This window comes from Nocardia sp. NPDC127526, assembly GCF_042672265.1.
Lineage (GTDB): Bacteria > Actinomycetota > Actinomycetes > Mycobacteriales > Mycobacteriaceae > Nocardia.
In genome coordinates this window covers 111,468-157,135 of sequence record NZ_JBHXVO010000017.1, presented here as the reverse complement: position 1 = coordinate 157,135, position 45,668 = coordinate 111,468, and the positions used below count along the sequence as shown (strand labels likewise).

47 protein-coding genes, 2 tRNA genes and 1 rRNA gene (1 of these 50 only partly in view) are annotated in these 45,668 nt (G+C 67.5%); 13 read left to right on the top strand and 37 right to left on the bottom strand.

What is annotated here, in order from left to right; all coding sequences use genetic code 11:
- The 14 genes from ACFVIV_RS25295 to atpB form a co-directional block, all read right to left on the bottom strand.
- Window positions 1-85 (bottom strand): 16S ribosomal RNA (locus ACFVIV_RS25295); the annotation flags it as partial.
- A 482-nt stretch (window positions 86-567) separates the two neighbouring features.
- The gene (gene murA, locus ACFVIV_RS25290) at window positions 568-1,830 is read right to left on the bottom strand and encodes a UDP-N-acetylglucosamine 1-carboxyvinyltransferase (RefSeq protein WP_379200306.1); all 1,263 of its coding nucleotides are present in this window, start codon (window positions 1,828-1,830) and stop codon (window positions 568-570) included.
- A gap of 10 nt (window positions 1,831-1,840) precedes the next feature.
- A complete protein-coding gene (locus ACFVIV_RS25285; RefSeq protein WP_379200304.1) occupies window positions 1,841-2,434 on the bottom strand; it encodes a cob(I)yrinic acid a,c-diamide adenosyltransferase in 594 nt (197 codons plus the stop codon).
- A gap of 29 nt (window positions 2,435-2,463) precedes the next feature.
- The gene (locus ACFVIV_RS25280; RefSeq protein ID WP_379200328.1) at window positions 2,464-2,886 is read right to left on the bottom strand and encodes a DUF2550 domain-containing protein; all 423 of its coding nucleotides are present in this window, start codon (window positions 2,884-2,886) and stop codon (window positions 2,464-2,466) included.
- A 187-nt stretch (window positions 2,887-3,073) separates the two neighbouring features.
- Window positions 3,074-3,760: an MspA family porin gene (locus ACFVIV_RS25275; RefSeq protein WP_379200302.1), complete on the bottom strand. Its 687-nt coding sequence runs from the start codon at window positions 3,758-3,760 to the stop codon at window positions 3,074-3,076.
- 30 nt (window positions 3,761-3,790) lie between these two features.
- Complete coding sequence (locus ACFVIV_RS25270; protein WP_379200300.1) at window positions 3,791-4,435, bottom strand: MspA family porin; 645 nt, start codon at window positions 4,433-4,435, stop codon at window positions 3,791-3,793.
- Window positions 4,436-4,599: 164 nt separating this feature from the next.
- A complete protein-coding gene (locus tag ACFVIV_RS25265) occupies window positions 4,600-4,977 on the bottom strand; it encodes a F0F1 ATP synthase subunit epsilon (protein WP_379200298.1) in 378 nt (125 codons plus the stop codon).
- Window positions 4,978-4,983: 6 nt separating this feature from the next.
- Complete coding sequence (atpD, locus tag ACFVIV_RS25260; protein WP_379200297.1) at window positions 4,984-6,426, bottom strand: F0F1 ATP synthase subunit beta; 1,443 nt, start codon at window positions 6,424-6,426, stop codon at window positions 4,984-4,986.
- Window positions 6,427-6,444: 18 nt separating this feature from the next.
- The gene (locus ACFVIV_RS25255; RefSeq protein WP_379200295.1) at window positions 6,445-7,416 is read right to left on the bottom strand and encodes a F0F1 ATP synthase subunit gamma; all 972 of its coding nucleotides are present in this window, start codon (window positions 7,414-7,416) and stop codon (window positions 6,445-6,447) included.
- Window positions 7,417-7,474: 58 nt separating this feature from the next.
- Window positions 7,475-9,115 (bottom strand): F0F1 ATP synthase subunit alpha, encoded by a 1,641-nt coding sequence (gene atpA / locus ACFVIV_RS25250; protein WP_379200293.1) that lies wholly within the window; start codon window positions 9,113-9,115, stop codon window positions 7,475-7,477.
- A gap of 67 nt (window positions 9,116-9,182) precedes the next feature.
- Complete coding sequence (locus ACFVIV_RS25245) at window positions 9,183-9,995, bottom strand: F0F1 ATP synthase subunit delta (RefSeq protein WP_379200291.1); 813 nt, start codon at window positions 9,993-9,995, stop codon at window positions 9,183-9,185.
- A gap of 19 nt (window positions 9,996-10,014) precedes the next feature.
- Complete coding sequence (locus ACFVIV_RS25240) at window positions 10,015-10,569, bottom strand: F0F1 ATP synthase subunit B (RefSeq protein ID WP_379200289.1); 555 nt, start codon at window positions 10,567-10,569, stop codon at window positions 10,015-10,017.
- Between the two features lie 28 nt (window positions 10,570-10,597).
- Window positions 10,598-10,843: an ATP synthase F0 subunit C gene (locus tag ACFVIV_RS25235; RefSeq protein ID WP_379200287.1), complete on the bottom strand. Its 246-nt coding sequence runs from the start codon at window positions 10,841-10,843 to the stop codon at window positions 10,598-10,600.
- Window positions 10,844-10,916: 73 nt separating this feature from the next.
- Window positions 10,917-11,741, bottom strand: a complete 825-nt coding sequence (gene atpB / locus ACFVIV_RS25230; protein WP_379200326.1) for a F0F1 ATP synthase subunit A — start codon at window positions 11,739-11,741, stop codon at window positions 10,917-10,919.
- Between atpB and ACFVIV_RS25225 the strand changes: the two genes are divergently transcribed.
- Entirely contained in the window at window positions 11,695-11,880 is a 186-nt protein-coding gene (locus ACFVIV_RS25225) for a hypothetical protein (RefSeq protein WP_379200285.1), read from the top strand. The genes atpB and ACFVIV_RS25225 overlap by 47 nt on opposite strands.
- 171 nt (window positions 11,881-12,051) lie before the next feature.
- Here ACFVIV_RS25225 and ACFVIV_RS25220 read toward each other — a convergent pair whose 3' ends face one another.
- The 3 genes from ACFVIV_RS25220 to ACFVIV_RS25210 are packed head-to-tail and all read right to left on the bottom strand — an operon-like array spanning window position 12,052 to window position 14,362.
- Window positions 12,052-12,489 carry a hypothetical protein gene (locus ACFVIV_RS25220; RefSeq protein ID WP_379200283.1) on the bottom strand — a complete coding sequence of 146 codons (438 nt, stop codon included), beginning with the start codon at window positions 12,487-12,489 and terminating at the stop codon, window positions 12,052-12,054.
- Window positions 12,490-12,491: 2 nt separating this feature from the next.
- Window positions 12,492-13,685 carry a glycosyltransferase family 4 protein gene (locus ACFVIV_RS25215; protein ID WP_379200281.1) on the bottom strand — a complete coding sequence of 398 codons (1,194 nt, stop codon included), beginning with the start codon at window positions 13,683-13,685 and terminating at the stop codon, window positions 12,492-12,494.
- Window positions 13,686-13,696: 11 nt separating this feature from the next.
- The gene (locus tag ACFVIV_RS25210; RefSeq protein ID WP_379200279.1) at window positions 13,697-14,362 is read right to left on the bottom strand and encodes an L-threonylcarbamoyladenylate synthase; all 666 of its coding nucleotides are present in this window, start codon (window positions 14,360-14,362) and stop codon (window positions 13,697-13,699) included.
- Window positions 14,363-14,851: 489 nt separating this feature from the next.
- Here ACFVIV_RS25210 and ACFVIV_RS25205 point away from each other — a divergent pair, with 489 nt between their 5' ends.
- Both ACFVIV_RS25205 and ACFVIV_RS25200 read left to right on the top strand, forming a co-directional pair.
- The gene (locus ACFVIV_RS25205; RefSeq protein ID WP_379200277.1) at window positions 14,852-15,592 is read left to right on the top strand and encodes an SDR family oxidoreductase; all 741 of its coding nucleotides are present in this window, start codon (window positions 14,852-14,854) and stop codon (window positions 15,590-15,592) included.
- 42 nt (window positions 15,593-15,634) lie between these two features.
- The gene (locus ACFVIV_RS25200) at window positions 15,635-16,615 is read left to right on the top strand and encodes a sigma-70 family RNA polymerase sigma factor (RefSeq protein WP_379200275.1); all 981 of its coding nucleotides are present in this window, start codon (window positions 15,635-15,637) and stop codon (window positions 16,613-16,615) included.
- Here the strand turns inward: ACFVIV_RS25200 and prmC are convergent.
- The 9 genes from prmC to argS form a co-directional block, all read right to left on the bottom strand.
- Window positions 16,612-17,490 carry a peptide chain release factor N(5)-glutamine methyltransferase gene (prmC, locus tag ACFVIV_RS25195; protein WP_379200273.1) on the bottom strand — a complete coding sequence of 293 codons (879 nt, stop codon included), beginning with the start codon at window positions 17,488-17,490 and terminating at the stop codon, window positions 16,612-16,614. The genes ACFVIV_RS25200 and prmC overlap by 4 nt on opposite strands.
- Before the next feature lie 102 nt (window positions 17,491-17,592).
- Window positions 17,593-18,675: a peptide chain release factor 1 gene (prfA, locus tag ACFVIV_RS25190; protein WP_379200271.1), complete on the bottom strand. Its 1,083-nt coding sequence runs from the start codon at window positions 18,673-18,675 to the stop codon at window positions 17,593-17,595.
- 99 nt (window positions 18,676-18,774) lie between these two features.
- Window positions 18,775-18,996 carry a 50S ribosomal protein L31 gene (gene rpmE, locus ACFVIV_RS25185; protein ID WP_379200269.1) on the bottom strand — a complete coding sequence of 74 codons (222 nt, stop codon included), beginning with the start codon at window positions 18,994-18,996 and terminating at the stop codon, window positions 18,775-18,777.
- Window positions 18,997-19,763: 767 nt separating this feature from the next.
- Window positions 19,764-21,818: a transcription termination factor Rho gene (gene rho, locus ACFVIV_RS25180; RefSeq protein ID WP_379200267.1), complete on the bottom strand. Its 2,055-nt coding sequence runs from the start codon at window positions 21,816-21,818 to the stop codon at window positions 19,764-19,766.
- A gap of 324 nt (window positions 21,819-22,142) precedes the next feature.
- Entirely contained in the window at window positions 22,143-23,096 is a 954-nt protein-coding gene (thrB, locus tag ACFVIV_RS25175; RefSeq protein ID WP_379200265.1) for a homoserine kinase, read from the bottom strand.
- A gap of 29 nt (window positions 23,097-23,125) precedes the next feature.
- Window positions 23,126-24,211, bottom strand: coding sequence for a threonine synthase (gene thrC, locus ACFVIV_RS25170; RefSeq protein WP_379200263.1), 1,086 nt, complete (start codon window positions 24,209-24,211; stop codon window positions 23,126-23,128).
- Window positions 24,208-25,545 (bottom strand): homoserine dehydrogenase, encoded by a 1,338-nt coding sequence (locus ACFVIV_RS25165; protein ID WP_379200261.1) that lies wholly within the window; start codon window positions 25,543-25,545, stop codon window positions 24,208-24,210. The genes thrC and ACFVIV_RS25165 overlap by 4 nt, the downstream gene beginning before the upstream one ends.
- Window positions 25,542-26,963 (bottom strand): diaminopimelate decarboxylase, encoded by a 1,422-nt coding sequence (lysA, locus tag ACFVIV_RS25160; RefSeq protein WP_379200259.1) that lies wholly within the window; start codon window positions 26,961-26,963, stop codon window positions 25,542-25,544. Before lysA ends, ACFVIV_RS25165 begins: the two co-directional genes overlap by 4 nt.
- Window positions 26,964-28,622, bottom strand: a complete 1,659-nt coding sequence (gene argS / locus ACFVIV_RS25155; RefSeq protein WP_379200257.1) for an arginine--tRNA ligase — start codon at window positions 28,620-28,622, stop codon at window positions 26,964-26,966. It lies immediately after the preceding gene.
- Window positions 28,623-28,745: 123 nt separating this feature from the next.
- Here argS and ACFVIV_RS25150 point away from each other — a divergent pair, with 123 nt between their 5' ends.
- From ACFVIV_RS25150 to ACFVIV_RS25140, 3 genes are all read left to right on the top strand, one after another.
- On the top strand, window positions 28,746-29,648 hold the full coding sequence (locus tag ACFVIV_RS25150; protein ID WP_379200256.1) for a DUF3105 domain-containing protein: 903 nt from the start codon (window positions 28,746-28,748) through the stop codon (window positions 29,646-29,648).
- Complete coding sequence (locus ACFVIV_RS25145; protein WP_379200254.1) at window positions 29,648-30,370, top strand: DUF305 domain-containing protein; 723 nt, start codon at window positions 29,648-29,650, stop codon at window positions 30,368-30,370. The genes ACFVIV_RS25150 and ACFVIV_RS25145 overlap by 1 nt, the downstream gene beginning before the upstream one ends.
- A gap of 120 nt (window positions 30,371-30,490) precedes the next feature.
- Window positions 30,491-30,563, top strand: a tRNA-Arg gene (locus ACFVIV_RS25140).
- Window positions 30,564-30,688: 125 nt separating this feature from the next.
- Here the strand turns inward: ACFVIV_RS25140 and ACFVIV_RS25135 are convergent.
- Window positions 30,689-32,020, bottom strand: coding sequence for a hypothetical protein (locus ACFVIV_RS25135; protein ID WP_379200252.1), 1,332 nt, complete (start codon window positions 32,018-32,020; stop codon window positions 30,689-30,691).
- 197 nt (window positions 32,021-32,217) lie between these two features.
- The gene (locus ACFVIV_RS25130) at window positions 32,218-32,685 is read right to left on the bottom strand and encodes a carboxymuconolactone decarboxylase family protein (RefSeq protein WP_379200250.1); all 468 of its coding nucleotides are present in this window, start codon (window positions 32,683-32,685) and stop codon (window positions 32,218-32,220) included.
- A gap of 206 nt (window positions 32,686-32,891) precedes the next feature.
- Here ACFVIV_RS25130 and ACFVIV_RS25125 point away from each other — a divergent pair, with 206 nt between their 5' ends.
- The gene (locus ACFVIV_RS25125; protein WP_379200248.1) at window positions 32,892-34,166 is read left to right on the top strand and encodes an alpha/beta hydrolase family protein; all 1,275 of its coding nucleotides are present in this window, start codon (window positions 32,892-32,894) and stop codon (window positions 34,164-34,166) included.
- Window position 34,167: 1 nt separating this feature from the next.
- On the opposite strand, the gene ACFVIV_RS25120 is transcribed toward ACFVIV_RS25125, so the two are convergent.
- Both ACFVIV_RS25120 and ACFVIV_RS25115 read right to left on the bottom strand, forming a co-directional pair.
- On the bottom strand, window positions 34,168-34,767 hold the full coding sequence (locus tag ACFVIV_RS25120) for a TIGR03086 family metal-binding protein (protein WP_379200246.1): 600 nt from the start codon (window positions 34,765-34,767) through the stop codon (window positions 34,168-34,170).
- 47 nt (window positions 34,768-34,814) lie between these two features.
- On the bottom strand, window positions 34,815-35,168 hold the full coding sequence (locus ACFVIV_RS25115) for a hypothetical protein (RefSeq protein WP_379200244.1): 354 nt from the start codon (window positions 35,166-35,168) through the stop codon (window positions 34,815-34,817).
- Between the two features lie 104 nt (window positions 35,169-35,272).
- On the opposite strand from ACFVIV_RS25115, the gene ACFVIV_RS25110 reads away from it, so the two are divergent.
- A complete protein-coding gene (locus ACFVIV_RS25110; RefSeq protein WP_379200242.1) occupies window positions 35,273-35,695 on the top strand; it encodes a hypothetical protein in 423 nt (140 codons plus the stop codon).
- A 28-nt stretch (window positions 35,696-35,723) separates the two neighbouring features.
- Window positions 35,724-36,230 carry a metallophosphoesterase family protein gene (locus ACFVIV_RS25105; RefSeq protein ID WP_379200240.1) on the top strand — a complete coding sequence of 169 codons (507 nt, stop codon included), beginning with the start codon at window positions 35,724-35,726 and terminating at the stop codon, window positions 36,228-36,230.
- Here the strand turns inward: ACFVIV_RS25105 and ACFVIV_RS25100 are convergent.
- Window positions 36,212-36,283 (bottom strand) — tRNA-Cys (locus tag ACFVIV_RS25100). The genes ACFVIV_RS25105 and ACFVIV_RS25100 overlap by 19 nt on opposite strands.
- Before the next feature lie 107 nt (window positions 36,284-36,390).
- Between ACFVIV_RS25100 and ACFVIV_RS25095 the strand changes: the two genes are divergently transcribed.
- Both ACFVIV_RS25095 and ACFVIV_RS25090 read left to right on the top strand, forming a co-directional pair.
- Complete coding sequence (locus tag ACFVIV_RS25095; protein ID WP_379200238.1) at window positions 36,391-36,933, top strand: MarR family winged helix-turn-helix transcriptional regulator; 543 nt, start codon at window positions 36,391-36,393, stop codon at window positions 36,931-36,933.
- Window positions 36,934-37,009: 76 nt separating this feature from the next.
- A complete protein-coding gene (locus ACFVIV_RS25090) occupies window positions 37,010-38,050 on the top strand; it encodes a hypothetical protein (RefSeq protein WP_379200236.1) in 1,041 nt (346 codons plus the stop codon).
- 42 nt (window positions 38,051-38,092) lie between these two features.
- Here ACFVIV_RS25090 and ACFVIV_RS25085 read toward each other — a convergent pair whose 3' ends face one another.
- Complete coding sequence (locus ACFVIV_RS25085; RefSeq protein ID WP_379200234.1) at window positions 38,093-38,476, bottom strand: DoxX family protein; 384 nt, start codon at window positions 38,474-38,476, stop codon at window positions 38,093-38,095.
- A 156-nt stretch (window positions 38,477-38,632) separates the two neighbouring features.
- Between ACFVIV_RS25085 and ACFVIV_RS25080 the strand changes: the two genes are divergently transcribed.
- Entirely contained in the window at window positions 38,633-39,406 is a 774-nt protein-coding gene (locus tag ACFVIV_RS25080) for an SDR family NAD(P)-dependent oxidoreductase (protein ID WP_379200232.1), read from the top strand.
- A 63-nt stretch (window positions 39,407-39,469) separates the two neighbouring features.
- Here ACFVIV_RS25080 and ACFVIV_RS25075 read toward each other — a convergent pair whose 3' ends face one another.
- Genes ACFVIV_RS25075 through ACFVIV_RS25055 form a run of 5 tightly spaced genes read right to left on the bottom strand, consistent with a single transcriptional unit; the run spans window position 39,470 to window position 44,929 of the window.
- Window positions 39,470-40,297 (bottom strand): enoyl-CoA hydratase, encoded by an 828-nt coding sequence (locus ACFVIV_RS25075; protein WP_379200230.1) that lies wholly within the window; start codon window positions 40,295-40,297, stop codon window positions 39,470-39,472.
- On the bottom strand, window positions 40,294-41,190 hold the full coding sequence (gene mmsB / locus ACFVIV_RS25070) for a 3-hydroxyisobutyrate dehydrogenase (RefSeq protein ID WP_379200324.1): 897 nt from the start codon (window positions 41,188-41,190) through the stop codon (window positions 40,294-40,296). The genes ACFVIV_RS25075 and mmsB overlap by 4 nt, the downstream gene beginning before the upstream one ends.
- Window positions 41,191-41,201: 11 nt before the next feature.
- Window positions 41,202-42,290 (bottom strand): enoyl-CoA hydratase/isomerase family protein, encoded by a 1,089-nt coding sequence (locus tag ACFVIV_RS25065; RefSeq protein ID WP_379200228.1) that lies wholly within the window; start codon window positions 42,288-42,290, stop codon window positions 41,202-41,204.
- Entirely contained in the window at window positions 42,287-43,426 is a 1,140-nt protein-coding gene (locus ACFVIV_RS25060) for an acyl-CoA dehydrogenase family protein (RefSeq protein WP_379200226.1), read from the bottom strand. Before ACFVIV_RS25060 ends, ACFVIV_RS25065 begins: the two co-directional genes overlap by 4 nt.
- A 3-nt stretch (window positions 43,427-43,429) precedes the next feature.
- Window positions 43,430-44,929, bottom strand: a complete 1,500-nt coding sequence (locus ACFVIV_RS25055) for a CoA-acylating methylmalonate-semialdehyde dehydrogenase (RefSeq protein ID WP_379200224.1) — start codon at window positions 44,927-44,929, stop codon at window positions 43,430-43,432.
- A gap of 181 nt (window positions 44,930-45,110) precedes the next feature.
- On the opposite strand from ACFVIV_RS25055, the gene icmF reads away from it, so the two are divergent.
- Window positions 45,111-45,668, top strand: the start of a protein-coding gene (gene icmF / locus ACFVIV_RS25050) for a fused isobutyryl-CoA mutase/GTPase IcmF (RefSeq protein WP_379200222.1). It continues 2,730 nt past the right edge of the window; only the first 558 of its 3,288 coding nucleotides appear in the window; its start codon is at window positions 45,111-45,113; its stop codon lies off the right edge, out of view.

Genomic DNA, 45,668 nt, shown 5'->3' with positions numbered 1-45,668 from the left:
ACCCCGAAGGGCCTTACCGCTCGACTTGCATGTGTTAAGCACGCCGCCAGCGTTCGTCCTGAGCCAGGATCAAACTCTCCGTTGAAGACTCTCGAAACACCCGAAGGTGAATCAGAAAAATCACGTGAGTCCGAAAACCCAGCAAGATAACGCCAGCCGGAAATTAGCTGACTAAAAATGTCCGACACCCACACGGGGGTGTAAGCGCCGGAACCAAATTAAATATTTGGCACTGACATTCATCGACACACTATTGAGTTCTCAAAGAACACACGCACAAGCCATCCACCGGGATCTTGTCCCGTTAGATCGGCTGGGCAACTTCTCAAGCTTAGCTCGCCGGTCGCAGCAGAACCAAATCGGCTGTTCGAGGGGAGCTAGTGTGATCATCAGGCGCTCCTCGTACAACCTCGTTTCCCTGTGCCCCGCTTCGCCTTTCGGCTCGGCGTCTCGGCCCCGGGTCGGTGTCCGTGTCGCTCTGACCTGGAATAAGTTACGTGTTGGTTGTTCGCATGTCAAATCGCCTGTTCAGAGCGGTTTTTCGCGAACCCTCCCCGACACCTGCCGTTAATCGGCGGTCCCGACCCGCTCGATCTCGGCTCCCAGGGACCGCAGGTTCTCCACGAAATCCGGGTAACCCCGGTCGATGTGGAAGACGTCGTGCACTTCGGTCACCCCGTCGGCCACCAGACCCGCGAGCACCAGACCCGCGCCGGCGCGAATGTCGGAGGACCAGACCGGCGCGCTGGACAGTCGCGGAATACCGCGCACCACAGCGTGATGCCCATCGGTGCGGGCGTCCGCACCCAGCCGGATCATCTCTTCCACGAAACGGAACCGCGCCTCGAAGATGTTCTCGGTGATCATCGAGGTGCCGTCGGCGATGGCGGCCAGGCCGATGGCCATCGGCTGCAGGTCGGTCGGGAATCCCGGGAACGGCAGGGTGGAGAAGTTGACCGCGCGCGGGCGGTCCGACTGCACCACCCGGAAACCATCCGGTTCGAACGAGATTCGCGCCCCCGCGGAGCGCAGCTTGTCCAGCACCAGCGACAGATGCTTGGGATTGATGCCCGTCACCCGCACGTCACCCTGCGTCATGGCGGCGGCGATACCCCAGGTGGCGGCCACGATGCGATCGCCGATCACGCGGTGGGTGGTGGGCGAGAGCTTGTCGACGCCCTCGATGGTGAGCACCGAGGTACCGGCGCCGGAGACCTTCGCGCCCATCTGCACCAGCATGTTGCAGAGATCCACGATCTCCGGCTCGCGCGCGGCATTGTCGATGATGGTCTCGCCGTCGGCGAGCACCGCCGCCATGAGGATGTTCTCGGTGGCGCCCACCGACGGGAAGTCCAGCCGGATGCGTGCGCCCTGCAGCTCCTCGGCCCGGGCCACCAGGCAGCCGTGCTCGATCTCGCTGGTCGCGCCGAGCAGCCGCAGACCCTGCTGATGCATATCGAGCGGACGCGAGCCGATGGCGTCGCCACCCGGTAGCGCCACCACCGCGCGCTTGCACCGCGCCATGAGCGGTCCGAGCACGCACACCGAGGCGCGGAACTGGGTGACCGCCGGGAAGTCGGCGTGATACTTCGGTTCCGTCGGCGTCACGATGGTGACCGTGCCGCCGTCGATGCCGACATCGCAGCCGAGGCCGCGCAGCACGTCTGCCATCAACGGCACATCCAGGATGTCCGGGCAGTTCGTGATCGTCGTCGTGCCCTCGGCCAGCAGCGCGGCGGCCATCAGCTTGAGGACGCTGTTCTTCGCGCCGCCCACCGCGACCTCACCGACGAGCCTGCTGCCCCCGGTCACCAGAAACCGTTCACTCACGGTGGTCAGCCTAATGGGCCGCTCCCGTGCTCGTGGCCTCTCCGCCCGGCCGCCAGAGGATGTCGCCGTCCGGGTTGGCGACCCGGCTCAGGATGAACAGCAGGTCGGACAGCCGGTTCAGGTATTTCGCCGGCAGCACGCTGGTGTCGTCCGGATGCGCGTCCACCGCGGCCCAGGCCGAGCGCTCGGCGCGCCGCGCCACGGTGCGGGCGGTGTGCAGCAGCGCCGCCAGCGGTGTGCCGCCGGGCAGGATGAACGAATTCAACGGCGCCAGAGGCTCATTGAACTCATCGCACCACTTCTCGAGGCGGTCGATATAGGGCTGGGTGACGCGCAGCGGCGGGTATTTCGGATCCTCGACGACCGGGGTGGAGAGGTCCGCGCCGGCATCGAAGAGGTCGTTCTGCACCGCGCGCAGCACACCGAGCATCCGCTCGTCGGGCTGCCCGAGCGCGATGGCCACTCCGAGCGCGGCATTGGTTTCGTCACAGTCCGCGTACGCGATGAGCCGCGGGTCGGTCTTGGCCACCCGCGAGAAGTCGCTCAACCCGGTGGTTCCGTCGTCACCGGTCCGGGTGTAGATCCGCGTCAAGTGCACACTCACCGGATCACCGTAACCCCAGGAGCGGTTCGTCAGTGGCTGGGCCGGCGGCGAATTCGCTCGGAAGGCCGCGATTCCACCCAGGACAGGAAGGCCGCCAGCGCACCGCGGTCGAGTGCCAGCTCATAGCTGCCATTGCCGTCGGTGAGGGTGATGATGAGCTCGTCGGTCATGATGTCGTACTCGTCGTCCTGCGGGGAGCGGCGATTGCTCACCTCGATGCCCAGGCGGCGCATGGTCGAATCCGGGCCGAGCTTCAGGCTGGAGAGCTTGTAGAAGACGAGCGAATCCTCGTCGTAGCGTATGAGCCCGTGCCGCCAGCCCCCGCCGTGCCCGCGCGCCGGCAGCGTGCGCAGCAGTGCGGCGGTGCCGCCGCGGCGCAGCATGATCAGGCGATAGGTGGAGGCCAGGGCCAAGGCGACAAGCAGCAGCACCAGAATGATCAGAAGCACCATCCCGGTCTGCAATGCCGCTCCGTTCTTTCCCAACTCTCGGGACTCTCAGGGGGCTTCGACCCCCCGAACCCCCGAACGGGAGGGGCGGTACCCCGCGCTTAGTGGTCGATACTAGCGACCGTTGAAACGCGGAGTCCGGCCATCCACCGAATGTGATGCACACGGCTCGCAGAAAGACTGCGGGCTCTCAACCGATACTGAACGGTTGACCCCAAAGGGCCACGTCACCGATCTGGGTGTCGGTGCCCACCGAGGCGATCACGAACGACCGGGCCTGCGCGTAGCCGCCGCAGCCTTGCACGTCGAACGTCTCGTCGAACCACTCCACACTCGCATGCGGTCCGGGCACCTTGTTGCGCCGATAGTGGTGCTCGTTGCCGTAGTCGTCGGGCTGCTCGATATCGAGCATGAGGCGGCCGAGCGACTGGCCCGGCGACAGCGTGATGCCGGTGCCGAAGCTCTGCCCCAGCACCGGCAGCGTGCTCGGATCCCAGTCCCCGGTCTGCGTGCCCGTGCCCGAATCGGTGAAGGCGCCGATCTCCACCTGGCAGCCGACGACGTACCCGGGCGAGATCTTGATGGTGCTGGTGTCCGCACTCGGTCCCGACACGTCCACGACCGCGCGGCCGCTCACCCAGACATTGCGGTGCACCGGCGTCGACCCCATGGAGGGGTTGATCTTCGCCGACTCCTCCTCGATCCGCACCGTCACCACGGTGCCGTCCACCAGGGTGCGGGTGATGTGCCCGCCGGGCAGCGGAATAAAGGTGTCCGCACTCGCCGCGCCCGCGGATTTCAGGCTCAGCACCGCGGCGGCGGCCAGCGCCACGCCCAGCGACCTCGCGCCCCCGGTCTGCTTCGTCACGCGGAACATGTTCGCTCCCTTCGCATCTCGAGTAGCGCGTCAGCCGATGCTGAACGGCTGTCCGTACAGGGTGACCTTCTTGTAGTCGTTGCCGATGATCTCGACCACCGCGAATTGCCGGGCCTGCGCGTAGCCGCCGCAGCCCTGGATCTCCATTGGAACGTCCTGGTACTGAATGTGATACGTGCCGCTCTTGGGCATATCGATATTGTCGATGGCGATGAAGGACACCTGCCCGGCGCTGAGGGGGAAGCTGAACCCCACGCTCAGGGACGGGCTCGTGGTGATCGCCAGCCCATTGCTGGCATTCAACGACCCGACCGATACCTGACAGCCGACGATATAGCCGACCGTCAGCCCCGACGCACCGTGCGTGGAGGAACCATTGGTGCCCGGGAAATTCTGCGCGCCATTGTTCGGGCCCACCGTGCCGTCCGGGGTTTCCACCTCCGCGCTGACATTCCCGGTCAGCCACGAGGTGCGGCCCGCGCCATTGGCGGCCAGGGACGGCGAAATGATCGCTCGCTCACCGACACTCCGGATTTTCACCCCCGGCCGCTCGACGTACCCGTCGGGCAGCGGCACCCAGGCGTCCGCCGACGCCGCCCCCGGTGAGAAGAATCCGATGCCGACCGCGACGGCCAGCGCGATGACCGTCTGCTTTCCGATTCGAAACTCGCTCATCTACCCCTCGCTTGGAAGCGCTGCAATAGCCGAGATTTCGCTGAATGGTCCAGATCACATCCGTGGACCGGCAATCGAATCTAACCACACTCCCCCGAAACGCAAAGAGAGCGGCGGCCCCAGGAAATTCCTGGAGCCGCCGCTCATTTGCTCGAACTACTCGATCAGACTTCGGCAGCCTTCTCGAGCGCGCGCACCTGGCCCTGGGCCTTGGTCAGCGCGGCCGGGCTCGCATTCTCGTCGGCGAGCACGGCGCGGGCGGCCGCCTCGTCGATATCGCCTGCGAAATCAGCGGATTCGGCCAGCACCCGCACCGAAGTGCCGGTGACCGAGAAGAACCCGCCGTGCACGGCCGCCACGATGCGCTCGTCGCTGTCGGACACGATGGTCACCGTGCCGGCCTCGACCAGCTGACCGAGCAGCGGTTCGTGGCCGGCCAGGATGCCGATCTCACCCTCCGTGGTCTGGGCGGAGACGAATTTCGCCCGGCCCGACCACAGCAGCCGCTCGACGGCGACCAGATCAACTGACATATCCGCCATGGTGGACTACTTCCCGGCGATCTTCTTCGCGGCCGCCTCGACGTCGTCCAGGCCACCGCAGGAGTTGAACGCCTGCTCGGGCAGGTGATCGAACTCGCCCTTGCAGACGCGATCGAAGTCGTCGATGGTCTGCTCCAGCGGCACAACGGAACCCGGCTGACCGGTGAACTTCTCGGCCACGATGAAGTTCTGGCCGAGGAACTTCTCCAGGCGACGGGCGCGGCCGACGAGGACCTTGTCCTCTTCGGAGAGCTCGTCCATGCCGAGGATGGCGATGATGTCCTGCAGTTCCTTGTACTTCTGCAGGATTCGCTTGACCTCGTTGGCGACCCGGAAGTGCCGCTCGCCGACGATCGAGGCCTCGAGGATGCGCGAGGTCGAGGTCAGCGGGTCGACGGCCGGGTAGATGCCCTTCTGCGAGATCGGGCGGGAAAGCTCGGTCGTCGCATCGAGGTGGGCGAAGGTGGTGGCCGGCGCCGGGTCGGTGTAGTCGTCGGCGGGCACGTAGATCGCCTGCATCGAGGTGATCGAGCGACCACGGGTCGAGGTGATGCGCTCCTGCAGCTGACCCATCTCGTCCGCCAGCGTCGGCTGGTAACCCACGGCGGAAGGCATGCGGCCCAGCAGGGTCGACACCTCGGAGCCCGCCTGGGTGAAGCGGAAGATGTTGTCGATGAACAGCAGCACGTCCTGGTTCTGCACATCGCGGAAGTACTCGGCCATGGTCAGGGCCGAGAGGGCGACGCGCATACGGGTCCCCGGCGGCTCGTCCATCTGGCCGAAGACGAGGGCGGTGTCCTGGAGGACGCCCATCTCTTCCATTTCCAGGTGCAGGTCGGTGCCCTCACGGGTGCGCTCACCGACGCCCGCGAACACGGACGTACCGGAGAACTCACGCGCGATACGGGTGATCATCTCCTGGATCAGAACGGTCTTGCCGACGCCGGCGCCACCGAACAGACCGATCTTGCCACCCTTCACGTACGGGGTGAGCAGGTCGATGACCTTGACGCCCGTCTCCAGGATCTCGGTCTTGCCCTCGAGCTGGTCGAAGGCGGGCGGCTGGCGGTGGATGCCCCACTGCTCGCCGTCACGGCCCAGGCCCGGGGTGTCCAGGCAGTCGCCCAGGGCGTTGAACACGTGGCCCTTGACGACGTCACCGACGGGCACCGAGATCGGCTTGCCGGTGTCGCGCACCTCGACGCCACGCACCAGACCGTCGGTCGGCTGCATGGAGATGGTGCGAACGATGTTGTCGCCCAGGTGCTGCGCAACCTCGAGGGTCAGCGTCTTGGCAACGGACTTCAACGCGATGTCCACGTTGAGGGCGTTGTAGAGCTCAGGGATGGAACCGCGCGGGAACTCGACGTCCACGACGGGTCCGATGACGCGGGAGACGCGGCCTGTGCCGGCGCCAACCCGGGTTTCGTTAGTGACAGCTGCGGTCATTGCTTCTCTTCCTACGGCTTAGTCGCGGTCCGAGCTCGCCGCAAGCGCATTGGCGCCGCCGACGATTTCCGTGATTTCCTGCGTGATTCCGGCCTGGCGCAACGAGTTCGCGGTACGGGTCAGTGAATTCACCAGCTCCGTAGCGTTATCGGTGGCCGCCTTCATAGCGGTGCGGCGCGCAGCCGACTCCGATGCCGCCGCGTCCAGCAGCGACGAGTAGATGCGGGTGTTGATGTACTTCGGCAGCAACGCGCCGAGCAACTTGTCCGCGTCCGGCTCGAACTCGTACTGGGCGTGGACATCCGCGGTCGCCGAATCGGAGAACGCGTCCTCGCCCATGTCGTAGTTCTCGTCCACGTAGCTGACCTGGATGGGGGCCAGCCGGCGGACCTCCGGCACCTGCGACAGCATCGACACGAAACGCGTGTAGACGATGTGCAGTTCATCGACACCGGCCATGGTGCCCACCCCGTTGGGGGCGGGAACTTCGCCGTCGGCTCCGGCCATGAAGGCCTCGACCAGGTGGTTGCACGCAGCGGACGCGTCCGCGTAGTGGGGTGACTGGGAGAAACCGACCCACGATCCGTTCAGCTCGCGCTTGCGGAAGGTGTAGTAGGTCAAGCCCTTCGAGCCCATCACGTACAGCACCGGCTCTTTGCCCTCGCCGCGCAGCGTGGTGACCAGTTCCTCGGCGCGCTTGAGCACGTTCGAGTTGTAGCCGCCGCACATACCGCGGTCGGAGGTGATGACCAGGATCGCCGCGCGCCGCGGGTTCGGCCGCTCGGTGAGCAGCGGATGCGTGAGATTGCCGCTGGCGTTCGCCAATTCGACGAGCACCTTGGTGATCTCTTCCGCGTACGGCTTGGCCGCCGCGACCCGGGCCTGCGCCTTGCTGATTCGCGAGGTCGCGATCAGCTCTTGCGCCTTGGTGATCTTCTTGATCGAGCTCACGGAACGAATTCGGGAGCGCAGTTCGCGCACGCTTGCCATTAGCGGTTCACACTCCCTTCATTCCTCGAGTCAGTCAGTCGCATTCGCTTCGCCCGTCTTACTTCTCGACGTGCTTGCGGGTGACCGACAGCGACTCGACCTCTTCGTGATCGAGCTCGCCGGCCTCGGCCTCGTTCACGACACGGCTGCCGTCCGAAGCCAGGAAGCCCTGCTTGAACTTGTCGGTCGCGGCCTTGATGGCGTCGGCGGCCTCGCCCTCGAGCACCTTCGCGCCGCCCTGCAGGGCGTCGAAGGAGGACTGCACGGTGGCGTGCAGGTTCTCCAGCAGCTCGGCATTGAAGCGGCGCACGTCGCCGACCGGCACGGAGTCGTAGTAGCCAGCGTCGACCAGGTACAGCGAAACAACCTGGTCCTCAACTGAAACCGGGGTGTACTGGTCCTGCTTGAGCAGCTCGACCCAGCGGGCGCCGCGCTCCAGCTGCGCCAGCGAGGCGGCATCCAGATCGGAGGCGAAGGCGGAGAACGCCTCGAGCTCGCGGTAGGAGGCCAGCTCCAGACGCAGCGAACCGGAGACCTTCTTCATGGCCTTGGTCTGGGCGGCGCCACCGACGCGGGAGACCGAGATACCGACGTTGATGGCCGGGCGGACACCCTTGTTGAAGAGGTCCGACTCGAGGAACACCTGGCCGTCGGTGATGGAGATGACGTTGGTCGGAATGAACGCCGACACGTCGTTGGCCTTGGTCTCGATGATCGGCAGCGCGGTCATGGAACCGGCGCCCATCTCGTCGGACAGCTTGGCGCAACGCTCCAGCAGACGCGAGTGCAGGTAGAAGACGTCACCCGGGTACGCCTCGCGGCCCGGCGGGCGGCGCAGCAGCAGCGAGATGGCGCGGTAGGCCTCGGCCTGCTTGGACAGGTCGTCGAACACGATCAGGACGTGCTTGCCCTGGTACATCCAGTGCTGGCCGATGGCCGAACCGGTGTAGGGGGCCAGCCACTTGAAGCCGGCGGAGTCGGAGGCCGGGGCCGCGACGATGGTGGTGTACTCCATGGCGCCGTGCGCCTCGAGGGCCGCCTTGACGCCCGCGATGGTGGAGCCCTTCTGGCCGATCGCGACGTAGATGCAGCGCACCTGCTTCGACGGATCGCCGGTGGCCCAGTTGGCCTTCTGGTTGATGATGGCGTCGACGCAGACCGCGGTCTTGCCGGTCTTGCGGTCGCCGATGACCAGCTGACGCTGGCCGCGGCCGATGGCGGTCAGGGCGTCGATGGCGGTGATGCCGGTGGCCATGGGCTCACCGACCGGCTGACGCTGCAGCACGGTGGCGGCCTGCAGCTCGAGCACGCGACGCTCGTCGGACTCGATCTCGCCGAGGCCGTCGATCGGGGCGCCCAGCGGGTCCACCACGCGGCCGAGGAAGTTGTCGCCCACCGGGACCGAGAGCACGTCGCCGGTACGGCGGACCTGCTGGCCCTCCTCGATGGTGTCGAACTCACCCAGGACGACGGCACCGATCTCGGTGTCCTCCAGGTTCAGCGCGACGCCGAGGACGCCGCCGGGGAACTCCAGCAGCTCATTGGCCATCGCGCCGGGGAGGCCGCTGATGTGGGCGATGCCGTCGCCGGTGTCGGTGACGACGCCCACTTCCTCGATGGAGGTTTCCGGGGTGTAGCTCTGGGTGTAGCTCTCGATCGCGCTACGGATCTCATCGGGGGAGATCGTCAGCTCCGCCATGTTCTTCCTGCTCTCGCTGTGGTCTCGAATGTCGGTGTGTTGGTGGCCGCCGGCGGCCGGGTGTCGCTCAGGCCAGGGTCTGGCGCAGGCGCTGCAGCCGGCCGGTGGCGCTGCCGTCGATCAGGTCGTCGCCCACGCGCACGACGACGCCGGCCAGCAGGCTCGGGTCTTCCTGCACGTGCACCGTGATCGGCTTGTCGTAGATGCGCTGCAGCGAAGCCGCCAGGTGCTCCCGCTGCTGCGGCGTCAGGGCCACCGCGGCGCGCACGTGCGCCACGATCTGCTCCCGGAGCGACGCCGCCAGGTCGGACAGCTTGTCGATGGCCTCGCCGATGCTGTTGGTGTGCGCGCGCGCCACCGCCTGCTCGGCGAGCTGGAGGGTGATGTCCTCGACCTTGCCGGTGAGCAGCCGCGTCAGCAGCTCACGGCGCGCCGGCACGGGCTTGCCGTGGTCGGAGAGCGCCTGCTCCAGCTCCGGGTTGTCCTCGACAATGCGCCCCAGCCGGAACAGCTCGTCCTCGACGGCGCCGAGGCGGCCGCGGTCGTCCGCGGCGCGCAGCAGCGCCTCGCGGCCGAGCAGTTCCAGGGTGTCGACCAGATTGCGGGCGCGAGACCAGTCCTGGGCCACCGCGGTGGTCAGCACGGCCTGCGTGGCCGCGCTGATCTTGCCCCCGAAGACGCGTTCGGCGAGCTCGGCGCGGGCCGAACTCGACACCGACTTATCCGCGAGCGCCACACGCAGCGAACGCTGGTCGTCGAGTACGGCGACAACGGCGAACAGTTCGGAGCCGGTCGTTTCCGCGACGGTGTCGCTACCGGTCAGAGCGGCCCGAAGAGCTTCCCGCGCACGGGAACTCGCCTCACGGCTCGCTGCGTACATGCTTCCCACTTTCGCGTCGTTACCTTCCAGCGCCGATGCGATCGTTCGAATCCAGCTCCGCGAGGAACCGGTCGATCGACGCCGCCTGCTTGGCCTCGTCGGCCACCGACTGACCGATGATCTTCTCGGCCAGGTCGACCGCGGTACGGCCGAGCTCGGACCGCAGTTCGGTCACGATCTGCTGGCGCTGAGCCTCCAGCTGAGCGTGGCCCGAGGCGACGATGCGGTCGGCCTCGGCCTGCGCATCGGCACGCATCTGGGACAGGATCTGCTGACCCTGGTTGCGCGCTTCCTCACGGATGCGGGCAGCCTCGAGGCGGGCCTCGGCCAGCTGCTCCTGGTACTGCTGCAGGGTCTCCTGCGCCTCGGCCTGCACGGCCTCGGCCTTGGCGATGCCGCCTTCGATCTTCTCGGAACGCTCCTCCAGGACCTTGGTCAGGCGCGGGACGACGTACTTGGCGAAGACGACGGCGATAACGACGAAGACGACCGCAGACCAGACGATGTCATACGTCTCGGGGATGAGGGGGTTGATGTCTTCCCCCTCAGCCGCGAGCAAAAAGGTGCTGTTCATGGTCGATTCCTAGTCTGGAAGGCCGGAATCAGAAAATGAAGCCGGCGACGAGACCGATCAGCGCCAGGGCCTCGGTGAACGCGATACCCAGGAACATGGTGGTCCGGATCTGGCCCTGCAGCTCGGGCTGACGGGCGATGCCCTCGATGGCCTTACCGACGACGATGCCGACGCCGATGCCGGGGCCGATCGCAGCGAGGCCGTAACCGATGGCGCCGTAGCCCTTGACCTTGGCGTCAGCAGCTTCCTGGGCCAGGTACGAGAGGGTGCTCATGTGTGTTGTTTCCCTTTCTGGTCGCCCACCCGCCGGCGGCGTGTGTAGCAGGTTTCGGTGTGGTACCGGTCGGTCAGTGAGAGTCGGCGTGCTGCGCCAGGCCGATGTACACAGCGGTCAGCAGCGCGAACACGTACGCCTGCAGGAAGACGACCAACAGCTCGAAGAGGGTGAAGCCGAGGCCCGCGATCAGCGAGAACGGCGAGAACACCTTCATCCAGTTGGCGGCATCGAACAGGAAGAACTGGGTGGCACTGAAGAACAGCACCAACATGATGTGGCCGGCCAGCATGTTCGCCATGAGACGGACGGTGAGCGTGAACGGACGCAGCAGGAAGGTCGAGATGAACTCGATCGGGATCAGCAGCACGTGCAGAGCGGGCGGCACATTGGGCACCACGATGGACGAGCGCATGTATTTCAGGAAGCCGTACTTCTTGATGCCCACGTAGTTGAAGGTGATGTAGGCGACGACGGCCAGCACCAACGGCATGCCGACTCGGGCGTTCGACGAAATATTGAGGCCCGGAATGACACCCGAGATGTTCAGGAACAGGACCGTGAAGAAGATCGAGGCGATGAGCGGGAAGAACTTCTTACCGGATTCCTTGCCCAGGACTTCATCGCAGATCTGTTCCTTGACGAACACCAGACCGGTTTCGGCGACATTCTGCAGACCCCGGGGGACCAGTTTGGGACTCCGGAATGCAAGGAGCATGACAGCCAGCAGTACGGCCGACATCAGGATGCGAATGAGCATCAGACGGTCGAGCTCGAACGGCGTCCCCTCGAACAGCACAGCTGGAGGGAAGAAGTCGTTAAGCGACGGCGCGTGGAACTCGCCCGCCAAAATGGTGACGCTCAGCGTTCTCTCCCGTGTTCGGGCCGCAGAAGATATTTTTCTCCTGCGGTTCGATCGGACATTGACGATCTGGTGGGTCGACTCAGGTCGGCTCGAAGTTCGTCAGCAGCTGTTCGGGCGTGGCCCGGGCGTCTGTACGCGCGTCGGCGACATCGTCGACGGTGCAGAACCGTGACCCACTCGGGTCCGGTACGGCTGTAAGCATAACCTGCTCTCAGGCGGGTCTCAGGTGACCCCCCCTGTTGTTTCGGTTGCTTACAAGTAAAGAGTTTACCAAGCCCTCTACGACACTGTGTAGGGGGTGATGGAAACAGCAGGTGAACTTGGCCGGATATGCCGAGTGCGGCTACAGGTCGCGGTCCACCTGAACGGTCGGAACCTTTTGGCGCAGAAGGCCGTACGTCTCGGCGCCGAGCACGATGAGCAGGGCTCCGACCACCGTGAAGAACAGGGCCGGGCGGCTGTAGAAGTCGACCCGCTGCAGGGCGGCGATGACGACCACCGCGACCAGCAGCTTTCCGACCCAGCTACCGAGCAGGACAATGCCCTGCAAACCGGACTCGAGCTTGGCGCTGAAGAGCACCGAGGCGGCCGTGGTGAGAATGAAGCCGCCGCCGATGGCCGCGCCCAGCAGGGCGCCCCACAGGCCGGGCAGGCCGGCGAAGATCGTCGACGCGATCGCCGAAACCACAACCAGCACAGCCAAACCGGCGATGCCGTAGCGCAGGGCCGCGCGCAGCGGGGCGTCGGGACCGGGATCAGAAGGCGTGCTCACGGCAGGCAACTCTACCCGGCCTCGACACTCGGGCCGCGCGGCGGTTTGCGCCCGGCGCGGTCGTGCAGTTCCCGCCAGGACGGCACCGCCGTGACGATGAGCGCGAAGACCAGGCCGGCGGCGAACAGCAGGACGACGAGGCGGCGATCCATGAGTGACGTACCGACCGCCCCGAATGCCAGCACGCTCACCCACAAGTAGATGAGCAGGACCACACGGCGATGCGAATGCCCGATCTGCAACAACCGGTGATGCAGATGCATTTTGTCCGGGGTGGAGAAACTCACACCGGCGCGGACCCGGCGGACGATGGCGAGAACAAGATCGAGAACCGGAATGAACATGACCGCGCCCACCAGCAACAGCGGCGAGAGCAGACCCACGATGTCGCGCGGGCCGTAACCCTGCAGCGGAATTCTTCCGGAGGCGCCCGTGGACACCGCGGCCAGCATCAATCCAATGAGCATGGAACCGGTATCGCCCATGAAAATTCGAGCGGGCTGAAAATTGTGCGGGAGAAATCCGAGACAGCCGCCGGCGAGTGCGGCGGCCAGCAGCGCCGGCGGATAGGTATCGGTGGAACCGCCCACTTCGTAGAGCAGGCCAACGGTGAACACGAACACCGCGACCGAGGCGATGAACCCCAATCCGGCGGCCAAACCGTCCAGGCCGTCGACGAAATTCATGGCATTGATGAGCGTGACGGTAATGCCGACGGTCACCAGGCCGCCCTGCAGCGGATCCAGCACCACCGTCTCGTTCGTGAACGGGTTGTAGATGGCGACCCAGCTCAGCCCCATCACCGCCATCACGCCGGCCGCGGTCACCTGCCCGACGAATTTCGTCAGCGCGTCCAGACCCCACCGGTCGTCGATGATGCCGACCAGCACGATGAGCGTGCCCGCGGCCAGCACCGCCGGAATGTCCTTCGGATACTCGAAACCGCGGCGCAGCGCGGGCAATTGATGCGCGAACAGCACGGCCGCGATCACGCCCAGATAGATGCCCATACCGCCCATGCGCGGCACCGGCTTCACGTGCACATCCCGCTCGCGCGGCACCGCCACCGCCCCGAAGGCAATGGCCCCGACCCGGACGCCGCCCGTGCACAGGAAGGTGACGACGGCGGCGACCAGCAGCGTGAGCACCAGCTCCCGTAGCGGGACCACCGCGCCCTGGCTGAATACGCCCTGACTCAGCAACATCTACGCGGCCGTCACCGCGCGCCCGGTGCTCGCAGCTCCTCCGGCGACATGCCGAGGACCTCCGCGATCTTCTCCACCGGAATCGCACCCTCCCGCAGAATCCGCGGGGTGTCGGCCGTCAGATCCACAATGGTCGAGGCCACCGCGTGATCGGCGGGCCCGCCGTCGAGGTACACCCCGACCAGCTCGCCCAGCTGGGCCTTGGCCTCGGCCACCGTGGTGGCGGGCGGCTGCCCCGACACGTTCGCGCTCGACACCGCGAGCGGACCGACCTCGCGCAGCAGTTCCAGCGCCACCGGATGCAGCGGCATCCGCAGCATCACCGTGCCGCGCGCGTCGCCGAGATCCCACGCCAGCGAGGGGGCCTGCTGCACAACGAGACTCAGCCCGCCCGGCCAGAACGCCCGGATCAGCTCGCGCGCCTGCGGGCGCACCGAGAACACCAGCCCGTCGATGGTGTTCCACGACCCCACCAGCACCGGAACCGGCATATCCCGCCCGCGGCGCTTGGCGGCCAGCAGCGCGCTCACCGCCTGGCTGTCGAACGCATCGGCGGCGAGGCCGTAGAGCGTGTCGGTCGGAATGACAGCAAGCCGTCCCGACTTCAGAGCGCTCCGCGCCGCGGTCAGACCGGCGGCACGCGAATCGGGATCGGCACAGTCGTAGACGGTACTCACGCGCAACATCTTGGCATGAACGAACTCTCCATGGCTCTCAGGGGCAAGCCCCTGAAACCCCGAAACCACAGCGGGGGCAAGCCCCCGAACCCCCAAGACTCTCGAAGGCAAGCCCCTGAAACCCCGGCAAGTTTCTCCGGAACAAGCCCTTGAACCCCCGACCCCTCCGACGCGAGCACTCGACACCCTGCAATGCTCTCGGAGCCAACAGCCGACACCCGGCACAGCACTCGAGGCGAACAGCCCACACCCGGCACAGCACACGCGGCGAACAGCCCACACCCGGCACAGCACACGCGGCGAACAGCCCACACCCGGCACAGCACTCGGGGTGAACGGCGCACACTTGGCGCTCAAGGCGGACAGCGAAATACGGCGGGTTCTCGGGCGAGTGGGCGGAAGTCTGGAAAGTTCTTTTGGGTGCGACGGATTTCGGGGGTGGGGGTGGTCTGTATTTCGTACGGATCGCACACATCTTGGGAGAGTTCGATGTCTTATTCATTCGAGACCGCTGTCGTGACGGGGGCCAGCCGCGGGTTCGGGCGGGCTATCGCCGGGGCGCTGCTGGCGGCGGACGCCGACGTGGTCGGTATTGCTCGGGGGGAGGCGGAATTGCTGGCGGTGCGGGAGGAGCTCGGTGAGCGGTTCATACCCGTTGTCGCTGATGCGGCCGATGGGGACGTGGCTGATGAGGTGCTGCGGACGTATCGGCCGGATCTGCTGGTGCTCAATGCTGGAGTGGCGCCGCGGATGGCGCCGGTGCAGGAGCAGGATTGGGAGTCGTTCAGTCGCAATTGGAATGCCGACACTCGGCAGGTCTTCGAGTGGAGCAGGGCGGCGCTGCGGGAGCCGCTGGCGTCGGGGAGCGTGGTGCTGTCGATGTCGAGCGGTGCGGCGATCGGCGGGTCGCCGCTCAGTGGCGGGTATGCGAGTGCCAAGGCGGCGATTCGCTTCCTGCGCGGGTATGCGGCCGGGGAATCGGAGCGGGCGGGGTTGGGGATCCGGTTCCTCACGCTGCTCCCGTGGCTGACGCCGGCGACCGGGATGGGATCGGCGGCCATTGCCGCCTATGCCGCCTACCAGGGCGTCACGCCGGAGACCTTTGAGCAGGGGCTGCAACCCTTCCTCACCCCGGAGCAAGTGGCCAAGGCCGTGCTGGCGTTGGTCACCGATCCCGGCGCGGCGGCGGAATCACGGCTCACCGGGGCGGGGCTCGAGCCGATCGGCTGAGCGCTCCCCTACCCTCGATCGCATCCGAAGGAGTTTCCCGTCATGCCCTCGACCGCCGAATTCACCGCTCGGACAGCGTCTTTCCGGCCGGAACTGCTCGCCCACTGCTACCGCATCCTCGGCTCCATCCACGATGCCGAGGATCTGGTGCAGGAGACCTATGTCCGCGCGTGGGGTGCGTTCGACCGGTTCGAGGGCCGCTCCTCGGTCCGCACCTGGCTCTACAAGATCGCCACCAATGCCTGCCTGACCGCTTTGGAAACCCGCGCGCGCCGCCCGCTGCCCTCGGGTCTGGGCGGGCCGCAGGACGATCATCGAGTTGCCCTGGCCGACCGTGATCCGGCGGTCCCGTGGCTGCAACCCGCCCCCGACCACTTGTTCACCGCGACCGACCCGGCCGCCATTGTCGCCGGGAAATCCGGAGTGCGCCTGGCTTTCATCGCCGCCCTCCAGCTCCTGCCCGCCCGTCAGCGCGCGGTTCTCACCCTGCGTGACGTGTTGTCCTTCCGCACGGCCGAGGTCGCCGACATGCTGGATATGTCGGCCGCCGCCGTGGACAGCGCCTTGCGCCGTGCCCGCACGCGGCTCGCCGATGCCGGGCCGGTGGCCGAGGACCTGTCCGAACCCGGCGAGGAAGCGCAGCGACTTCTCATCGACAGTTATGTCGACGCGTTCACCCGGGCCGACGCCGGTGCGCTCACGGCCTTGCTGCGGGCCGATGTCGAACTCGAAATGCCGCCCATCCCAACCTGGTTCACCGGCCGCGACGCGGTGATCGGGTTCTTCTCCGCCCGGGTCATGCGCGCCGACGAATGGCGGATGACCCCCACCGCCGCCAATTCGCAACCCGCCGTGATCATTTATCGGCGCGTCGGCGAAAACGGCTTCGAGCCCTACGGCATTCAGGTGTTCGACCTGATCGGACGCAAGATCGCGCGGATCACCTCGTTCAACGATCCCGCCTTGGTGCCGGTCTTCGACCCGCGGACCACCGGAGCGAAAGCGGCTCCGCGCGACCGCTAATCCGCGGTACGCCGCGCGGCGACGAACCGCGGTTTGCCCGCCAGGTCCGGATGTTCGACCACATCGGCGAATCCGCCGTGCGCGGCGAACAGCGCCGCGACGCCGGAGCCATTGGTGTCGTCGTGCTCGACCGCGGTCGCACCGCCCGCGCGCAGGAGCCGGGCGATGGTGCCCACCATCGGACGGATGACGTCCAACCCGTCCGGCCCGCCGAACAAGGCGCGGTGCGGATCGTGTTCCGTCACTTCGGGATCCAGCTGCGCGCCCTCCGGAATGTAGGGCGGATTGGAGACCACCACGTCGACTCGGCCGTTGAGATGCTCGAGGATGGCCGGGTCGGTGACATCACCGGAGTGCAGATCGATCGGCGTATCGCCCTCTTCGGCGAGTTGCAGCGCATTGCGTTTGGCCCAGGACAGCGCCTCCGGATCGAGCTCGACCGCATGGACCTGGGCGTCGGGCCGGGCGTGAGCGATGGCCAAGGCCAGCGCGCCCGAGCCGGTGCAGAGATCGACCACGATCGGCTGGTGTTCGTGGCCGATCGCTTCGAGTTGAGCCAGGGCCCAGGCGAAGATCAGTTCGGTCTCCGGACGGGGAATGAAAACCCCGGGGCCGACGGCCAGGTCGATCTCGCCCATGGCCGCCGTGCCCGTAAGGTGTTGCAGCGGAACGCGTTCGGCTCGCCGTGCGACGAGCTTGCGGTATTCCTCCAGCTGGTCCGGCGTCACCAGCGGCACCAGCGCCAACCGCATGCGGTCGATGCCGAGCACATGTGCCGCAAGGTGTTCCGCGTCGGCGCCCGGACTGTGCACGCCCGCGGCCCGCAGTAACTCGATGGCCTCGCGAATCGCTGGACGCAACGGTGCGCGGCTCATGGTTGTCCGACCTCTCTGCGGGTCCGTGCCGATCGAATGCTCATATTCATCGAAGCTTGCCACGAATGCCCTGGCGGCTCGCGGTTTACGAGCTACCCGGGCTCACTCCGCGGCGAGGCGGGCGGCGCGGTCGGCTTCCCCGAGGGCGGTGAACAGATCGTCGAGGTTGCCGGCGAGCACCGAGTCCAGATTGTGCGCCTTGAAGCCGATGCGGTGATCGGCGATGCGGTTCTCCGGGAAGTTGTAGGTGCGAATGCGCTCGGAGCGGTCCACGGTGCGGATCTGCGAGGCGCGCCCGGCGGCGGCTTCCTGTTCGGCGGCCTCCTCGGCGGCGGCTTGCAGGCGTGCGGCCAGCACCTGCATGGCGCGGGCCTTGTTCTGCAGCTGGGAGCGCTCGTTCTGGCAGGTCACCACGATGCCGGTGGGCAGGTGGGTGATGCGGACCGCGGAGTCGGTGGTGTTGACGCCCTGACCGCCCTTGCCGGAGGAGCGGTAGACGTCGATGCGCAGATCCTTCTCGTCGATCTGCACCTCCTCGACATCGTCGGGCTCCGGGTAGACGAGCACGCCCGCGGCCGAGGTGTGGATGCGGCCCTGGGATTCGGTGACCGGCACGCGCTGCACGCGGTGCACGCCGCCCTCCCACTTGAGCTTGGACCACACGCCGTCGCGGCTGGGTTCCTTGCTGCGGATGGAGAAGGTGGCGTCCTTGTAGCCGTCCAGGTCGGAGTAGGTGATGCCGAGCACCTCGACCTTCCAGCCATGGCGTTCCGCATAGCGGATGTACATGCGGGCCAGGTCGGCGGCGAACAGCGCCGATTCCTCGCCGCCCTCACCGGATTTCACCTCGAGCACGACATCGTCGCCGTCGTGCGGATCGCGCGGGGCGAGCAGATCGGTGAGCGTCTTGTCGAGCTCTTCGACCTGCGCCTCGAGTCCGGGCACTTCGGCCGCGAACGAGGCGTCGTCGGCCGCGAGCTCCTTGGCGGCGGCCAGATCCTCACGCGCGGACTTCAGCTTGTTGTAGGTGGACATCACGGGTCCGAGTTCGGCGAACCGCTTGCCCACGCGCCGGGCCGCGCCCGGGTCGTTGTGCAGCGCCGGATCGGCCAGCTGGGTTTCCAGACCGGCGTATTCGGCGAGGATGTCGTCGATCGCGGACGGGGCCGCAGTGTTGTCGGCCATCGCGAGTGCTCCTTTGTTCAGGCTTGGATCAAGATAGCTTCCCTGGAAACGCACAGACGCCCGGCCTGCGAAAACGCAGGACGGGCGTCGGCGGGGTAGCTACTTGGCAGCCTTGGTGCGCTTGCCGTAGCGGGCCTCGAAGCGAGCCACGCGGCCACCGGTGTCCAGAATCTTCTGCTTGCCCGTGTAGAACGGGTGGCACTGGGAGCAGACCTCGACCGTGATCTGGCCGGACTCCTTGGTGCTCTTGGTCTGGAAGGTGTTGCCGCAGCCGCACACGACCGTGGTGTCCACGTACGTGGGGTGAATTCCTGCCTTCATGGGTGTCCTTTCACAGGCCCCGGGTCGCCAATCGAACGATGACGTGAACCGGAACCGACTTTAGGCATGGTTGCCGACGGACCAGTATAAACGCCGCCCGGCACCCCTTATTCCCCGGGCCTCACCCTGAGCTCCGACCCTGACCGGGGGTAGTTCTCACGGTGGATGTGCGGGATACCCACCGCCCGGAAACATGGGATTGGTCGGGTTTGTCCCTAGTCCCTCCCCCAAGAAACTACGGGCACGCATATTCTCCGGGCTCGAGCCAGGCTGGAAGTCGAGTAGCCCGCTACTCAGGAATGCGAACAGCAGTGTTCATAGAGTAGCGACCAGGTGAGAGCCCGGATATCTACCGGAAGGACAGCTGTGACCAGGAAGGACGCGACGATCGGGACGCCAGTCCCCGACGCGAACGCCGAAGCCGGAGGGGCGAGTAGGCGGCGCGCGGAGATCGTCGCGGGGGTGGTCCTGGCAATGCTGAGCCTGACGGTGGCGCTGGGCTGGTGCCTCGCTCCCGGGGAGTCCGGTAATGCGGTGGGACCCCTTGTCCCGAACCCTGTCCCACCGCCCGGGGACGGCACACTCACCTACACAGCGGTCACGGCGCCCGGGGTTGGGCCGGGCGTCGTGACCGCGACAATCCTCGGCGCCATGGTCTACGGCGCGGCGCTGATCGGGCTGTTCTTCTACAGCCCGAAACCCGTGGCAATACGACTTCGGCCCCGCCGAAGCGGGGCCGAAGTCTTCGATCTATTCGAGCTTCAGGCTCATTCGTCGAGCGCACCCGGTGCGGTCTTGGAGACCGTCATGAGGAACTCGACATTGCTCTTGGTCTTCTTGAGCCGATCCACGAGCAGGTCGATCGCCTGATGCGAGTCCAGACCGGACAGCACGCGCCGCAGCTTGTGCAGCACCGCCGCCTCGTCCGGCGACATCAGTAGATCGTCGCGGCGGGTACCGGACGGGTTGACGTCCACCGCCGGGAACACCCGGCGCTCGGCGATCTTGCGATCGAGCTTGAGCTCGGCATTGCCCGTGCCCTTGAACTCCTCGAAGATGACCGTGTCACCGGTGGAACCGGTCTCCACCATCGCGGTCGCGATAATGGTGAGCGAGCCGCCGTTCTCGATATTGCGGGCCGCGCCGAGGAACCGCTTGGGCGGGTACAGCGCGGTGGAATCCACACCACCGGAAAGGATTCGGCCCGAGGCCGGGGACGAGTTGTTGTACGCACGACCCAGTCGGGTGATCGAGTCGAGCAGCACGACGACGTCCTGGCCCATCTCCACCAGACGCTTGGCCCGCTCGATGGCGAGCTCGGCGACCGAGGTGTGATCGCTCGGCGGCCGGTCGAACGTGGAGGCGATGACCTCGCCGCGCACGGAGCGCTGCATATCGGTCACTTCTTCCGGACGCTCGTCGACCAGCACAACCATGAGGTAGCACTCGGGGTTGTTGGTGGCGATCGCATTGGCGATGTCCTGCATGATCGTGGTCTTGCCCGCCTTGGGCGGGGACACGATCAGCGCGCGCTGACCCTTGCCGATGGGCATGATCAGGTCGATGATGCGCGTGGTCAGCTTATTGGGCTGGGTCTCCAGCCGCAGGCGCTGATTCGGGTACAGCGGGGTGAGCTTGCTGAATTCCGGTCGGCGCTTGGCACTTTCGACATCCGAGCCGTTGACCGTGTCCAGCCGCACCAGCGGATCGAACTTCTGGCGCTGGTTGGACTGATCGCCCTCGCGCGGTGCGCGGACCGCACCGGTGATGGCGTCACCGCGGCGCAGGCCGTTCTTGCGCACCAGGTTCATCGACACGTACACGTCGTTCGGGCCGGCCAGGTAGCCGGAGGTGCGCACGAACGCGTAGTTGTCGAGCACGTCGAGAATGCCGGCCACCGGCTGCAGGACGTCGTCCTCGCGGATCTCCAGCTCGCGGGCCTCGCCGCCGGTGGCGCCGCCGTCGCGGTCCCGGCCGCGGCGACGCTCGCGGAAGCGACGGCCCCGGCGGCCGCGGCCGCCTTCCTCGTCGTCATCGCCCCGGTCATCGCGGCGCGCGGTGCCGTTCTGGTTCTGCTGGTTGCCGCCCTGCTGGCGACCGCCCTGCTGATTGCGCTCGCCCTGCTGGCGGTCGTTGCGGTCGCGACGGCGTTCGCCGCCCTCCTGCTCCTTCGACTCGCCAGCGGACTCGGCCGCGTTCTCGGCGTTGGCAGTCGCGGCGGCGGCCCGCTGCTCGCGGCCCCGGCGCTGCCGTCCGCGGCCGCGCTGGCCACCCTCGCGGCTGTCCTCGCCGCCTTCGCCGCGCGCATTGTCGCCGGCGTCCTCGCGCTTGGATTCGCGCGTCTCGGCGGTGTTTTCGCGGTTTTCGAAGGTCGGCTGCGCGGTCTTTTCCACGGCCTCGGTCTTCGCGGGGGCCTCGGTCTTGACGACCTCGCTCTTGGCCGGCTTCTCGGCCGGCGCGTCGGCCTTGGCCGGCGCGGACTCCCCACCGGCCGGCGCGGCCTCGGCCTTGGCGGCCTTACCGCCCTTGGCCTCGTTCTGGTTCCGCGCGGGCTTGGCGCCCCCCGCGGTCGCCTTGGCGCCGCCGGACTGGTTCTCCTTGATGGCGGCGATGAGATCACCCTTACGCATCCCGGAAGTGCCTCGGATACCGAGCTCTCCCGCAAGCGCACGCAACTGCGGCAACAACATTCCAGTCAGCCCCGATCGTGCGACGTCAGTTTGTTCGCTCATCTTCGAAATCTGTCCGGAGTCACTTTCGCGGCTTGGGGAAGTCGAATTACTTTCCACCCCAGGTGTCGCGAGCAGGTCCGTATCTGTCACGGAAATCCTTTCCTTCCCTCGACTGCCGTGTGCCTGTTCGAGGGTTCCTCCTGCAATCGGGTCTCCTGCCCGATTCGGATGCCGTATCGCCTGTCCCGCCGGTTCGGCGGTTTCGCCACCGCGTGGGCTCCGCCACCGATTGAAAAGGTGGGAGAGATCATTCCAGTTGACTGGCTACCCCCAAGTTTCGAGCCTCAAGCCTCGAGCCTGAGCAAGGAGCCTCTGGAGCGATTGCCCTGATGAAGCACCGGCGTCTGACGCGCACGATGTACGGACTCGCTCAGGATAGCTCTCGACCTGTACATCGGCAAGGCAGGCGCGCTGTCAATCCACCAATACGCCGTCGGCAATGCCGGGTTCGATGACGCGAAGTCCGTCCGCGACGGCGAGTTCACGCAGTTCTTCGGGAAATTCGCTGGTCCCGAGGGCCAGCACGGTGGGTCCGGCGCCCGACACGGTGGCGGCGATGCCGGCGGCGCGCAGGCGCTCGATCCATTTCGTGGTGAGCGGCAGCGCCGAGGCGCGGTAGCCCTGGTGTAGCCGGTCCGCGGTGGCGGGGAGCAGCAGGTCAGGGCGCTGCGTCAAGGCGACTACCGCCAGCGCCGAGCGGCTGGCATTGAAGGCCGCGTCGGTGTGCGGAACCATCTCCGGGAGCAGGCCGCGGGTGTGCGCGGTGGAGGAACGCTCCTCGGGGACGAGCACCACGGGGCGCAGCGACGCATGCGGGTCCAAGCGCACCGCGTGATAGGCGCGCAGATGGTGATCCGACGCGCCGTTCGCATCGGCGGGGCGGTCGGTTTCCGTCCAGGACACCACGATTCCGCCCAGAATGCTGGCCGAGGCATTGTCGGGATGCCCCTCGAACTCCGAGGCCAGCTGCACCATGACGTCGTCGCCGTAGGCCAGTTCCGGATCGAACTTACCGGCCAGGCCGCGGCCGGCGGCCAGACCGCCGACCACCGCCGAGGCCGACGAACCGAGTCCCCGGGAATGGGGAATCACGTTGCGGCACACCACGTCCAGGCCGTCCGCCCAGACGCCCGCGGCCTGCAGGCCGCGTTCGATGGCGCGCACCACCAGATGCGAAGGGCCCCAGGGCACATCGTCGGCGCCCTCGCCCTCGACCTTGATGGTGAGCCCGGAGTCCGTGGTGGACACCACGATCTCGTCGTACAGCCCCAAAGCGATTCCGAGGGAATCGAATCCCGGACCCAGATTGGCGCTGGAGGCCGGAACCCGCACCGTGACGGTGAGACCGGCGGGCAGGGTCCGGGTCATCAGCTGCTGACTGTCGCGCGAATTCAAAATCAGGCCAGCTCGAGTTCGCGGGCCACGGCCACCGGGTCGACGGCAATGGGCTTGACGTCGGGCATGCCCAGCAGCGCGGTATCCGGGTCCTTGAGGCCGTTGCCGGTCACGGTGCACACCACGGTCAGGCCGCGATCCAGCCAGCCCTCGGAGTGCGCGGCGAGCAGACCGGCGACCGAGGCCGCCGAGGCGGGCTCCACGAACACGCCTTCCTTCGATGCGACCAGGCGATACGCCTCGAGGATCTCCTCGTCGGTGGCCGCCCGGAAGGCGCCGCCGGACTCTTCCTTCGCGTTCATCGCACCGTTCCAGGACGCGGGCGCGCCGATCCGGATGGCGGTGGCGATGGTCTCGGGATCCTTGACCGGGGCGCCGTTGACCAGCGGCGCGGCGCCGGCGGCCTGCACGCCCAGCATGCGCGGGCGCGAGGTGGTGACGCCGTCGGCGTGGTACTCGCTGTAGCCCTTCCAGTACGCGGTGATGTTCCCCGCATTGCCGACGGGCAGGCAGTGCACGTCGGGGGCCTTGCCGAGCGCGTCCACGATTTCGAAGGCCGCGGTCTTCTGGCCCTCGATGCGGGCCGGGTTGATCGAGTTCACCAGGCCGACCTCGGGGAAGTCGGCGGTGACCTTGCGGGCCAGCTCGAGACAGTCGTCGAAGTTGCCCTCGACCTGGATGATCTCCGCGCCCAGCATGACCGCCTGGGCCAGCTTGCCCATGGCGATCTTGCCCTGCGGAATGAGCACCGCGCAGCGCAGGCCCGCGCGGGTGGCGTAGGCGGCGGCCGAGGCCGAGGTATTGCCGGTGGAGGCGCAGAGCACGGCCTTCTTGCCGGAGTATTTGGCGTCGGTCATGGCCATGGTCATGCCGCGGTCCTTGAACGAACCGGTGGGGTTCGCGCCCTCGACCTTGAGGTAGACCTCGCAGCCGGTGAGCTCGGACAGGTGGTGCGCGGGCACCAGCGGGGTGCCGCCCTCGAACAGCGTGACCGGTTCCCAGTCGGCCGGGACCGGGAGGCGATCCCGGTACGCGGTGATCAGACCGGGCCACGGGGTATGCACGGCCACCCGTGCAGTGGTGCTCATTCCTCGGTGCCTTCCAATCTCAGAACACTGGTCACGGACGTGACGGAGTCCAGCTCGGCCAACGCGGCCACGGTATCGGCCAGGGCCGATTCCTGCGCGTGGTGGGTCACCACGACCAGGCGCGCGCCTTCGTCGGCGCCTTCCTGGCGGACCGTCGAGATGCTGACACCGTGCTTGGCGAATTCGCCGGCCACCGCTTCCAGCACACCGGTGCGGTCGGCGACCTGCATGTTCACGTGGTAGCGGGTCGGGGTGTCGCCGATCGACGCGATCGGCAGCTCAGCATAAACCGATTCGCCCGGGGCGCGACCACCGTAGAACTTGTTGCGCGCCGCCATGACCAGATCGCCCATCACGGCCGACGCGGTCGGCGCGCCGCCGGCGCCCTGGCCGTAGAACATCAGGCGGCCGGCGTTCTCGGCCTCCACGACCACGGCATTGAACGCGCCGGACACCGCGGCCAGGGGGTGCTTGCGCGGGATGAGCGCCGGGTACACGCGCACCGAGATGGACTCCTTGCCGCCCTCGTCGGTGACGCGCTCGGCCATGGCCAGCAGCTTCACGGTGCAGCCCACGGCGGCGGCGGTCTCCAGATCCTCGGCGGTGATCTTGGAGATGCCCTCGCGGTAGACATCGCCCGAGGTGACGCGGGTGTGGAAGGCGACCGAGGCCAGGATGGCGGCCTTGGCGGCGGCGTCGAAGCCCTCGACGTCGGCGGTCGGATCGGCCTCGGCGTAGCCCAGGCGGGTGGCCTCGGCCAGCACGTCGCCGTAGTCGGCGCCGGTCTCGGCCATGGCGGAGAGGATGAAGTTGGTGGTGCCGTTGACAATGCCGACCACGCGGTTGACCCGGTCGCCGGACAGCGACTGGATGAGCGGGCGCAGCACCGGGATGGCTCCCGCGACGGCGGCCTCGAAATAGAGGTCGGCGCGGTTGGATTCGGCCGCGGCGGCCAGTTCACCGGTGTGATCGGCCAGCAGCGCCTTGTTCGCGCTGACCACGGACTTGCCGGCGGACAGCGCGGACTTGATCAGGGCGCGGGCCGGGTCGATGCCGCCCATGACCTCGACGACGATATCCACGTCGTCGCGGGCGATGAGCGCTTCGGCATCGGTGGTGAGCAGCTCGGCCGGCAGGCCGCGATCCTTGTTCAGGTCGCGGACGGCGACGCCGCGCAGCACGACGGGCGCGCCGACGCGATTGCACAGGTCCTCGGCGTGCTCGCGAATGATGCGGACCACCTCGGTGCCGACCGTGCCCATGCCGAGAACGGCGATTCCGATCGGATGATCCGATCCCCACACGCCGTTCTTGGCGTTGGCTGCCTCGGTCATGCATTCACCTCCAAGCTGAGTAGGTCCTCCACCGTTTCGCGGCGAAGAATCAAGCGCGCCTTGCCGTCTCGTACCGCGACCACGGCGGGCCGGGTGAGCATGTTGTAGCGGCTCGACATCGAGTAGCAGTACGCGCCGGTCGCGGCCACCGCCACCAGGTCGCCCGGGCCCACATCGGCCGGGAGCCAGGTATCGCGGATGACGATATCCCCACTCTCGCAATGCTTTCCGACGACCCGAGCCACGACCGGATTGGCGTCGCTGGTCCGGGACACCAGGCGGCAGTCGTACTCCGCCTGGTAGAGGGCGGGACGAATATTGTCGCTCATCCCGCCGTCGATGCTCACGTACCGGCGGCGGTTGCCGCCGTCGAGCACCACGTCCTTGATAGTGCCGACCTCGTAGAGCGTTACGGTGCCCGGTCCGGCGATGGCGCGGCCGGGCTCGACGGCGATGGTCGGCATGGGCAGGCCCGCGCGCTCGGCCTCCTCGGCCACGATGCGGCGCAGGTTGGCGGCGAAATCGCCGAGGGCCGGCGGATCGTCGTGCGGCAGGTACGAAATACCCAGGCCGCCACCGAGATCCAGCACATTGATCTGGGCGGCGCGCTCCATGCCGAACTTGTCGGCGGCCTCGCGCAGCAGGCTCAGCATGCGGCGGGTGGAGATCTCGAAGCCGTCGATCTCGAAGATCTGCGAGCCGATGTGCGAGTGCAGGCCGACCAGGCGCAGGTTGTCGGATTCGAAGACGCGGGCGATGGCCTGCATGGCATCGCCGCTGGCAATGGAGAAGCCGAACTTCTGATCCTCGTGCGCGGTCGAAATGTATTCGTGGGTATGGGCTTCCACACCGACGGTGACGCGGACCAGGACGTCCTGGATCTTGCCGGCGCGCTTGGCGACGGCCTCCAGGCGCTCGATCTCGATGAGCGAGTCGAGCACGATGTCGCCGACGCCGGCCGCGACCGCGGTCTCCAGCTCGGGTACCGATTTGTTGTTGCCGTGCAGGGCGATTCGCTCGGCCGGGAAACCCGCATTGAACGCCACCGCGAGTTCGCCGCCGGAGCAGACGTCCAGGTGCAGGCCCTCGTCGCGGATCCACCGCGTGATCTCGCCGCACAGGAATGCCTTGGAGGCGTAGTGGACTCGCGCACCGTCACCGAAGGCGGTGACCATATCGCGGCAGCGGGAACGGAAGTCGTCCTCGTCCACCACGAACAGCGGGGTGCCGAATTCGGCGGCCAGCTCGTGCACCGGCACACCGGCCAGGCGCACCACGCCGTCGGCGTCGCGGGTGGCATTGCGCGGCCAGACATTGGCGGGCAGCTCGATCATCTGCTTCGGATCGCTCGGGCGCTCCGGCAGATTCGGGGCGTGCGGGATGTCCGCGTGGCGGGGTCCGGCGGGGTGGGCACTCATTTACATACGCTCCGGAGCAGAAACGCCTAGCAAAGCAAGGCCGTTGGCGAGAACCTGATGGGTGGCTTTGACCAGCCCGAGGCGAGCGGAATTCAGCGGCGTAATGGGCTCGTCGCCGAGCGGGAGCACCCGCATGTCCTTATCGGACTGGAAGGGGTGGTAAACGCCGGCCAGTTCTTCCAGGTAGCGGACCACTCGGTGCGGCTCCCGCATTTCGGCGGCAGTAGCCACCACCCGCGGGTACTCACCGAGGGTCCGGATGACCGCACCTTCCCGATCGGAGCTCATGAGGCCCGGATCCGGGGTCACCGCATCGAATCCGAGATCAGCGGCGTTCCGCATGATGCTGCAAGTGCGCGCGTACGCGTATTGCACGTAATAGAGCGGATTCTCGTTGTCCTGCTTGGTCCACAGCCCCAGATCGATATCGATGCTGGTGTTGACCGAACTGCGCACCAGCGAGTACCGCGAGGCGTCCACGCCGATGGCCTCGACCAGGTCGTCGAGGGTGACCACGGTGCCCGCGCGCTTGGACATCCGCACGGCCGCACCGTCTTTGACCAGATTCACCATCTGGCCGATGAGCACCTCGACGGTGTCCGGGTTGTCGCCGGTCGCGGCGGCCGCGGCCTTCAGGCGGCCGATGTAGCCGTGGTGATCCGCACCGAGCATGTAGATGCACAGGTCGAATCCGCGCGCCCGCTTGTTCTCGAAGTAGGCGATGTCACCGGCGACGTAGGCGGACTTGCCGTCGCTCTTGATGACGACCCGGTCCTTGTCATCGCCGTACTCGGTGCTGGCGATCCACCAGGCGCCGTCCTTCTCGTACAGGTTGCCGGTCGCCTTGAGCTCCTCGACGGCCTTGTCGACCGAGCCGGATTCGAACAGCGAGCTCTCGTTGAAGTACACGTCGAAGTCGACGCCGAACTCGTGCAGGGTCTGCTTGATCTGCGCGAACATCAGCTCGACGCCCTCGCGCCGGAACAGCTCGTGCCGCTCGTCCGCGGGCAGGCTCACCGCATCCGGGTTCGCCTGGACGATGGTGTCGGCGATCTCGTTGATGTACGCGCCCGCGTAGCCGTCCTCGGGGGTCGGCTGTCCGGTGGCGGCGGCGACCAGCGAGTTCGCGAAGCGGTCGATCTGCGCGCCATGGTCGTTGAAGTAGTACTCGCGGGTGACGTCCGCGCCCTGCGCGCTCAGGATCCGGCCGAGCGCGTCACCGACCGCGGCCCAGCGGGTGCCGCCCAGGTGAATGGGTCCAGTGGGGTTGGCGGACACGAATTCCAGATTGATCTTCGTGCCGTGCAGGGCCGCGCCGGTGCCGTAGTCCGCCCCCGCCGCGAGGATCTTCTCGATGATGGCGCCCTGGGCGGCCTTGGCCAGCCGGATGTTCAGGAAGCCGGGACCGGCGACCTCGGCGACCTCGATGTCCTCGGTCGCCGACAGCGCCTCGGCCAGCAGGTTCGCGAAATCGCGCGGGTTCATTCCCGCTTTCTTCCCTACCTGCATGGCCAAATTCGTGGCATAGTCGCCATGCTCGGGGTTGCGGGGACGCTCCACCTTGACCTCGTCGGGCAGGACCGCAGGGTCGGATCCGCGTTCGACAAGTACCTTCGCCGCGGTTGCGCGAAGGAGATCTGCAAGGTCAGCTGGAGTCACGAGTCACTATCCTATGGTCTGAGCAGGTGAACGCCGCGCGCGGGCACCTACCGGGCAGGCGCCCAGCAAACTGTGCGCCGCACCGTTTGATTGTCCGACACGTCGAAGAGAGCACAACAAGCTATGCCGAGCAGGACCAGTGCCAAGTCGGCCAAGGCCATCAAGGCCGCGGGCAAGTCCGCCCCCTCCACTCGCAAGGGTAGTGGCGGCAAGTTGCCCACGAAACGCAATATTCCCTGGCTGACCATCGGCGCGGTCGTGGTCATCGTCGGGCTCATCGGCGGCATCGCCTGGTATCTCGTGCCGAAGTACCACGAGAAGCAGGAACTGAAGAACCCGTCGGCGTATATCGACGGCATCGTGAAGAAGGACTACGAGGCGGGTCTGCACGTGGCCGCGACGCAGCGGGTGGCCTACGACCAGGTCCCGGCGTTCGGCGGCCCGCACGACTCCTCGTGGGCGGCGTGCACGGGCGTCGTGTACGACAAGGCGATTCGCAGCGAGAACGCCGTGCATTCGCTGGAGCACGGTGCGGTGTGGATCACCTACAACCCGGACAAGGTGGATGCCGCGAGCATCGACACCCTGAAGAAGAAGGTGGACGGTCAGCCGTACACGCTGATGTCGCCGTACCCGGGCCTGGACAAGCCGATCTCGCTGCAGGCGTGGGGTCATCAGCTGAAGCTGGACTCGGCCACCGATTCGCGGGTGGATCAGTTCATCAAGGATCTGCGACTGAACAGCAACACCTACCCGGAAGTCGGTGCCAGCTGCGCGAATCCGACCTTCGACACCGCCAACCCGCCGGCCTTCGATCCGAGCGCGCCGGGCCCGGACGCGGTGCCGATGAACGGCAAGGGCGCCTCGCAGGATCAGTCCGAGCTGGGCGGCGGCATCTCGCCCGGCACCATTCCCGGCCTGGGCGGCCTCGGCGGCCTGACCGAGATGCCCGGCGGCGTCCCGCAGATCCCGGTGCCGACCGAAGGCGCCGAGCAGCCGGCCCAGCAGCCGGCTCCGGGACAGTGATGCCACCCTTGGTCTCCGACGTGCAGGACTTCAGCAGCGAGCCCGAGCCCACCGCCGAGCCGGATCAGCAGCCGCGCCGCAGTCAGCGGCCCGCGCTGCTGGTGCTCGGCGTGATCGGCGTGGTCCTGCTCGCCTTCCTCGCCGGCGTGCTGGTCGGCAATCCGCTCGAGGAGGGCACGACCGCGCCGGGCGCGGTGGATATCGGCTTCGCTCAGGACATGTCGGTGCATCACACCCAGGCCGTCGAAATGTCGGCCATCGCGCTGGCGGGCACCAGCGATCCGGCGGTGCAGCGCTTGGCCTACGACATCCTCACCACGCAGCAGAATCAGGCCGGCCGCATGCAGGGCTGGCTGCAACTGTGGAACGAGCCCATGCTCGGCGCCAATGGCTACATGGGCTGGATGACCGACTCGTCCTCCCATCACGGCGGCAGCTCGGAGCACTCCGGCCCGGTCGCCACCATGCCCGGCATGGCCACCGATCAGGAACTCACCGCCCTGCGCCAGGCCACCGGCGCCGCCCAGGACGTCCTGTTCCTCCAGCTCATGCTGCGCCACCACCAGGGCGGCATGCCGATGATCGAATACGCCGCCCAGCGCGCCGACACCGACGCCATCCGCACCCTCGCCGCCAGCATGGTCCAAACCCAGTCCGGCGAATCCCAGCTCATGACCCGCATGCTCGCCGAACGCGGCAGCACTCCCCTCCCGCAGAACTGACCCGGTGCACCGGGTGCCCCAAAACACCCGGTCCACCCCAATTTTTGGCGCAACGCACCCAATGCGATACGCTTTCCCAGCCCACTCGGAAAGTCGAGAAGTCCGAGGGGGTCCACCCCCGCCCTCGTAGCTCAGGGGATAGAGCGTCTGCCTCCGGAGCAGAAGGCCGCAGGTTCGAATCCTGCCGAGGGCACCGAAAAGCAAGGCCCTGACCAGCGCACCAGCCGGTCAGGGCCTTTCTCGTGGTCGGGCACTGTAGCCAAACCTGTACCCAGAGGGCACAGTACGAGGCCCGGATCGCGAAAGACCTTCGGGGCGTTAGTTGTCAGCGGGGCGGGGGGATCGGATGCGGTGCAGGAGGAGGATTCCGGCGGCGCAGGCGGCGGTGATCAGCAGGGCGGTCCAGCCGGGGGCGGCGGAGAGGGCGGCGGCCGGATCCCGGTACCAGCGTGGGGAATACGCGACTCGGCCGAAGCTGTTGCCGCGCAGGGCAACCACGACGCACGGCACCACGAGCACCGCGAGAGCCAGCACCGTACCGGTGGCGTTCTTCGGGACCGCGGCGCCGAAGGCGTAGCCGAGCAGCAGCGACAGACCGGTGATGCCGATGACCGGCACGGCCGTGCCGACAGGCGCCTGATTCGCGGTGCACGCGGCGAAGAGGGAGAGCGCGGCGGCACCGGTCAGGGCGACGGGAATCGAGGGCCGGCGGCGGCCGAAGTAGAGGCCGGCGGCCACGCCCGCGAGTGGGAGCGGTGCGGTCCAGTCCGGGCGCGGGACGGCGATGATCGCGCTGCCGGCATTCGCTATGGCGACCGACAACAGGACCAGTACGCCGTCGCGGCCCGGGAGCAGCAGCACCGCGATGAGCGCACCGACGAGCGTGACGGTCACCGCCACAGCGAGATTCACGACATTGTCGGCATGCCGGACGAACCATTGGGTGGCGACCGCGGTCGAGATCACCAGCATGAGGGCGGCCACGATCGGGCCGATGGGCAGATCGGCGCCGGCGTCGTCGGGCGCGGGCTCCTGCCGTTGCAGGGCGATCCCGGCGGCCAGCACCGCCACCGCCAGCACCAGCAGCCCCAGCGGCGGCGTTCCGCTGGACGGCCATTCGATGAGCGAGGACACGCCCTCGTCCGGCGGAAGCGCGGTGAGATCACCGATCAGGATGCTCGACAGCATGCCGAAGAGGAAGGCCGTGTACGCGGCCGGGCGCGCCGATACCGCCACCGCGAGCGCACCGAGCAGGATGCCGCCGCAGATCGAGTCGACATAGTTGACCGTGGACAAGGTCCCGGTGGTCACCACATCGCGATCCCACAGGTGATCGCCGAGCAGGACGGCCGCACTGCCGAAAGCGGCGATCCACGCTGACCGCCTGCCCAGCACGACGGCCAGGGCCGCGGTCACCATGGCGAGCACCGCACCGGCCGCGGCGGCCCGCGGCATATTCAGGATCAGCAGATCCAGCTGAACCGGCGGCCCGGCGGTGGTCCATTCGAAGTCGAGCGGCGCCATGAGCAAAAGCCCGGCGACCACCGCTCCCAGGAATCCGGCCGCCGACTCGATCGCCCCCGCGTACCGCCCGAATCCCGATGACCAGGCCGCATGCACCGGAAGCGGCGGCGCGAACTTTGCGTCCACTGGTCACCCTTCCAGCTCGGTGATGCGACGCCCGGCGCGCTTCAGAACAAATAGCAAACGCCTTCCAACGTACCGGCCGCATAGTCACGTAACCGGCGACGTGATGTCGCTCACAGTTAATCTTCGGCAAGGCCGGAGACAGTGGAATGCCGTATCACGCGTGGGCGTGACACGGCATTGGCGGTGCGTTCAGGCTGTCACCACTGGCCGGGCTGGTAGTCGCCGCCGGTCATGCCGGAGATGACATTGAGGCGGTTCCAGGCGTTGATGGTGGCGATCAGCGAGATCATGGCGCCGATCTGGTCGTCGTCGTAGTGCTTGCGGACCTGCGCCCAGGTGTCCTCGCTGATGGCGCCGTTCTTGTCGGCCATGCGGGTGGCCTCGTCGGTGAGGGCGAGGGCGGCGCGCTCGGCGTCGGTGAAGACGGTGGATTCCTGCCAGGCCGCGATCATGGCCAGGCGCACCGGGGTCTCGCCGGCGTGCACGGCGTCCTTGGTGTGCATGTCCAGGCACATGCCGCAGCTGTTGATCTGCGAGGCGCGGATCTTGATCAGTTCCTGGGTGGTCTTCGACAGGGTGGAGTCGTCGATGACGCGGGTGGCGGTGACGAAGCGCTTGACGAACTTGGCGGCAACTTCGTTCTCGTACAGGGCGAAACGGGTCATGGTTCTGCTCTTTCTCTGTGGCGGTGTATTTCGTTGGGTTCGTGAAGGTGACGACGCAGCCTGCCGAGGTGTGACATCCCCAGGTCAGGCGAGTTTCCGCGCAATGTGGCCCTGCCGGGGATCGGCACCGGACAGTGGTGGCACCAATCCGGGCCGCCGGTATTGCGTTGCCGCTGGCCATGGCAACGGACCGGTATGTTTTGGGCATGTCGGACATCGAGGCGGTGCGAGCAGAGGTCCCGATGCGCGCGGAGTCCCCGGCGCGACGGTCTCGGCGGCTCGCCGCCACGGTGGCCGCGGCGGTCGCCGGCGCCGGGATCGCGGGCGCGCCCGCGAATGCCGCACCGGCAGGCGCGGATCCGCTCTCCTTCTACTCGGCGCCGGTGGATCAGATGGCCGGGGAACACGGTTCGGTGATCCAGTTCCGGCCGCTGACCGAGGAGCCCGCGCTGGCGGGGGCGCGAAACTATCTGGCGCTGTACCGATCCGTGGATATGCAGGGGCGGACGGTCGCCGTATCCGGAACCATCGCGGTGCCGGAGGGCACGCCGCCGCCGGGCGGATGGCCGCTCATCTCGTGGGCGCACGGGACCACCGGGGTGGCCGATATCTGCGCGCCGTCGCGCGACACCTCGGCGGCCTTCCCGGCGCACGACTACACCGCGCAGGTGCGGCGCGTGCAGGAGCGGTGGGTCGCGGCCGGGTACGCGGTGGCGCAGACGGACTATCAGGGCTTGGGGACGCCCGGACCGCACGGCTATCTCATCGGCACGGCCGAGCAGCGGGCGGTCACCGATATGGCCCGGGCCGCACGGGAAATCGAGCCGGAGATCGGCACGCGCTGGGTGGCCGTCGGGCATTCACAGGGCGGGCAGGCGGCGCTGTTCACCGCGGCGCAGGCGCAGCAGTGGGCGCCGGAGCTTCAGCTGCTGGGTGCGGTGGCGCTCGCCCCGGCGTCGCATCAGGGGCTGGGTTTGCAGGCGGTGCAGGCGGCGTCGACGGTCGGCGTGTCGTCCGCGCTCGGTCCCGTCGCCAGGAGTTCGATGGCCTTCCTGCCGTTGATCATTCGCGGCGCCCAGACCGTCGCGGATATCGATCCGGCCCGATTCCTCACGGCGCGAACCGATTCCATGGTGGAACTCGCCGACACCGGTTGCATCGGAAAGCTGCGGCGGCCCGACGAATGGGGCGGAGTGGCCGCCGATGAGATCTTCGCCCGCAACGGCGATATCGGTCCGCTGGCGTGGGTACTACACGAAAACGATCCCAGCGCATTGGCTTTCACCTCACCCGTGCTGGTGATGCAGGGCCGCGCCGATGCCGTCGTCCCGGCCCTGGCGACCGATGCCATGGTGGCGCAACAGCGGCTGTCCGGCCGCCCGGTGCAGTACCGCAATTATCCGGGCGTGGATCACCGGGCCGTGCTGGAGGCGTCCTATGCCGACGCCCTGGCTTGGGTCGATACCCGATTCGGCCGGTGAGTCAGGGCTTCCACTGCGGATCGCGCCCGAACCAGGCGGCCAGCCGATCGTAGGCGGGCGCATCGCCGGTCACCGGCACTTCGAGGCCGAAAGCCTTTCCCTCACCGCGGAATTCCGGCCGCAGCATCTTCTTCGACCAGGCCAGCCCGTACTCCGCCAACTCCGGGTCCAGTTCCAGCTGCTGATCCGTCGCCCGCGCGAGATCCCATGCGTGCATGGCGAATTCGGTGATCTGCTGATCGGCGCGAGCGCGCAGCGGGCCCTCCCCGCCGCCGGGCGTGGGCACCCGGCTGTCGAGATCGGCCATGCGCCAGGCCTCGATCAGCGGCGCGGAGCGGGTATTGAACTGATCGCCCCAGCCCACATCGCCGAACTTCTCATCGGAGGACTGCCAATCCGGCGTGCCGCCCTGCGCGGAGATCACGAAATTGGGCAGGATCTGGCCCAGCAGATGGTCGACCAGCCGGCGCACCGACCAGGCCGCGCACGGGGTCGGCAACTCCGCCTGTTCCGGGCGGATCGCCGCGATGACATCGGTCATCTGCGAGATCGCGCGTTCGATGAGGTCGATCGCCGGGTCGGGAGTTCCCTTGTCCGCCATATCGCCAGGCTATCCCCGGCGCGGGGCGCGGTCTTGTAAATACGCGACTAGGCGCAGCGGAAGCGGAAGGTCGCGGTCGGGGTGATTCCCGGCACGGCGGTGACCTGCTGAATCGCGTCGCCGTCGAGGCCGCAGCCGGTCGGTGTGCTCACCTGGACGCGGTAGCAGCCGGGCCCGACGGCCGCCGTGGCGAGCCCGTCGTTCCCGGTGACGACGCTCGCGGCCGGACCGCCGGCGCACGGCGTCACCTCGGCCGTCACGCCCGCGATGGCGAACTGCTCGGGCCCCCACACCGTCTGCACCCGCACCCCGGGATCCGCGGCCGGCGGCTGCGCGGCGGCGAGTGGGGCGCAGGCGAGCGCGGCGGCGGCAACGGACGATACGAACAGTGTGCGACGCACCGGGTCTCCTTCGGGTCGAGCCGGGGCGAATCCACCCCCGCGCCAATATATCTGCGTGCCGTAGTCTGCGGACGTCGGTGGCGGCCCCGAAGACAAGGAACTCGATGATCTTTCGCACTCGACTGGCAGCAAGCCTGATCCTGCTGGCAGTGCCCCTGACAGGGTGTGGAACAGCGACCGCGGGCAAGGAAGCGCCCGGCGACAGTCAGCGCATCGAGGCGGCCGTGCGCGAGTTCTACGGGCTGCTCTCGGAGCAGGGGCCGGGCGTCGCGGTGACCAAGGCCTGCGCAACGGACCGCGCGGAATGGGACGCGCTGCCCGCTACTCAGAAGAGCGCGGCGGAGATGGGCAAACTCTCCATTCGCGTTGTCGCCGTACAGGACATCGTGATCACCGGCGATCGCGCGACCGCGACCATGACCGGCGGGCTGGCGCTGCCCGGATCCGCGGACAAGAACACCACCGCGACCGAACATCTCCGCAAGGAAGAGGGCGCATGGAAGGTCTGCTCGGCGGACGGGAAGTAGTCCGCCCGGCAATGCCGGAGGTGCGGGCATGAGCTGCTGCGGGCCCAGCCGGCGGCGGATGCTCGGCGTCCTGGGCGCGGCGGGGCGGGATCGGCTCGCCTGCCGGGGAAATCACGACCGGCCGCACACCGGCGACGAGTACGCCCCCTGTGAGCCGGTGCTCGACCATTTCGACCGCTGGGGCGAATCCTTCACCGCCCGCCAGCAATTGGCCGTCCACGAGCTCGGCGGGCTGTGCCTGCTCGCCCTCCACACCAGCGAGCTCGACGGCTCCGGCGGCGTCCTCGAGCGGCCCTGGCTCGACCGGTTGCGCGATCTGCTGCACGATGATCCCGACCGTCCCACACTGGTTTTCAGCCACCACCCGGTCACCACCGAATCCGGCTGGTCCAATATCGCGGGACCGGGGTTCATCCTCAATGGCGGCAATGCGACCGAGTTGCAGTCGCTCTATCAAACCGGCCTGAACAGAAATGTGGCCCCTATGGAATCCACAGGGGCCACAATTCATCTCAGAGCGAGCGGCGGGAATTGAACCCGCGTGAACGGCTTTGCAGACCGTTTCCTGAACCACTCGGACACACTCGCATCGTCAGCAATAGTGCCGTGCGGCGGCGGGCGTCGCGAGGGTTCGAATCACCGTGATTTCTATGTGGCTGCCGGAACGGTCGCGAACCGCATGCGATGATCGGTGCATGTCTCGGCCACGTCCCCTGCCACTCGATCCGATCGAGGAGGCGCATCGCCAGTGGACCGAGCACGGGTGGGGCGAGGTGGCCGACGGGATGGCTGCGGTGACCTCGCTGGTGCGGGCGCAGCAGATCGTGATGGCGCGGGTGGACGAGGCGTTGAAGCCGTCCGGACTGACCTTCTCGCGGTACGAGCTACTCATGTTGCTGGGTTTCAGCAAAACGGGAGCCCTGCCGATGGCGGTGGCCAGTGCGCGATTGCAGGTGCATCCGACCAGTGTCACCAATACCGTGGACCGGCTCGAGGCTGCGAAGCTTGTGAAGCGCGTCCCGCATCCCAGTGACCGGCGTGCGACGTTGATCGAAATCACCGATGCCGGAAGGGATTTGGTGGCCAAGGCCACCACTCAGCTGAACCGGCAGGTTTTCGCGAACGCCGGGCTGCCGCCGCAACGTTTGCAATTGTTGCTGGAATTGCTGGCGGAGTTCCGGCAAACGGCCGGTGACTTCGACAGTGGTGGCGCGCCCACCAGATGGGCCGGACAGTAACCGTCCAGCATCCCAGCAGCCAATTTCCTGCGTCATAGTCTTGGCTTCGGCCCGCAAAAGGTTCACCATTGAGGCCATGGTGCTGGTCCTCGGGGTGTCAGCTGGCGCGGCGGGTGCGCGCGCCATGCTCACCCATTCCGACCAGCCGCATCTGCCGCCCATAGACCGCTGCAAGGTGCCGCGCCGGGTGGGCGGCGGCATCGACGAAGCGGTCTTCGAGGCCATCCGATTAATGCGGCAGTCCGCGGCCCGGCGCGATGAATTCATTACCGGTATCGCTGTGACCTGCAGATGTTCCTCCCAGGCCGATGCCATTCGCGTCACCGCCGGCCGCAACCGCCTCACCCTCATCGACGAGCCGGTCGCCCAGCTCAGATATCTCCGCTTCACCGGCCGCCTACCGTCGGAGGGCTCGATCCTGCTCTACGACCTGGGCTCCTCGGGCCTGACCCTGACCCAGATCGACTGCCGGACCGACGCCATCCTGGCCACCAAGCGCAGCACCGTCCTCAGCGGCGACGGTCACGACGCCCTGCTGCGCTGGCTGCTGGTCCGCAATGGCGTCACCGTGGACCTGGCCACCAGCCGCAGCCACAAGGAGGCCCTGGCCACCGACAGAGTCCTCACCGTCTGCGACCCCATCTCCGGCCGCCGCGCCGTGATCACCCGCAGCGACTTCGCCGACCTGGTCTCCGCCGGCATCCACCACTCCGCGTCCTTCGTCCGCCAAATGGTCGCCGAAACCGGCGTCCACCCCGACGCCATGGCCCTGCTCGGCGGCTGCACCCGCAATAAATCCATCCGGGACGAACTCGACCAGCAACTGGACCTCCCCCTCATCTACGACCCGGAACCCGACTTCGTCTCCACCCGCGGCTCGGTCCTCCTGGCCGCCGAACGCCCCTCCGCCCGCCGAGTCCGAAGCGTCCGTTTCACCCCGCCCCCCACCATCCACACCCAACTCGAGCCGGTCTCCCGCCGCAAACTGGTCGCCGCCATCGCCGTCACCGCCACCCTCGGCGGCACCATCGCCGGCGCCCTCACCCTCGACCGCGGCGGCGACCAAGCCGAAAAGCCGCACACCGTCGAGGTAGTGGGACCGCCCAAGCCCGGCTGACCCTGTTCAAGGGCCGATTCGCCTCTGACAGCCCGTCTTTCGTCAGCCAGCGAAGGGTTCGATGACGAAGCGGCCCCAGGCGATGAATGCCGCGAGGGCCAGGTAGACGGCGTTCACGGCGACGAGTTTCGGTTGGCCGAGGCGGCCGTGGGCGATCATCGCGCCGATCATGAGCAGGATCCAGCAGGTGGCGGTGATCGGGACCAGGACGGGAACGATGTCCAGCACCGCGGGGAGGATCAGGCCCAGGGCTGCCAGGAGTTCCAGGACGCCAAGGGATTTGATGACGGCGGGGGTGAAGTTCTCGGTCCATTCGCCGCCGTGCTGTGCGGCCAGCTTCGACTTGGGCAGGAAGGTTTTGGTGATGCCGCCGCCGAGGGCGACTACGGCCAGCAGTCCGGCGGCGATCCACAGTGCGAGGTTCATGGTCTGTCTCCTTTGGTGCAAGCGTTCGACCTCGTGACACCGCTGGGCCGATTGCTGTGACGGTCTATGAGGCAGCTCACACGGACGGGCTGTCACAGGGATGGGGGCGGCGGCATCTTGTGGGCGTTCGGGTACAGCACGAGTGAGGACGAAATCATGGATGTCGCAGAGCAGTTCGCGGATCGGAAGATCGCGCTGGTGACGGGAGCCAACAAGGGAATCGGGCGGGGAGCCGCGGAGCAGCTGGCCGCGCTCGGGATGACGGTGCTGATCGGGGCGCGGGATACCGGGCGGGGCGCGGCGGCCGCGGCGGCGGTGCGGGCGGCCGGGGGTGATGCGCACGCGGTCGAATTGGATGTCACCCGGGCGAGCACTGTCCAGCAGGCCGCGGAGTGGATCGAGCAGCGGTTCGGGCGGCTCGATGTGCTGATCAACAATGCCAGCATCACCGGGTCGGGTCAGGTGTCGCCGGAGGATGCCGTCGATCAGGTGCCCAGCACCGTGAAGCTGGATATGGTGCGAGAAGTCTTCGAGACCAACGTCTTCGGGGTGATCGCGGTGACCAATGCGATGCTGCCGTTGCTGCGGCGATCGGCGGGTGCGCGGATTGTCAATGTCAGCTCGCATGCCGCGTCGCTGACCCTCATCGGGGATCCGGACGGGCCGTTCGCGGGGCTCTTGCCGTCGGCGGCGTACTCGCCGTCCAAGACCGCGCTGTCGGCGCTGACGGTGCAGTACGCCAATGAATTGCGGAAGGACGGGATTCTCGTCAATGCCGTCGCTCCGGGCTATGTCGACACGGACAGCAACAACCACACCGGATTTCTGACGGTGGCGCAGGGGGCGGCAGTGCTGGTTCGGCTGGCCACCGTCGGCGACGACGGGCCGACCGGTGGGTTCTTCAGCGAAGACGGGCCGCTTCCTTGGTAATCCGCATACGCGACGTCCCGCCGACCTTTGCGGTCGGCGGGACGTCGGGCGGGCGGTGCGGAACTACTTGTTGGTGAAGTTCGCCGGGCGCTTCTCGACGAAGGCGGTCATGCCTTCCTTCTGATCGTCGGTGGCGAACAGCGAGTGGAAGACGCGGCGTTCGAAGCGCAGGCCCTCGGTGAGGGTGGTCTCGAAGGAGCGATCGACGGCTTCCTTGGCGATCATGACCGACGGCAGCGACATGGAGGCGATGGTCTCGGCCACCTCGAGAGCGGTCGCCACGAGCTGGTCGGCGGGGACGATGCGGGACACCAGGCCGGCGCGTTCGGCCTCCTCGGCATCCATATTGCGGCCGGTGAGGATGAGATCCATGGCCTTGGCCTTGCCGACGGCGCGGGTGAGGCGCTGCGAGCCGCCCATGCCGGGAATGACGCCGAGCTTGATCTCGGGCTGGCCGAACTTGGCGGTGTCGGCGGCAATGAGGATGTCGCACATCATGGCCAGTTCGCAGCCGCCGCCCAGGGCGTAGCCCGCCACCGCGGCGATGATGGGCTTGCGGAAGGCGACCAGTCGGTCCCACCCGGCGAAGTGGTCGGCGAGGAACATGTCCATATAGGACTTGGACTGCATTTCCTTGATGTCGGCGCCGGCCGCGAAGGCGCGCTCGGAGCCGGTCAGCACGACCGCGGTGATCTCGTTGTCGGCCTCGAGCTCGTCGAGGGCGGCCGAGATGTCGGCCAGGACCTGCGAGTTCAGGGCGTTCAGGGCCTTCGGCCGATTGAGCGTGATGAGGGCGACGCGCCCCTTGCGCTCCAGCAGAATGGTCTCGAAGTCGGGCCCGCCCGTCGCCCGGCCGCCACCCCCCACGGAATCGCTCCGCGATGCAGTCATCCTTGTTCCTCTCCCGATCGCTTGCGGATATCGGTGACGATAGCCGAGAAGTCCTTGCCCGCTTCGTCCTGGTTGAACCGGCTGTAGATGGCTGCCGCGAGCTGACCGATCTGGCCGTCGACCCCATTGGCCTGCAAGGCATTGGCGGCGAGGCCGAGGTCCTTGGTCATGAGCGCGGTGGCGAAACCGGGCTTGTAATCGTTGTTGGCCGGGCTGGTCGGCACCGGACCCGGGACCGGACAGTACGAGGTGAGCGCCCAGGACTGGCCCGAGGCGGTGGAGACCACATCGAAGAACTTGTCGTGGGTCAGCCCCAGCTTCTCGCCCAGCACGATGGCCTCGGACAGGCCGATCATGGAGATCCCCAGCAGCATGTTGTTGCAGATCTTGGCGGCCTGCCCCACGCCCGCGCCGCCGCAGTGCACGACCTTGCCGCCCATGATCTCCAGCAGCGGCAGCGCATCGGCGAAATCGGCGTCCGCGCCGCCCACCATGAAGGTGAGGGTGCCCGCCGCGGCGCCGGCGACACCACCGGAGACGGGCGCGTCGAGGGCTCGATGTCCCGCTGCCGCAGCGAGTTCCGCGGCGGCCTGGGCGTCGGCGACATCGATGGTGGAGCAGTCGACGAACAGCGTGCCCGGCTTGGCGGCGGGCAGGATCTCGCCGTAGACGTCGAGCACGATGCGGCCGTTGGGCAGCATGGTGATGACGATGTCGGAGGCCGCCACGGCTTCGGCGGCGGTCTCGACGACGGTCGCGCCGTCCCGGCGGGCCTGATCCTGTGCCGCCGGAACGGGATCGAAGGCGAGGACGTCGTATCCGGCTTTGACCAAATTGGCGGCCATCGGACCGCCCATGTGGCCGAGACCGAGGAATCCGATCTTCTTGCTCACATTCTGAATGCTCACAGCTCGTCCTTAGGTGCGGCCAAACCCAATTCGCGGTCGCCGAGCTCGCCGAAGTAGGCGTCGACATCGGCGGCGGTGACATCCGCCAGGGTGGCGGGCTGCCATTGCGGGTTGCGGTCCTTGTCGATGACCTGGGCGCGAATGCCTTCCACCAGGTCATGGGTATTGAGCGAGGCGGCCGAGACCCGGTATTCCCGATTCAGCACCTCTTCGAGGCTCGCCGCGGTGCGGGCGCCGCGCAGCGAGCGCAGCGTGACCTTCAGCGCCACCGGCGATTTCGACAGCACATCCGCCGCGGCCTTGGCCGATTCCCCTCGCCCGTCCGACTGCAGCCGGTGCACGATCTCCTCGACCGTGTCCGCGGCGTAGCAGTAGTCGATCCAGTCCCGCTGGGCCGCGAACTCCGAAACCGGCGCGGGCTGGGCGAATTTGGCGATGGCGGTGTCGGCGTCGGTGGAGTGCAGCGCCTCCAGCAGCGCCGGCAGATGCTCGGACGGCACGAAGTGGTCGGCGAATCCGGCCGCGATGGCGTCACCGGCGCTCATGCGCGCGGTGGTCAGCGCGATATGGGTGCCGATCTCGCCGGGCGCGTGCGCCAGCAGATAGGTGCCGCCCACGTCCGGGATGAAGCCGATGCCCGTCTCCGGCATCCCGACCTTGGAGCGCTCGGTCACGATGCGATGCGAGGCGTGCCCGGACAGCCCGACGCCGCCGCCCATCACGATGCCGTCCATGATGGCGACATAGGGCTTGGGGTAGCGGCCGATGAGCGCGTTGAGAATGTACTCGTCGCGCCAGAACCGCCCGCTCGCCGAGTCCGCGGCGGCGTACGCCGAATCCCCTGCGGCCACCGCGTTCTGGGCGTCGGTGTGGATGGCGACGATATCCCCGCCCGCGCACAGCCCGCGCTCCCCCGCACCGGTGAGCACCACGGTGCGCACCTCGTCGTCGTCCGCCCATTCCCGCAGCGCGTCCAGAATGACCAGCGCCATCGGATGATTCAGCGCATTGATGGCCTTGGGGCGGTTCAGCGTGATCAGGCCGAGCCCGTCGCGCTTGTCGATCAGAACCTCGGGCTCGCTCATGCTGCTCCTACCACCGAGCGGGCGACAACCACCCGCATGATCTCGTTCGTGCCTTCCAAGATCTGATGCACCCGCAGGTCGCGGACGATCTTCTCGATCCCGTATTCGTGCAGGTAACCGTAGCCACCGTGCAATTGCAGGGCCTTATTGGCCACCTCGAACCCGGCATCGGTGGTGAACCGCTTGGCCATGGCGCACAGCTCGACCTTGTCGGCCGCGTCGGCGTCCAGCGCCGCCGCGGCCCGCCACAGCAGGGTGCGGGCGGCCTCCAGCGAGGTGCGCATATCGGCCAGTTCGAATTGCAACGCCGGATTGTCCAGCAGTCGCGACCCGAAGGCCTTGCGCTGGCCCATGTACTCCACGGTCCGATCCAGCGCCGCCTGCGCGCCGCCGAGCGAACAGGCGGCGATATTCAGCCGCCCGCCATTGAGCCCGTTCATGGCGATCCGGAAGCCATTGCCCTCCGCGCCGAGCAGATTGGCGGCGGGCACCCGGGCATTGTCGAGAATGACCTGCCGGGTGGGCTGCGCGTTCCAGCCCATCTTCTTCTCATTGGCGCCGACGGAAAGTCCCGGCGTGTCCGCGGGCACGATGAACGCCGAGATGCCGCGCGCGCCATTGTCGCTGGTGCGCGCCATCACCACGTACACATCGGTGCTGCCCGCACCGGAGATGAATTGCTTGACACCGGTGAGCAGGTAGTCCTCGCCGTCGCGAACGGCCTTGGTGCTCAAGGCCGCCGCATCGGAGCCCACACCTGGTTCGGTGAGCGCGTAGCTGGCCAGCAGATCCATGGACGTCAGTCCCGGCAGCCACCGATTGCGTTGCGCCGCATCGCCGTAGCTGTCGATCATCCACGTCGCCATATTGTGGATGGAGATATAGGCGGCCACGGCCGGGCAGCCGGTGGACAGCTGCTCGAAGATGCGCACGGCATCCAGCCGCCGCAGCTCCGAACCGCCCACGTCCTCGCGGACGTAGATGCCGCCCAGGCCGAGCTCGCCGGCCTTGCGCAGCACATCCACCGGAAAGTGCTTCTGCTCATCCCATTCCAGCGCATTGGGCGCGAGCAGCTCGTCTGCGAAGGAGCGGGCGGTCTCGGCGATCGCCTTCTCGTCCTCGTCGAGTACGAACATCGATCAGTCCATGGTCGGGATCACGAAGGCATTGGATTCCTTCATCCCCGAGGGCCAGCGCTGCGTCACCGTCTTGGTCTTGGTGTAGAAGCGGATGGAGTCCGGGCCGTGCTGGTTGAGATCGCCGAAGCCGGAACGCTTCCAGCCGCCGAAGGTGTGGTACGCGATCGGCACCGGGATGGGCACATTGATGCCGACCATGCCTACCTGCACGCGCGCGGCGAAATCACGGGCAGTATCGCCGTCGCGGGTGAAGATGGCGACGCCATTGCCGTATTCGTGCTCGTTCGGCAGGCGCAGCGCCTCCTCGTAGTCCTTGGCCCGCACCAGCGACAGCACCGGACCGAAGATCTCTTCCTTGTAGATCCGCATGTCCGGGGTGACCCGGTCGAAAAGCGAAGCGCCCGCGAAGAACCCGTCCTCGCCGCCCGCCACGACCAGCCCGCGCCCGTCGATGACCAGTTCGGCGCCCTCATCGACACCGATCTGGACATAGTTGTCGACGCGGTCCACGCCGTCGCGGCCGACCAGCGGGCCGAAGTCCGCGCCCGGATCGTCGGAGACGCCGACATTCAGCTTCTCGATGCGCTCGATCAGCTTGGCGCGCAGGCGATCCGCGGTCTCCTCGCCGACCGGCACCGCCACCGAGATGGCCATGCAGCGCTCGCCGGCCGAGCCGTAGCCGGCGCCGATCAGCTGATCGGCCACATCGTCGAGATCGGCGTCCGGCATGACGATGGCGTGGTTCTTGGCGCCGCCGAAGCACTGCGCCCGCTTGCCGTTCGCCGAGGCGGTCTCGTAGATGTACTGCGCGATCGGGGTCGAGCCGACGAAGCCGACGGCCTTGATGCGCTCGTCGTGCAGCAGCGTGTCCACGGCCTCCTTGTCGCCGTTGACCACGTTGAACACGCCCGCGGGCAGCCCGGCCTCGAGGAACAGCTCGGCCAGCCGCAGCGGCACCGAGGGATCGCGCTCGGACGGCTTGAGCACGAAGGCATTGCCGCAGGCCAGCGCCGGCCCGGCCTTCCACAGCGGGATCATGGCCGGGAAGTTGAACGGGGTGATGCCCGCGACCACGCCGAGCGGCTGGCGCATGGAGTACACGTCGATGCCGGTGCCGGCGCTCTCGGTGTACTCGCCCTTGAGCAGGTGCGGAATGCCGCACGCGAATTCGATGACCTCGAGCCCGCGCTGGATGTCGCCCTTGGCGTCGGCAATGGTCTTGCCGTGCTCGGAGGACAGCAGCGCCGCGAGCGAGTCCATATCGTCCTGCACCAGGGTCAGGAACTTCATGAGCACGCGCGCCCGCTTCTGCGGGTTGGTGGCCGCCCACCCCAGCTGCGCCTCGGCGGCATTGGCGATCACGGCCTCGACCTCGGCCTTGGACGCCAGCGGCACCCGGGCCTGCACCCGACCGGTGCTGGGGTTGTAGACGTCGCCGAAGCTGCCGGACGTCCCGGGTACGTGCTGCCCGCCGATGAAGTGGGTGAGTTCGCGAACCATGCCAGTCCTGTCTGGGAGTGCCGTCGGCTCGCGCGCGCCGCGCGGCCGGTACTCGGTCACCATATAGTTGGACATCCAAGTATTTCTAGACGGTGGCACTGTGGCAGATCTCACCCTACGATTGATTTGACGTCCTACTATCTGAACGTCAACGGAACCGGCCGTCCGCTTGGAGGATCCCGTGGCCGATCTGCATGTACCCACTCATCCGGTGCGGTTCGTGACCGCCGCGGCCCTGTTCGACGGCCATGACGCGGCCATCAACATCATGCGGCGCATCCTGCAGGGGCAGGGGGCCGAAGTCATACATCTCGGGCATAACCGGGCGGTGCGGGAGGTCGTGGACGCCGCGGTCACCGAGGACGTGCAGGGGGTGGCGGTCAGCTCGTATCAGGGCGGGCACATCGAGTACTTCGAGTACCTGGCGGCCGCGCTGCGGGAGGCCGGGGCGGGGCACGTGAAGATCTTCGGCGGGGGCGGCGGGGTGATCGTCGCCGAGGAGATCGCACGGCTGGCCGAGTCCGGGGTGACCATCTTCTCGCCGGAGGACGGGCAGCGGCTGGGGCTGCCGGGGATGATCAACCGGCTGGTGGCCGACTGCGATGTGGATCTGTCGGTGTCGCCCGCGGCGGTCGAGGCCGTGCTGAGCGGGGATCGGGCGGCCTTGGCGCGCACGCTGACCTGTTTGCAGCAGGGGGTATTGCCGGAGGACGATCTGGCCGCGCTGACGGCCGCCGCC

Coding starts and splice junctions, on each gene's coding strand:
- ACFVIV_RS25280 (WP_379200328.1), bottom strand. CDS start 2,886: ATGGTGCTTCTGATCATTCTGGTGCTGCTGCTTGTCGCCTTGGCCCTG.
- ACFVIV_RS25275 (WP_379200302.1), bottom strand. CDS start 3,760: ATGTTCCGCGTGACGAAGCAGACCGGGGGCGCGAGGTCGCTGGGCGTG.
- ACFVIV_RS25270 (WP_379200300.1), bottom strand. CDS start 4,435: ATGAGCGAGTTTCGAATCGGAAAGCAGACGGTCATCGCGCTGGCCGTC.
- ACFVIV_RS25265 (WP_379200298.1), bottom strand. CDS start 4,977: ATGGCGGATATGTCAGTTGATCTGGTCGCCGTCGAGCGGCTGCTGTGG.
- atpD (WP_379200297.1), bottom strand. CDS start 6,426: ATGACCGCAGCTGTCACTAACGAAACCCGGGTTGGCGCCGGCACAGGC.
- ACFVIV_RS25255 (WP_379200295.1), bottom strand. CDS start 7,416: ATGGCAAGCGTGCGCGAACTGCGCTCCCGAATTCGTTCCGTGAGCTCG.
- atpA (WP_379200293.1), bottom strand. CDS start 9,115: ATGGCGGAGCTGACGATCTCCCCCGATGAGATCCGTAGCGCGATCGAG.
- ACFVIV_RS25245 (WP_379200291.1), bottom strand. CDS start 9,995: ATGTACGCAGCGAGCCGTGAGGCGAGTTCCCGTGCGCGGGAAGCTCTT.
- ACFVIV_RS25240 (WP_379200289.1), bottom strand. CDS start 10,569: ATGAACAGCACCTTTTTGCTCGCGGCTGAGGGGGAAGACATCAACCCC.
- ACFVIV_RS25235 (WP_379200287.1), bottom strand. CDS start 10,843: ATGAGCACCCTCTCGTACCTGGCCCAGGAAGCTGCTGACGCCAAGGTC.
- ACFVIV_RS25225 (WP_379200285.1), top strand. CDS start 11,695: ATGGTGACGCTCAGCGTTCTCTCCCGTGTTCGGGCCGCAGAAGATATT.
- ACFVIV_RS25215 (WP_379200281.1), bottom strand. CDS start 13,685: ATGTTGCTGAGTCAGGGCGTATTCAGCCAGGGCGCGGTGGTCCCGCTA.
- ACFVIV_RS25205 (WP_379200277.1), top strand. CDS start 14,852: ATGTCTTATTCATTCGAGACCGCTGTCGTGACGGGGGCCAGCCGCGGG.
- ACFVIV_RS25200 (WP_379200275.1), top strand. CDS start 15,635: ATGCCCTCGACCGCCGAATTCACCGCTCGGACAGCGTCTTTCCGGCCG.
- prmC (WP_379200273.1), bottom strand. CDS start 17,490: ATGAGCCGCGCACCGTTGCGTCCAGCGATTCGCGAGGCCATCGAGTTA.
- prfA (WP_379200271.1), bottom strand. CDS start 18,675: ATGGCCGACAACACTGCGGCCCCGTCCGCGATCGACGACATCCTCGCC.
- rpmE (WP_379200269.1), bottom strand. CDS start 18,996: ATGAAGGCAGGAATTCACCCCACGTACGTGGACACCACGGTCGTGTGC.
- thrB (WP_379200265.1), bottom strand. CDS start 23,096: ATGACCCGGACCCTGCCCGCCGGTCTCACCGTCACGGTGCGGGTTCCG.
- thrC (WP_379200263.1), bottom strand. CDS start 24,211: ATGAGCACCACTGCACGGGTGGCCGTGCATACCCCGTGGCCCGGTCTG.
- ACFVIV_RS25165 (WP_379200261.1), bottom strand. CDS start 25,545: ATGACCGAGGCAGCCAACGCCAAGAACGGCGTGTGGGGATCGGATCAT.
- lysA (WP_379200259.1), bottom strand. CDS start 26,963: ATGAGTGCCCACCCCGCCGGACCCCGCCACGCGGACATCCCGCACGCC.
- ACFVIV_RS25150 (WP_379200256.1), top strand. CDS start 28,746: ATGCCGAGCAGGACCAGTGCCAAGTCGGCCAAGGCCATCAAGGCCGCG.
- ACFVIV_RS25145 (WP_379200254.1), top strand. CDS start 29,648: ATGCCACCCTTGGTCTCCGACGTGCAGGACTTCAGCAGCGAGCCCGAG.
- ACFVIV_RS25130 (WP_379200250.1), bottom strand. CDS start 32,685: ATGACCCGTTTCGCCCTGTACGAGAACGAAGTTGCCGCCAAGTTCGTC.
- ACFVIV_RS25125 (WP_379200248.1), top strand. CDS start 32,892: ATGTCGGACATCGAGGCGGTGCGAGCAGAGGTCCCGATGCGCGCGGAG.
- ACFVIV_RS25120 (WP_379200246.1), bottom strand. CDS start 34,767: ATGGCGGACAAGGGAACTCCCGACCCGGCGATCGACCTCATCGAACGC.
- ACFVIV_RS25110 (WP_379200242.1), top strand. CDS start 35,273: ATGATCTTTCGCACTCGACTGGCAGCAAGCCTGATCCTGCTGGCAGTG.
- ACFVIV_RS25105 (WP_379200240.1), top strand. CDS start 35,724: ATGAGCTGCTGCGGGCCCAGCCGGCGGCGGATGCTCGGCGTCCTGGGC.
- ACFVIV_RS25095 (WP_379200238.1), top strand. CDS start 36,391: ATGTCTCGGCCACGTCCCCTGCCACTCGATCCGATCGAGGAGGCGCAT.
- ACFVIV_RS25090 (WP_379200236.1), top strand. CDS start 37,010: ATGGTGCTGGTCCTCGGGGTGTCAGCTGGCGCGGCGGGTGCGCGCGCC.
- ACFVIV_RS25085 (WP_379200234.1), bottom strand. CDS start 38,476: ATGAACCTCGCACTGTGGATCGCCGCCGGACTGCTGGCCGTAGTCGCC.
- ACFVIV_RS25080 (WP_379200232.1), top strand. CDS start 38,633: ATGGATGTCGCAGAGCAGTTCGCGGATCGGAAGATCGCGCTGGTGACG.
- ACFVIV_RS25075 (WP_379200230.1), bottom strand. CDS start 40,297: ATGACTGCATCGCGGAGCGATTCCGTGGGGGGTGGCGGCCGGGCGACG.
- ACFVIV_RS25065 (WP_379200228.1), bottom strand. CDS start 42,290: ATGAGCGAGCCCGAGGTTCTGATCGACAAGCGCGACGGGCTCGGCCTG.
- ACFVIV_RS25060 (WP_379200226.1), bottom strand. CDS start 43,426: ATGTTCGTACTCGACGAGGACGAGAAGGCGATCGCCGAGACCGCCCGC.
- ACFVIV_RS25055 (WP_379200224.1), bottom strand. CDS start 44,929: ATGGTTCGCGAACTCACCCACTTCATCGGCGGGCAGCACGTACCCGGG.